Source organism: Morganella sp. GD04133 (assembly GCF_029835375.1).
GTDB lineage: Bacteria > Pseudomonadota > Gammaproteobacteria > Enterobacterales > Enterobacteriaceae > Morganella > Morganella morganii_B.
Genome location: NZ_JAODZS010000022.1, coordinates 1 through 57,671 on the forward strand (window position 1 = coordinate 1; position 57,671 = coordinate 57,671).

Consider the following 57,671-nt stretch of genomic DNA (forward strand, 5'->3'; position numbering starts at 1 on the left):
TTTCGAGTCAAGCGTTGTTTTTCAACTTTTCGCTTTTTCTCTTTCTGCCGGAACCGCGTGTTATCGCGTTGTTCCGTGTCAGTGGTGGCGCATTATAGACACTCGCTGAGATCACGCAAGTGTTTATTTGAAAAAAATGTTTATTCGCGTTTTTTTTAAACAAAACATGTATATTTGAGCTTTTATTCGCCGGTTTTGTCATTAATATGCCCATAATGCGTCTTATATATCATTATCCCGCTTTGTTAATGCATCACGCCAAGGAATCAGAATGCAGTTTTCAGAACAACTCAATGCGTCACAAAAGAACCTGTCTTATCTTCTGGCTGAAAAACTGGGGCAGCAGATTTTGTCCGGCCAATATCCGCCGGAATCTATTCTGCCGGGAGAGATTGAGTTGGCGGAGCAGTTCGGGGTAAGCAGAACAGCGGTCCGTGAGGCAGTAAAAATGCTGGCGGCGAAAGGGATGGTCTTACCGCGCCCGCGCATCGGCACCCGGGTGATGCCGGTGATAAGCTGGAATTTTCTCGATCATGACTTTATAAAATGGTGGCTGAGCAGCCGTGACCACCGGCAGGTACTGAAATATTTCCGCGAACTGCGCGCCGCGATTGAACCTCAGGCCTGCGCACTGGCTGCCATGAATGCCGGAAAAGACCAGAAACAGTCACTCTCGTTTCTGTTAAAAGAGATGACCTTATTATCCGCCCATTTTGAGCGGGATAAATGGATAGCGGTTGATCACCGTTTCCACCACCTTATTTACCAGGCGTGCGGAAATCCGTTTTTTTCCTCTTTCGCCAATTTATTTGATTTTGTGTATCACAACTTTTTTGAATCCATCACCACCAATCAGGTTATTGAGATTGATCTCCATAAAGAGATTGTGGATGCCATTATCGACGGCAACGGAGAACGCGCCCGTCAGGCATGTCAGGTGTTGTTGAGTAAAGTGTGAATATGTAATAGTTACACTACTGACCATTCTGAGATAATGCATTAAGGGAAAACATGTTTAAAACAGCCCGGAATATGGCGGGCCTGCCGTGGATTGCCGCAATGGCGTTCTTTATGCAGGCGCTGGATGCCACCATTCTGAACACCGCTCTGCCGGATATTGCCAAAAGCCTGAATCACTCTCCGCTGGCGATGCAGTCCGCTGTGATCAGTTACACCCTGACAGTGGCGCTGCTGATCCCGGTCAGCGGCTGGCTGGCAGACCGCTTCGGCACCCGCCGGATATTTATTATCGCGGTGATTCTGTTTTCCCTCGGTTCTTTATTATGTGCCTTTTCACCCAATCTGCCATTCCTGGTGGTGTCACGGATTATTCAGGGGATAGGCGGGGCAATGATGATGCCGGTGGCCCGTCTGGCATTGCTGCGGGCTTATCCGCGCAGCGAGCTGCTGCCTATTCTTAACTTTGTCACCATTCCGGGGTTAGTCGGCCCGGTGCTGGGGCCGCTGCTCGGCGGGATTCTGGTGACTTACGCCACCTGGCACTGGATTTTTATCATTAATATACCTATCGGGATTCTGGGGATTATTTACGCCATCCGCCATATGCCCGATTTCACCATGCCGAAACGCCGGTTTGATACATTAGGTTTTGCTCTGCTTGGTGCCGGGCTGGTCTCTGTTTCTGTCAGTCTGGATCTGTTCGGGGATAATGCCCTGGCAGCGGCAACGCCGTTCCTGGTGATGGGCAGCGGTTTTGCGCTGCTGACCTTCTATGCCCTGCATGCCCGCCGTATTTCTGCGCCGATTATTCCGCTGAGTCTGTTCCGCACGCGGACATTCAGTGTCGGGATCGCCGGTAACGTTGCCACACGGCTGGGCACCGGCTGTATTCCGTTTCTGATGCCGCTGATGTTACAGGTTGGTTTTGGTTATCCGGCTGTGGTGGCAGGGATGATGATGGCACCGACGGCTATCGGTTCTATTCTGGCAAAATCGGCGGTCACGCAGATTCTTCGCCGCTACGGTTATCGCCTGACATTATTTGCGGTCACACTGGTGATCGGCGCAATCATTTCATCCTTCTATTTCCAGTCACCGGGAATGTCTATTTACCTGCTGGTGCTGCCGCTGTTTATTCTCGGGATGGCGATGTCCACTCAGTTCACGGCAATGAATACCATTACCCTCGCCGATCTGACCGAGCACAATGCCAGTTCCGGTAACAGTGTACTGGCCGTGACCCAGCAGCTTTCTATCAGTTTCGGGATTGCGGTGAGTGCGTCTGTATTACGCTATTTTGAGTCTCAGGATTGGGGGTCAATCGTTGATAATTTCCATGCCACTTTTGTGACGGTCGGGGTGATGACGATTCTGTCGGCGTTTGTGTTCCTGTTCCTGAGCCGGACTGACGGGCGGAATATGATTAAGAAGAAAACCCGCCCCTCAGACAGTCCCGCCTCACCTTAACGGCAGATAACAGAGCCCCGGTTTATCAGTGCCGGGGTCAGCACCAGCAAATCAGAAGGCGCGTCTGCATCGTCCATACGGCTCAGAAGTTTATCCACTGCCAGTTTGCCCAGCTCATCTTTCGGCTGGTGAATGGTGGTCAGCGGCGGGGTAAGGAATGCCGCCAGATCGATATCATCGTAACCGATAACCGCAATATCCTGCGGGATACGCAACCCTTTCTGCCAGATAGCCTGATACGCACCGACCGCCATCGCATCGTTACCGGCAAATACCGCCTGCGGCGGCACCGGCAGGGAAAGCAGTTGATTCATGGCACTGAAACCGCCGCTGAATTCAAAATCACTCTCCAGCACGTACTCCGGCGGCACATCCAGACCGGCCTGCGCCATGGTGCGGTAAAAACCGTCCAGACGGGATTTAGCCGGTGATTTATCCAGCGGACCGGCAATGCAGGCAATCCGGGTAAAACCATTTTCGATCAGATGACGGGTGGCAATTTCGCCGCCGAGGAAAGAGTTGTCCTGAATCACATCTCCGCCGAACGCAAACGGCGACCAGTCCATCATCACCATCGGCAACCGGGGATAGCGGCTGAACACCTCCGCTGACGGGCCTTTTATCTCAGTACACATCAGCAGCAGGCCATCCACCCGTTTTTGCAGCAGCGTTTCCAGGCTGCTGTTCATCCGTTTGTAATCCCCTTCGGTATTACAGAGGATCAGGCTGTAGCCGCGTTCATAACAACTGCGCTCCACGCCGCGGACAACTTCCGCATAAAACGGGTTATTACTGGTGGTCACCAGCATTCCGATGGTATTGGTGCGGTTCATTTTCAGGCTGCGCGCAAGTGCAGACGGCGCGTAATTCAGTTCGGCAATGGCATCATTCACCTTCTTGCGTACGCCGTCACTGACAAAGCGGTTATTGTTGATGACATGGGAAACTGTCGAGGTGGATACCCCCGCCAGCCGCGCCACGTCTTTCATCGTCGCCACAGTCTTAACCACGCTCCGCAAGGAAAGCATCAATTTCACGGCGCCACGGCACCGATGGCTGCGCCCCCCGGCGGGTGACGGCGATCGCGGCGGCGGCATGGGCAAAACGCACAGCGTCATCTGCCGGTTTTCCTTCCAGCAGCGCCGTGACATAGGCGCCGTTAAAGGTATCACCGGCTGCAATGGTATCCACCGCATTAACGTTAAAGCCGGGGATCCGGCGGCCTTCACCGTTAACACTCAGCCAGACACCCCGGCTGCCCAGGGTGATCAGAACCTGTTCAATGCCTTTATCGTGCAGTACCTGCGCCGCGTTGGCTGCGCCGGCTTCATCACTGACAGAAATACCGGTCAGCTTTTCCGCTTCGGTTTCATTCGGGGTGATAACGTCCACCAGCTTCAGCAGGCTGTCCGGTAATTCCCGCGCCGGGGCCGGATTGAGGATCACTCTGGTCTGATGATTTTTTGCAGCCTGCGCGGCGGCGATCACGGTTTCCAGCGGGGATTCCAGCTGCATCAGCAGGGCATCGGATTGTTCAACAAGCCCTTTATAAGGTGCAAAATGTGCCGGTGTCAGCGCGGCATTGGCACCGGCACTGATGCCGATGACGTTTTCACCGTCTTCATTCACAAAAATCATCGCCACGCCGGTGGTCGCTTCCGGCACCACACTGACGGCGGCGGTGTGAATACGATCGCGCTGCAACTGTGCCAGGATTTCCGCGCCGATAGCATCATCCCCCACACAGGCAATAAAGGTAATATCAGCACCGCTGCGTCCGCAGGCCACAGCCTGGTTCGCGCCTTTGCCGCCGAAGGCTGTCTGATATTGCTTACCGATCACCGTTTCGCCGGGTGCCGGGAACTGTGCAATATTCATAATATGATCGACATTAATACTGCCGAGAACGGTCAGACGGGATGTTGTCATTACCTTTATTTCCTTTATTACTGACAATACTCCCCGGCACGGTGTACCGGGGAGGCTGATATCGTTAGTCTTTTACAATCAGTTCTAACTCAACCGGAATGGTTTTGTCGATTTTTTCGCCTTTCAGGACTTTATCGGCGGTCTGAATACCGATAATGCCGATCTGGTCAGGACGCTGTGCCACGGTTGCACCCAGTTTACCGCCTTTCACCGCTTTGATGCCGTCCGCTGTGCCGTCGAAGCCGACCACCAGCACATCATCACGGCCTGCAGTCTGCAATGCACGCTGCGCACCTAATGCCATTTCATCGTTCTGGGCAAATACCGCCTGAACAGCCGGATGTGCAGTCAGCAGGTTCTGCATAACGTTCAGACCTTTGGTACGGTCGAAATCTGCCGGCTGGCTGGCCAGCACATTCATTTTATGCTCAGCAACTGCCTGTTTGAAACCTTCACCGCGCTCACGGGAAGCTGAAGTCCCGGTGATACCTTCCAGCTGGATAACTTTGGCATCCGCGCCGGTTTTTCGGGCGATAAAGTCACCGGCCAGTTTACCGCCGAGGACGTTATCAGAAGCAACGTGGCTGACCACTTCACCTTTGGCAGCAACGCGATCCAGAGTGATAACCGGAATATTGGCTTTGTTGGCCAGGATCACGGCGTTACCCACCGCATCAGAGTCTGTCGGGTTAATCAGCATCAGTTTGGTGCCTTTCACGGTCAGATCCTGCACGTTAGCCAGTTCTTTTGCCGGGTTATCCATAGAATCCAGAACCACCAGGTCATAACCGAGTTTATCCGCTTCTTTCTGCGCACTGTCTTTCATGGTGACAAAGAACGGGTTATTCAGTGTGGAGATCACCAGGGCAATGGACTCTTTTGCCAGTGCATTGGCGCTGATAGTGGCGCTCAGTGCAACAACGGAGAAAAGGGTCGCAATCTTTTTCAGTTTCATGTTTCTGTTCCTTGCAGGATTCGGGTAAGTGGATTATTTACTGCTTTTGTTATCAACGAGTACAGCCAGCAAAATCACAACCGCTTTAACAATCATCTGGTAGTTGGAGGAGATCCCCAGCAGATTCAGCGCGTTGTTCAGAAAACCTAAAATCAGCGCCCCGATCAGGGTGCCCATAATACGGCCTTTACCCCCGGCAAGACTGGTGCCGCCGAGTACCACCGCCGCAATCGCATCCAGCTCATAACCGTTACCGGCCATCGGCTGTGCGGACGATAAACGCGCCACTTCAATCACACTGGCTAATGCCGCCAGCAGACCACAGAGGGCATAAACAATGATTTTGATTTTATCGACATTAATACCGGACAGGCGGGTGGCGGATTCATTACCGCCCAGCGCATAGATATAACGCCCCAGACGAGTGTGATGCAGCAGATACCAGGCCGCCGCGAAAACAACAATCATCAGCCAGACCGGTGCCGGGATGCCGAACAGACGACCGATACCAAACCAGCTGAACACATCGGCGTTATCACTGAATCCGGTACTGATCGGGCTGCCGTCGGTATACACACGGGTCACACCACGCAGTAACAGCATCATCACCAGCGTGGTGATAAAAGCCTGCACTTTCCCTTTCGCGACAATCACCCCGGTCACACCGCCGATAGCCGCGCCCAATGCCAGCGCACCGGCGACAGCCACAATGGCGTTAACATCCGCGCCCACCATGGAGGCCGCCACCGCACCGGTCAGAGCCAGCAGTGAGCCGACAGACAGGTCAATCCCGGAGGTCAGGATCACCAGCGTCATCCCCACCGCCATAATGGCGTTCACAGAGGTCTGCTGGAGAATATTGAACAGGTTATTCAGGGTAAAAAAGTTCGGGCTGATCATGGAGACAATCACAATCAGGATCAGCAGTGCTATCAGTGATTTCTGCTCAAGCAGCCATTCTTTGGAAAACCAGCGTTTTGACGCCGGGGTTGAATCTGTACGCATATCTTACTCCTGCCCTGCGCCATATTGTTTGCCGACTGCGGCGGCCATTAATGCTTCCTGAGTGACGTTTTCCGCGGCAAACTCCCCGCTTATCCGTCCTTCGTGCATGACCAGAATCCGGTCACTCATCCCCATCACTTCCGGCATTTCCGATGAAATAAGGATGATACTCAGGCCTTCCTGTTTAAATTTGTTGATCAGCTGATAAATCTCTTTCTTCGCCCCGACATCCACACCGCGTGTCGGTTCGTCGAGGATGAGGACTTTCGGCCGGGTCATCAGACCGCGGGCGATCGCCACTTTTTGCTGATTACCGCCGGATAAGAACCCGATGATCTGATCCATGCCCGGGGTTTTGATATTGAACAGCTGAATAAAATCGCTGACGGTCAGATGTTCTTCTTTATGATTAAGGCGTCCGGTTTTGCTGCTGAAATACGGCAGCGCCGTCAGAGACATGTTTTCTTTTACTGACATCCCCAGCACCAGACCATCACGTTTGCGGTCTTCGGAGATATACACGATGCCATTATTCAGCCCGGCTTTCGGCGAGTTTATCTGACAGACGTTGCCATCCATTTCTACCGTTCCGCCGGTTTTTACCATCGCGCCGTAAATGATTTTCATCAGTTCGGTACGCCCGGCCCCCATCAGCCCGGAAACGCCGAGAATTTCATTCTCATGCAGCGTGAAACTGACATCATGCACATCACGACCGCACAGGTTTTTCACCACCAGCTTTTCTTTGCCGCGCGGCAGAGTCAGACGCGGATACTGATCTTCCAGCTTGCGCCCGACCATCATTTCAATCAGGGTATCCTCAGTCAGGTCAGATACCGGTTTTTCACCGATAAACTGGCCGTCGCGGAACACTGTCACGTCATCACAAATCTCAAAAATCTCTTTCAGACGGTGAGAAATATAGACAATCCCGCAGCCCTGCTCACGCAGTTCGCGGATCACACTGAAGAGCGATTCGGTTTCAGTGTCCGTCAGGGCATCTGTCGGTTCATCCATAATGATGACTTTCGACTCAAAACTGAGCACCTTGGCGATTTCCACCATCTGCTGATCGCCGATGGACAGTTCCGCTACCAGCCGGTGACTGCTGTAAGATAGATTCAGACGGGCCAGTAACTTATCCGCTTCAGCGTACATCTTTTTCCAGTCAATGTTGCCGAAACGGCCGGTAAATTCTCGGCCGAGAAAAATGTTTTCTGCAATCGTCAGTTCCGGGATCAGGTTCAGCTCCTGATGGATAATCCCGATACCGGCTTCCTGCGATGACTTCGGCCCCGTAAACTGACGCTCCTGCCCCAGAAACAGAATCTGACCGGCATCTTTTTTGTAGATCCCGGTCAGCACTTTCATCATGGTGGATTTACCGGCGCCGTTCTCTCCGACCAGCGCCATCACTCTGCCGGGGTAGACCCGCAGGGCGGCACCGGATAACGCTTTCACACCCGGGAACGCTTTATCGATACCTTTGAGTTCAAGTAACGGTTCCATAGACACCTCAGAATGTCACGCCGGAGAACAGCATCACATTGGCAAACGGTGTGCACTCACCGGTCCGGATCACGGCACGGCTGTTTTGTGTCTGTAACTTGAAAGAGGCATGAGTTACATACTGAATCTGAATCACATTACCCTGCTGTAATTCCAGCGCTTTCAGATGTGCCACGATCGCATCGTGCAGCTCACTGTTATGTGTCTGGATATCTTCCGCCATCAGCGCGGCTTCCACCTGCGTCTCCTGCGTGATGACCTTAAACACCGACATAAAATCAGGCACACCCTGCGTTAATGCCAGATCAATACGTGGTGTGGCGGGCGGGATCGGCAGCCCGGCATCAGCAACAGTAATATGGTCGGTATGACCCAGACGCGCGATAACTGCGGAAACATCACCGTTCAGTAAAGCCCCTTTCTTCATAAAATCCTCCTGAGCGAAACGTTTCGCTTTTAAACTATGGTAGGAAAAATACCGGAAAACTCAATATTCATCCATAAAAAGTGTGATGGTGATCGAAACGTTTCGCTTAAGAATGTGTTAAATAAAAAAGCTAACTGATTGAATGAGTTACAGCTGAATGGATTCAATAAATAAAATAAAAAAACCGTTAACGCCGTCATCCGTCAGTCTGCAGCCTGAATAACACCCTAAATATATTACACCACCGTAACAATACGATATGTATGTATATTATTTAAATAAGAATGGATAACTTTTGATATTCAGGGATATATCAATATATTGTTATGTTGCTCTGGTACATATAACCGGAGTTGTTTATGAAAAAGCACATCATTATTACCGCAGTATTGGCCAGCCTGTTTTCAGCATCCGTTCTTGCTCATGGATTTGTCACCAAACCTGCCAGCCGGGCCGCAAATTGCCAGTTAAAGAAAAATCTGCCTCAATTGTGCGCATCTGCACAATGGGAACCTCAGAGTATTGAAGCGCTTTCAGGGTTTCCCGGCGGAGAATCCCCGCCTGATGGTCATCTTGCCAGCGGAAATATTGAACGCTTTATTCCGCTGGATTTGATCGGCGATATTTGGGTTAAAGAAAAAGTAAAACCAGGGAAAATGGATTTTGAATGGAAAATTACCGCAGCACACTCAACCAGAAACTGGCGATACTATATAACAAAACCAGACTGGAACCAGGAGGTACCACTAAACAGAGAAGCGTTTGAATCTGAACCATTCTGTTATTTTGAAGACCATGGCAGTGTTCCGCCATATACCGTAACTCATCAGTGTGAAGTACCGGAACGAAAGGGCTATCAAATCATTTATACCGTATGGGAAATAGCCGATACCCCTAACAGTTTTTACCAGGTTATTGACGCCGATTTTAACTAATCACATCAGCTGCCGGGATATATACCGGCAACTTTTTACCATAAAAAAATCGAAAAACAGAAGAAACGTGATTTTACGCAGTAAACGCGGTAGCTTTTTTAGTTTATAAACGCAGAAACTGCATCAGTAAATTCACGGGAGTCCCATGCAACGTTCTGAACGTATCGCCCGGCTGAGCCGACATCTGGAATCCGGGCTGTATGAACGACAGCACGCCATCCGGCTCTGCTTACTGGCCACCCTCAGCGGGGAAAGTGTTTTTCTGCTCGGCCCGCCGGGAATTGCCAAAAGTATGATTGCACGGCGGATGAAACTGGTTTTCAGTGACGCCCGTGCCTTTGAGTATCTGATGACCCGCTTCTCCACCCCGGAGGAGATCTTCGGCCCGCTCTCGATTGCGGCACTGAAAGATGAAGGGAAGTATCAGCGCATCACGCAGGGATACCTGCCGGATGCGGAAATCGTGTTTCTCGACGAAATCTGGAAAGCGGGTCCCGCTATCCTCAATACCCTGCTGACAGCGATTAACGAACGCAAATACCGCAACGGCGACAGCGAAAGCCCTATTCCGATGCGACTGCTGGTGGCCGCCTCCAACGAACTGCCGGATAACGACAGCAGCCTGGAAGCCCTCTATGACCGGATGCTGATCCGCTTATGGCTGGATAAATTACAGGAAAAACAGAGCTTCCGCGCCATGCTCATCAGCACACCGGGGGCATCGGATGAACAGATCCCCGCGCATCTGCAGGTAACCGATGAGGAATATCATCAGTGGCAGGAAGAGATTGACCGTGTTGTGCTGACCGATCAGATATTTGAACTGATTTATCAGTTGCGTCAGCAGATTGAGCGGCTGGATAACGCGCCGTATATCTCAGACCGGCGCTGGAAAAAGGCACTGCGGCTGTTACAGGCCAGTGCGTTTTTTAACGACCACAGCAGTATCACGCCTCTTGATCTGATTTTGCTGAAAGATTGCCTGTGGCATGATTCCGCCTCACTGAAATCCGTTCCGCAACTGCTGACACAACTGATGTGTGAGCAGGCCTATCAGCAGCGCAGCCTGTTACTGAAACTGGAAAAATACTATCAGGAATGGCTCCTGGAAACGCAGACTCAGCAACAGCGTGATGCCTTCAGTGTGATCCGCAGCAGTGCCCGTTTCGGGCGCAAAGTCAGTTACGCTCTGCCGGATACGCTGCCGCCCGGCCCGGTCACCCTCTTTTTACATAACCCGCTGACATTACATGATATGACAGTCACTCATGTGACTATTGAGCGCTCCGCCTTTGATACCTTCTTTGATAAAGGCGTCTTTGATCAAGGAGGGAACATTGCGGCAAAACTCAACGGCATCGGCTTTACCCAGTCGGTATCCGCTGCCGTGAATGATAACGGCCTTCTGGAACTGCGTGATGTCAGTCTGCGCAGCAGTACCCTGTTCCCGGCGGGTACCGAAAGCCGGATGACAGAAGCACAGAAGCAAATCTGGCTGGATAAGCTTTCGGTGATACGCCAGACACTGGTGCAGCAGCGTCAGCTGTTTGCACAGCATCAGCCGGCACTGTTTGTCAGTGACGACTGGATTGCGCAGATAGAGGAGAGCTTTCTGCCGGTGACAGAGCGCCTCGATAAACTGGTGCAGCAAATGAGCAGCACCCCGTGTTAAGTCTTTCGGCACTGGATCTGGCGCTGGCAGTTAATGAAGGGGAACTCATTGAGGAGATCCTGCTGACACTGCTGGCGGCTCCGCAGCTGGCCTGGTTTTTTGAAAAGCACCCGCGGTTACGCCGTGCGGTGCTGACCGATATGCCGTCATGGCGGAAATCACTGGAAGAACGGGTGAAAGAGGCGCTGGTTCCGGCGGCACTGGCAGATGAGTTCCGTCTTTACCAGCAGAGCACCGCTGCAGACCGGACAGAATTTTACCGCCTGCTGCCGGAAATCCTCAAAGTACTGGAGGACATAAACTCGCCGTTCTCGCCGGAAGCACACCGCCTGCACAGAGATGAGCAGGAAACCACCTCCCATCAGATATTATTCAATCAGCGCTGGCGTATCAGCCTGATTTTACAGGTCACCACCTACCACAAAGAGATCCTGGAGCAGGAAAAAGAACAGCTTCTTGCCGAACTTCAGCAGCATCTGGCACTGAGCGGCAATCTTGATCCGCTGATCAGTGAAAATGAGCAGGCTTCCGGTAAGTTATGGGATCTGGCGAAAGGATCACTGAAATCCCCCGGCCCGGCGGACGATCTCCTGCTGCGTTACAGCGAGTTTTTAAAATCCCAGCCGGAACTGGAAAAACTGGCCTCACTGCTGGGGCGAAGCCAGACAGCAAAATCCGTTCCTCAGGACAGTGCGGTGACAGAGCCGGTCATCATTACCGAGCTGGTGCCGGATCAGACCCCGGAAGAGGTCAGCGGGGTCGGGCTGAGTGATGATGTGCTGCGTCTTCTGCCCGCCGAGCTGGCATTACTCGGTATCAGCGGCCTGGAGCTGGAGTTTTACCGGAAGCTGGCCGAGAAGCAGTTATACACCTACCGGTTACAGGGCGATCACTGGCAGGAACGGCAGGTGATGCGGCCGATCGTTCATCATAAAGATGAAAAACAGCCGCGCGGACCCTTCATTATCTGTATCGATACTTCCGGCTCGATGGGCGGTTTTAATGAGCGCTGCGCCAAAGCGTTTTGTCTCGCGCTGGTCAAAATCGCTATGGCCGATAACCGGCAGTGCCATGTCATGCTCTTCTCCACCGAACAGGTGCATTATGATTTTCTCGGCCCGGACGGTATAGAACAGATGACCCGCTTTCTGCTTCAGAGTTTTAAAGGCGGAACAGACCTGGCATCCTGTCTGACAGAAGCGGCAAAACGGCTGGAAACGCCGCAGTGGCGTGATGCGGATGTGGTGGTGATGTCTGATTTTATTGCCCAGCGGCTGCCGGATGAGGTGGTGAAGCAGGTAAAACGTTCACAGCAGCAGGGAAAACACCGCTTCCATGCGGTAGCCCTGTCCCATTACGGAAAGCCCGGTATCATGCGGATTTTTGATCACATCTGGCGTTTTGATACCGGCTTAAAAAATCGTCTGCTGCGCCGTTTCAGGCAGTGAGCCACCGCGGGCTCACCGTACAGCAAAAGTATTACAGCATATCAGAGATGGTTTCACGCACTTCCGGTGCCCATACACTGCACTGCACCTGGCCGATATGGCTGCGCTGGAGCAGTAACATCACCAGACGTGACTGGCCAATCCCGCCGCCGATCGTCTGCGGCATTTCACCGGCTGCCAGCGATTTGTGCCAGTCCAGCTCCATCCGCACCTGCTGACCGGTCAGATCCAGCTGACGCGCCAGGGTGACCGGGTCAACACGGATCCCCATTGAGGATATCTCGAACGCATCCTGCAGTACCGGGTTCCACACGATGATATCCCCGTTCAGCCCTTTGTAGCCGTCACTGTTCTCAGTGGTCCAGTCATCATAATCCGGTGCACGGACATCATGAGACTCACCATGAGATAATTGACCGCCGATGCCGATTAAGAAGACGGCACCCAGTTCTTTCGCGATGGCGCGCTCACGGCCTTTGGCATCCAGGTCCGGGTAGCGTGCAAGCAGTTCTTCAGAGTGAATAAAATGAATTTGGTCCGGCAGGAACGGTGTCAGACCAAATTCCTTACTTACTGCAAGTTCTGTTTCTTTTATTGTCTGATATATTTTACTCACTGTCTGCTTCAGATAAGGCAGCGTACGCTCCTCATCTGCCATCACTTTTTCCCAGTCCCACTGATCAACATAGACAGAATGGATTGGGGTTAAGCGATCCTCATCAGGACGCAACGCTTTCATGTCGGTGTACAGACCCTGGCCCGGCTGAAAATCAAAACGCCCTAAGGTTTTGCGTTTCCATTTAGCCAGTGAATGAACGACTTCAAAGGTTGAGCCCGGCAATGATTTAACTTTCACCTGAACCGCTTTTTCGCTGCCGGATAAATTATCCTGAGTACCATCACCCACGCGGCTTAAGATTGGCCCCTGGACTTCAATAAGGCCCAGTTGTTTTTCCAGCAGACGTGAGAAGTAAGACTTCACGAAGCTGATTTGCTGCTGCTGTCGGATGAATGATTTTTCCATGATAATAATCCTTGATATGCGGAACATGTATTGCCTGTGAAATAGATTAAGCAACAGAATGGGGTATAAATTCAATATCCTTTAGCAAAAATACCCTTTGCTATTTATAAAATTCATTTTTATGATGCTAAAAATGAATTTTCGTTAATTTAAGGGGCGTAAAATGGCCGAAATTTATCAGATCGACAATCTGGACCGTGACATACTTCACGCTTTAATGGCGAATGCCCGCACACCTTACGCGGAATTAGCGAAAAAATTTGCCGTCAGTCCCGGTACGATCCATGTCAGGGTCGAGAAAATGAAGCAGGCGGGTATCATCACCGGCACCCGGGTGGATATCAGTGAAAAACAACTGGGGTTTGATGTGACCTGCTTTATCGGCATCATACTGAAAAGCGCCAAAGATTACCCGGCCGCCCTCAGGAAACTCGATAAACTGGATGAAGTGGTGGAAGTCTATTACACCACCGGGCAGTACAGCATCTTTATAAAGGTGATGTGCAAAACAATAGAATCTTTACAGGACGTACTTATCAACAAGATCCAGAGTATTGATGAGATACAGTCCACTGAAACCCTGATCTCCTTACAGAACCCGATCATACGAACGATCCGCCCGTAAGAAAAAATTCTTATAACCACATTATCCACAGGTAGATCCCAGCTGTTTCACAGCGTACAATAGCCGCTCTTTACAGCAGGGGATCACCATGACCACAGTTACTCTCATCACAGGCAGTACCATGGGCAGCGCAGAATATGTTGCTGAACATGTTGCTGAAATACTGGAAAACGCCGGTTTTACCACCGATGTGCAGCACGGGCCTGAAGCGGATGACGTGCCGCAACAGAACAGTACCTGGTTAATAGTCACCTCCACACACGGTGCCGGTGATCTCCCTGAAAATATACAGCCGTTTGCCGATGCGCTGCGTGAGCAGCAGCCGGATCTCAGTTCCGTCCGTTACGGGGCTATCGGGATCGGCAGCAGTGAATATGACACCTTCTGTGGTGCAGTCCGTACACTGGATACCCTGCTCACCTCTCTGGGTGCGAAAAAAATCGGTCAGTCACTCGAAATTGATATTCAGAAACACGACATTCCTGAAGATCCGGCTGAGATCTGGATCGAAGAATGGAAAAATTTACTCTGATTTGCTGATAAAAACAGCGATCAACTGTGGATAACTCAGGGATCAACTTGCGATCAACCCGTAGTTATTCACTGTATAAGATCACTCTCCGTCAGGCCCTGTGAATAAGTAGCCGTTTTGATCCCAGCTTATACTGAACAGGATCAACGGTACTTCACAGGAAATGATCCTTTACAGTTTTATGATCTTTATGGGGATTTAACACTTATCCACAGAGGATCGCGATCCTAATAAAAGATCTAATAAAGAGATCTTTAAATAAAAAGATCTTTATATAATTACCTGCGTCTTTACCGCTCATGGTCAGACGGCAAGAGTTGAGTTATATTCTCTCCCCCGATGCGCTACTGCATTTTGTAATGAAGGTTTAACATGTTTTATCCGGATCATTTTGACGTCATTGTTATCGGCGGTGGCCACGCCGGTACTGAAGCTGCAATGGCAGCGGCACGTATGGGCCGTCAAACACTTTTACTGACTCACAATATCGACACTCTGGGTCAGATGTCCTGCAACCCTGCTATCGGTGGGATCGGTAAAGGGCATCTGGTTAAAGAGATCGATGCACTCGGCGGATTAATGGCACATGCTACTGACCGTGCCGGTATTCAGTTCAGAACCCTGAACGCCAGCAAAGGACCGGCAGTTCATGCCACCCGTGCTCAGGCTGACCGTGTGCTTTACCGTCTGGCTGTGCGCACCGCACTGGAAAACCAGCCTAACCTGATGATTTTCCAGCAGCCGGTTGAAGATCTTATCGTTGAAAACGATACCGTTACCGGTGCAGTAACCCGCATGGGACTGAAATTCAGAGCCAAATCGGTGGTACTGACTGTCGGGACATTCCTGGATGGCAAAATTCACATCGGACTGGAAAATTACAGCGGCGGCCGTGCCGGTGATCCGCCGTCCGTCTCGCTGTCACACCGTCTGCGGGAACTGCCGACGCGTGTCGGTCGTCTGAAAACAGGGACACCGCCGCGTATTGACGCCCGGACCATCGACTTTGCTCAGCTGACGCCACAATTTGGTGACAACCCTATGCCGGTATTCTCCTTCATGGGCAGTGCGGATGAGCATCCTGAACAGATGCCGTGCCATATCACCTACACCAATGAAAAAACCCATGAAGTGATCCGCAATAACCTCGATCGCAGCCCGATGTACGCCGGTGTGATCGAAGGGATCGGCCCGCGTTACTGCCCGTCCATCGAAGACAAAGTGATGCGCTTTGCGGATCGTAACCAGCATCAGATCTTCCTGGAGCCGGAAGGCCTGACAAGCAATGAAATTTACCCGAACGGTATCTCCACCAGCTTACCGTTTGATGTACAGATGCAGATTGTTCACTCGATGAAAGGTATGGAAAACGCACGGATTATGCGTCCGGGTTATGCCATCGAGTATGATTTCTTTGACCCCCGCGACCTGAAACAGACGCTGGAAAGCAAATACCTGCACGGCCTGTTCTTTGCCGGACAAATCAACGGCACCACCGGTTACGAAGAAGCGGCTGCCCAGGGGCTGCTGGCCGGTCTGAACGCCGCCCGCTATTCTGCCGATCAGGAAGGCTGGTTCCCGCGCCGTGATCAGGCGTATATCGGTGTGCTGGTGGACGACCTCTGTACACTCGGTACCAAAGAGCCGTACCGGATGTTTACCTCACGGGCGGAATACCGTCTGATGCTGCGTGAAGACAACGCAGATGCCCGTCTGACCGAAACCGGTCGTGAACTGGGTCTGGTGGATGACGCACGCTGGGCACACTTCAGTGAAAAAATGGAGCTGATCGAGAAAGAGCGTCAGCGCCTGAGAGATATCCGCGTTCACCCGCAGTCCGGAAGCGTGAAAGAGATCAACGCGATCCTGAACACGCCTCTCTCCAAAGAAGCGACCGGGGAAGATCTTCTGCGCCGTCCGGAGATGGACTATAACCGGCTGATGACCCTGAGTGATTTCGCACCGGGGGTTGATTCACCGGCAGCAGCACAGCAGGTGGAAATCCAGGTGAAATACGAAGGGTATATCTCCCGTCAGCAGGATGAAATTCAGCGTCAGCTGCGTAATGAGAACGCCACACTGCCTGTTGATCTCGATTACAAACAGGTGAGCGGGCTGTCTAACGAAGTGGTGGCAAAACTCAACGACCACAAACCGACCTCGATCGGCCAGGCATCGCGGATCTCCGGTATTACACCGGCGGCTATCTCTATCCTGCTGGTCTGGCTGAAAAAGCAGGGCCTTCTGCGGCGGAGTGCGTAACGGATGCGTGATTTACAGCAACAACTTACCGCACTGCTGCGCAGTGCGGATATCCGGCTGACTGATCAGCAGAAACAGCAGCTGACCGGTTATGTGGAGATGCTCCACAAGTGGAACAAAGCTTATAACCTGACCTCTGTCCGCCAGCCGGAACAGATGCTGGTGCGTCATATCATGGACAGTATCGTGGTGGAACCACATCTGACCGGCAGCCGGTTTATTGATGTCGGCACCGGTCCCGGGCTTCCCGGTGTGCCGCTGGCGATTGTCCGTCCTGAGTCTCATTTTGTCCTGCTCGACAGCCTGGGCAAGCGTGTGCGCTTCCTGAAACAGGTTCAGCATGAACTGGGGCTGACCAACATCGAACCGGTTCAGAGCCGCGTGGAAGAGTATCAGGGTGAACCATTTGACGGAGTTATCAGTCGTGCATTTGCATCACTCGACGATATGCTCAGCTGGTGTCATCAACTGCCGGTACCGGAAACCGGGCGCTTTTTTGCACTGAAAGGCAGTGTCCCGGAAGAGGAACTGACCCGGTTACCGGAAGGCATTTCTCTCGTCAGTGTCGAAAAACTGGTTGTGCCAAAACTGGATGAACAGCGTCACTTGGTCATTCTTAAAGCAAACTGAGTTTGCGGTACGTCAAAAAACAGAAATATTTTTAAGGGGACGGAGTCAGCGCATTTTCTGCACCGTCCCTTTGTTTTTCCGGGAATGAAAATAAAATGCGTAACGGGGCCTTTACAAAATGACAACGGCGGATTGATTACTTCCCGGTAAGTTTATCTGCGAAAAATTTCATGCCGGATCATTTTTACTGACAACGTATTATTTCAAAAATATTTATTTTATTTAAAATTAATCTGTAAATATCAGTTAAATATTTATTTTTTCAATTAACTGGTTGATTGATATTGCTATTTTTACAGCGGTTGATCGCTATAAAATGTTAATTCAACTAATGTATTTTATGTTATGTGATTTTTGTCACGTTTCAGAAATGAGTTGTACGTCGTATTCTGAGGTAGGGTAAACTCTATTTTTTGTACGATTTGTGGTGGCGACAAAGAAATTAAATTTTTATTCACTTTTTCGCTACTTATTGATTGAAAACAATCTGGCTGCCCGTATAATTTGCTCGTTTTTGTCTCTTGACACTCTCGCTCAAAGGCAGTTTTATACATCACTCAGTAAGCCTGACCCCGGAAGGTGCACACGGAGAAACTAAATGTCATGTCTGTCTCCCTTTTCAACGGAAAATTGACCAAAAAACTGTTGTTTTTGCAGTTTATGACGTTTGTTGTTCTTAGTGCGCTTTTTTGCATAAAAAGTATCGAATGGGGTGCTTCCGCGCTGGCCGGGGGAGTTGCCGCATGGATACCGAATGCGATTTTTTTGCTGATCAGTAACCGGCAGAAAGCGCATGAGGAACCGCAGTCGTACCGGATTGCATGGTTTTTTGTGGTGGGGGAAGGGTTTAAAGTTATCTTCGCGATAGCGATACTGATGATTGCTTTAGGAGTGTTTAAAGCGGCAGTTGCACCACTGGTCTTGACCTATTTAGCGGTGCTTTTCGTGCAGATTATCGCACCGGCCGTGCTAAGCGGTTAGCGGTTTTAACAACAAAGGGTAAGAGGCATCATGTCTGCATCAGGAGAAAGTTTAACCACAAAAGAGTATATCAGTGGCCACCTGAATAACCTTCAGCTGGACCTGAATACTTTCGAGCTGGTCAATCCCCATGCGAACGCGACTCCATCTTTTTGGACGCTGAACATTGACTCCCTTTTCTTCTCAGTCGTATTAGGTATTTTCTTTTTATGGCTTTTCAGAAGGGTGGCAAAGAAAGCGACAAGTGGCGTTCCCGGGAAATTTCAGACTGCGGTAGAAATGCTTATCGGCTTCGTTGACAGCAACGTCCGTGATATGTATCACGGCAAGAGCAAGGTTATTGCACCTCTCGCATTAACTGTGTTCGTGTGGGTGCTGCTGATGAACGCACTGGACTTATTACCAATCGACTTCATTCCGTATATCGGTGAACACATCCTCGGTTTACCTGCGCTGCGTATCGTTCCGACCGCAGACGTAAGTATCACACTGTCGATGGCGATTGGTGTATTCGTTCTTATCCTCTTTTACAGCTTCAAGATGAAAGGCGTGAAAGGATTTGCAAAAGAGCTGACATTACAGCCTTTTAACCATCCGTTATTCATTCCTGTCAACCTGATTCTGGAAGGGGTAAGCCTGCTGTCAAAACCTGTTTCCCTCGGTCTGCGACTGTTTGGGAACATGTATGCAGGTGAGCTGATCTTCATTCTTATTGCAGGTCTGCTACCGTGGTGGTCACAATGGTTACTGAGCCTTCCGTGGGCGATTTTCCACATACTGATTATTACGTTACAAGCCTTTATTTTCATGGTTCTGACGATCGTCTATCTGTCGATGGCGTCTGAAGAGCATTAATTTTATTACCAATAACTGTGATTTAACTGAAACAAACTGGAGACTGTCATGGAAAACCTGAATATGGATCTGCTGTACATGGCTGCCGCTGTAATGATGGGCCTGGCGGCTATCGGTGCTGCGATCGGTATCGGCATCCTCGGTGGGAAATTTTTAGAAGGCGCTGCACGCCAGCCGGATTTAATCCCTCTGCTGCGTACTCAGTTCTTCATCGTAATGGGTCTGGTTGACGCCATCCCGATGATTGCTGTGGGTCTGGGCTTGTATGTAATGTTTGCGGTTGCGTAGTGATACGGCCACTCCCGGATATTTACATCAACTCAATTAGATAAAGAGGTATTGTGCTGTGAATCTTAACGCAACAATCCTCGGCCAGGCCATCGCGTTTGTCCTGTTTGTTTTGTTCTGTATGAAGTATGTATGGCCACCGATCATGGCGGCCATTGAAAAACGTCAGAAAGAAATTGCTGACGGTTTATCTTCCGCAGAACGTGCTAAAAAGGACCTGGACTTAGCGCAAGCCAATGCGACCGACCAAATGAAAAAAGCGAAAGCGGAAGCATCTGCCCTGATCGATCAAGCGAATAAACAACGCGCTCAGATCATCGATGAGGCAAAAGCAGAAGCGGAAGTTGAACGTAGCAAAATCGTAGCACAGGCGCAGGCGGAAATTGACGCCGAACGCAAACGTGCCCGTGAAGAGTTACGTAAACAGGTCGCCATTTTAGCTGTCGCGGGTGCCGAGAAAATTATTGAACGTTCCGTGGATGAAGCTGCTAACAGCGACATCGTTGATAAACTTGTCGCTGAACTGTAAGGAGGGTGGGGCATGTCAGAAATCGTTACTGTAGCTCGCCCCTACGCCAAAGCAGCTTTTGACTTTGCTGTGGAAAACCGGGCCGTTGAAAAATGGCAGGATATGCTGGCATTTGCCGCGGAAGTGACACGCAATGAGCAGATCGACGATCTGATTTCCGGTTCTTTTGCTCCGGAAACCCTGGCTCAGGCGTTTATCACTGTTTGCGGTGAGCAGATTGACGAGCATGTTCAGAACCTGGTTCGTATCATGGCTGAGAATGGTCGCTTAGTGACCCTGCCGGAAGTTAGCCGTCAGTTCGCAACACTGCGGGCTGCGCTGGAGTCAACTGTTGAGGTTGAAGTCACTTCAGCCGGCGAACTCAATGAACAGCAGCTGGCGAAAATTTCTGCAGCGATGGAAAAACGTCTGTCACGCAAAGTTAAGCTGAATTGCAAAATTGATAAGTCAGTTATCGCGGGGTTTGTATTGCGCGCCGGTGACCTTGTCATCGACAACAGCATTCGCAATCGACTCGAGCGTTTAACCGACGTCTTGCAGTCTTAAGGGGACTGGAGCATATGCAACTGAATTCCACCGAAATCAGCGAACTGATCAAGCAGCGCATTGCTCAGTTCAATGTCGTGAGTGAAGCTCACAACGAAGGTACGATTGTCTCCGTCAACGACGGTATCATTCGTATCCACGGTTTAGCCGAAGTTATGCAGGGTGAGATGATCTCTCTGCCGGGCAACCGTTATGCTATCGCACTTAACCTGGAGCGCGACTCTGTTGGTGCGGTTGTAATGGGTCCTTATGCCGACCTGGCAGAAGGCATGAAAGTCAAATGTACCGGTCGTATTCTGGAAGTGCCGGTTGGCCGTGGCCTGTTAGGCCGTGTGGTCAACACCCTGGGTGAGCCTATCGATGGTAAAGGCCAGGTTGAGCACGATGGTTTCTCACCTGTCGAAGTTATCGCACCGGGTGTTATCGACCGTCAGTCCGTTGATCAGCCTGTACAGACCGGTTATAAGTCTGTCGATGCGATGATTCCAATCGGCCGTGGTCAGCGTGAGCTGGTCATCGGTGACCGTCAGACCGGTAAAACCGCACTGGCAATCGATGCCATCATCAACCAGCGTGATTCCGGCATCAAATGTATTTACGTCGCAATTGGTCAGAAAGCGTCCACTATTGCTAACGTTGTCCGTAAATTAGAAGAGCACAATGCGCTGGCCAACACGATTGTTGTGGTCGCGAGTGCGTCTGAATCTGCGGCACTGCAATACCTGGCGCCGTATTCCGGTTGTGCAATGGGTGAATACTTCCGTGACCGCGGTGAAGACGCGTTAATCATTTATGATGACCTGTCAAAACAAGCGGTTGCTTACCGTCAGATCTCCCTGCTGCTCCGTCGTCCGCCCGGACGTGAAGCCTATCCTGGTGACGTTTTCTATCTGCACTCCCGTCTGCTGGAACGTGCTGCGCGTGTTAACGCGGAATATGTGGAAGCGTTTACCAAGGGTGAAGTGAAAGGCAAAACCGGTTCTCTGACCGCGCTGCCAATCATCGAAACGCAGGCAGGGGACGTATCAGCGTTCGTTCCGACTAACGTTATCTCCATCACTGATGGTCAGATCTTCCTGGAATCCGCACTGTTCAACGCCGGTATCCGTCCTGCGGTTAACCCGGGGATCTCCGTATCCCGTGTGGGTGGTGCAGCACAGACCAAGATCATGAAAAAACTGTCCGGTGGTATCCGTACCGCTCTGGCACAGTATCGTGAACTGGCGGCGTTCTCACAGTTCGCATCTGACCTTGATGATGCAACCCGTAAACAGCTTGACCACGGTCAGAAAGTTACCGAGTTGCTGAAGCAGAAACAGTATGCACCAATGTCAGTGGCACAACAGTCTCTGTCACTGTATGCAGCTGAGCGTGGTTACCTGGAAGATATCGAAATTTCGAAAGTCGTGCCGTTTGAAGCTGCTCTGATTGGCTACGCCACTCGTGAACATGCTGATCTTCTGAAAGAAATCGACCAGACGGGTAGCTATAACGATGATATCGAAGCGAAGTTGAAAAACGTGCTCGATACCTTCAAGGCGACTCAGTCCTGGTAATACTAAACGGCCTGTGTGAACAGTACAGGCCGTCTGGTTCATGAGGAGAGCAAATGGCCGGCGCAAAAGAGATACGTTCTAAGATCGCCAGCGTACAAAATACGCAGAAGATCACTAAAGCGATGGAAATGGTCGCGGCGTCCAAAATGCGTAAAACGCAGGACCGCATGGCGGCCAGCCGTCCTTATGCAGAGACCATCCGCAGTGTGATTGGTCACATTGCATTGGGTAATCTGGAATATAAACATCCATACCTCGAAGAACGCGAGGTTAAGCGTGTCGGGTACCTGGTTGTTTCTACCGACCGTGGTTTGTGTGGTGGTTTGAACATTAACCTGTTCAAGAAGCTGATTGTCGAAATGAAAGACTGGTCTGACAAAGGTGTTCAGACTGATCTGGCTCTGATCGGGTCCAAAGCAGCGTCATTCTTTGCCTCTGTGGGCGGGAATGTGGTTGCTCAGGTTAACGGCATGGGTGATGAACCTTCGCTGGCTGACCTTATCGGTTCGGTAAAAGTCATGCTTCAGGCCTACGACGAAGGTCGTCTTGACAAGCTGTACATTGTAACTAACCGGTTTGTGAATACCATGTCTCAGGTTCCGACCATTGTTCAGGTTCTGCCGTTACCGCCAAGCGATGACGAAAACCTGAAGAAGAAAACCTGGGATTATTTATACGAACCTGATCCTAAAGCGTTACTGGATTCCCTTTTACGGCGCTACATCGAAGCGCTGGTATACCAGGGCGTTGTGGAAAACCTGGCCAGTGAGCAGGCCGCCCGTATGGTTGCAATGAAAGCTGCAACGGATAACGGCGGTAACATGATCAAAGAGCTGAATTTAGTTTACAACAAAGCGCGTCAGGCAAGCATTACACAAGAACTCACCGAGATTGTGTCCGGTGCTGCCGCGGTTTAACACCCGGGTTTTACGAATTACGTAGAGGATTCAAGATGGCTACTGGAAAAATCATCCAGGTTATCGGCGCCGTTGTGGACGTCGAATTTCCTCAGGATGCAGTACCGAAAGTGTACGATGCGCTTGAGGTAAAAAATGGTAATGAAAAACTGGTGCTGGAAGTTCAGCAGCAGTTAGGCGGCGGGGTTGTCCGTTGTATCGCTATGGGTACATCTGATGGTCTGAGCCGTAATCTGGAAGTAACCGATTTAGGCCACCCGATCGAAGTCCCTGTCGGCGTGAAAACCTTAGGACGTATCATGAACGTTCTGGGTGATCCGATCGATATGAAAGGTGACATCGGCGCAGAAGAAAAATGGTCTATTCACCGTGCTGCACCAACATACGAAGAACTGTCTAACTCCCAGGAACTGCTGGAAACAGGTATCAAAGTAATGGACCTGATCTGCCCGTTCGCGAAGGGGGGTAAAGTCGGTCTGTTCGGTGGTGCGGGTGTGGGTAAAACCGTAAACATGATGGAACTGATCCGTAACATCGCGATCGAGCACTCCGGTTACTCTGTATTCGCAGGGGTGGGTGAGCGTACCCGTGAAGGTAACGACTTCTATCATGAAATGACAGACTCCAACGTTCTGGACAAAGTATCACTCGTGTACGGCCAGATGAACGAGCCACCGGGAAACCGTCTGCGCGTTGCGCTGACCGGTCTGACCATGGCGGAAAAATTCCGTGATGAAGGCCGCGACGTACTGCTGTTCGTTGATAACATCTACCGTTATACCCTGGCCGGTACGGAAGTATCCGCGCTGTTAGGCCGTATGCCTTCAGCGGTAGGTTACCAGCCGACACTGGCGGAAGAAATGGGTGTGCTTCAGGAACGTATCACATCGACCAAAACAGGCTCTATCACGTCTGTACAGGCCGTTTACGTCCCTGCCGATGACTTAACTGACCCATCTCCTGCAACGACGTTCGCCCACCTTGATGCGACCGTCGTTCTGAGCCGTCAGATTGCGTCTCTGGGTATTTACCCTGCGGTTGACCCGCTGGATTCCACCAGCCGTCAGCTTGACCCGCTCGTTGTTGGTCAGGAGCACTACGATGTTGCCCGTGGCGTACAGTCAATCCTCCAGCGTTATCAGGAACTGAAAGATATCATCGCAATCCTCGGGATGGATGAGCTGTCAGAAGAAGATAAACTGGTTGTTGCCCGTGCCCGTAAAATCCAGCGCTTCCTGTCTCAGCCGTTCTTCGTGGCAGAAGTCTTCACCGGTTCACCGGGTAAGTTCGTTTCCCTGAAAGACACAATCCGTGGCTTTAAAGGCATCCTGGAAGGTGATTACGATCATCTGCCGGAGCAGGCGTTCTACATGGTGGGTACCATCGAAGAAGCTGTGGAAAAAGCGAAGAAGATTTAATCCGGTTGACAGGAGGCTGATATGTCTGCAATGACGTTTCACCTGACGGTAGTAAGTGCCGAAAAACAACTGTTTAAGGGCTTAGTCCAGAAGATTCAGGTGACAGGCAGTGAAGGTGAGCTGGGTATTTACCCGATGCATACCCCGCTGCTGACTGCCATAAAACCGGGCATGGTACGGATTGTTAAGCAATTTGGTGAAGAAGAGCTGATCTACCTTTCAGGCGGAATGCTCGAAGTACAGCCAAACGGCGTTATCGTACTTGCGGACACGGCTATCCGTGCAAACGATCTGGATGCTGCACTGGCGATGGAATCAAAACGCCGCGCAGAAGAAAACATCCGGAAAGCACATGGTGACGTGGATTATGCTCAGGCATCAGCCGAACTGGCAAAAGCAATTGCAAAATTACGTGTAATTGACGAATTAGCCAAGAAGATGATGTAACCGAGGCAGTTAAAATATAAAAGCCAGTCAGTATCCGCTGACTGGCTTTTTTGCGTTGCGAAATATGTGGTATTTTCGTGTGTAAACAGGTTTACTTGGCACTCTAAAAGAGGAGCGATCAGATTTCTTATGTCTACGAATGCTAAAAGTGTGGTAATTCTCGCTGCGGGTAAAGGTACCCGGATGTACTCCGCGCTGCCGAAGGTATTGCATCACCTGGCGGGCAAACCGATGGTTCAGCATGTGATTGATACTGCCCTTTCACTGGGCGCACAGAACGTGCATCTGGTTTACGGACACGGCGGTGATTTATTACAGAATACGCTGTCGGATCAGAATCTGAACTGGGTTTTACAGGCAGAACAACTGGGAACAGGGCATGCGATGCAGCAGGCTGCACCTCACTTTGCCGATGACGAAGATATTCTGATGCTGTACGGCGATGTTCCGCTGATCGCGGCTGAAACCCTGGAACGCCTGATGGCGGTCAAACCGGAAGGTGGTATTGGTCTGCTGACGGTGATTCTGGATAACCCGGCGGGCTACGGCCGTATTATCCGTGAAAATGGTCAGGTGACCGGGATAATCGAACAGAAAGATGCCTCTGAAGAGCAGCAGAAAATCAACGAAATCAATACCGGTATTCTGGTTGCCAACGGCGGCGATCTCAAACGCTGGTTAGCAAAACTGAACAACAATAATGCGCAGGGTGAATTTTATATCACCGATATTATTGCCATTGCGCATCAGGAAGGGCGTCGTATTGAGACGGCTCATCCGGAAAAACTGAGTGAAATGGAAGGGGTGAATAACCGCCTTCAGCTCGCGGCGCTGGAGCGTATTTATCAGCGTGAACAGGCTGACCGCTTGTTACTCGAAGGTGTGATGATTTTGGATCCGGCCCGTTTTGATCTGCGCGGTACCCTGACACACGGTAAAGATGTCATTATCGACGTGAATGTCATTATCGAAGGCAATGTGACTCTCGGTAATAATGTGGTGATTGGTGCCGGTTGTGTGCTGAAAGACTGCGTTATCGGTGACGGCTCTGTGCTCAGCCCGTATACCGTGGTTGAATCATCCGAAATGGCACGCGGCTGTACTGTCGGGCCGTTTGCCCGCCTGCGTCCGGGGTCTGTGCTGGCGGATAAAGCCCATGTCGGCAACTTTGTCGAAATGAAGAAAGCGACACTCGGTATCGGCTCCAAAGCTGGGCACCTGAGCTACTTGGGGGATGCGGAAATCGGTAACGATGTGAATATCGGTGCCGGAACCATCACCTGTAACTATGATGGTGCAAACAAATTTAAAACCGTGATCGGCGATGATGTTTTTGTCGGCTCTGATACCCAGCTGGTGGCGCCGGTCACTATCGGGAAAGGTGCGACTGTCGGTGCCGGTACAACCGTAACAAAAGATGTGGGTGATAATGAACTGGTGATAAGCCGGGTCAGACAAACCCAGATTACCGGCTGGAAACGCCCGGTAAAAATGAAAAAGTAAATACAATAATAACCCCATATCTACACAGCCCGGGGACACGGCAACGCCGTAAAAACAATCAGGCAGGACATCGTTAAATCAGGAATGTACAACTATGTGTGGAATTGTTGGTGCAGTAGCACAACGTGATATCGCTGAAATTCTGTTAGAAGGGCTTCGTCGTCTGGAATACCGCGGATATGACTCTGCCGGTATGGCGGTTGTGGACAGCGAAGGGCATCTGACCCGTCTGCGTGAAGTCGGCAAAGTGAAAATGCTGGCGGAAGAAGCAGAAAAAACGCCGGTTTCCGGCGGCACCGGTATCGCGCACACACGCTGGGCAACGCATGGCGAACCGCTGGAACGTAACGCACACCCGCATGTTTCCGGGACTATCGCCGTTGTTCATAACGGTATTATTGAAAACTACAGTGAGTTACGGGAATTACTGAAAGGCCGCGGCTATCAGTTCACTTCCGATACGGACACCGAAGTTATCGCTCATCTGGTAAATCATGAGCTTTCTCAGGGTGGTACACTGCGTGAAGCGGTACAGCGTGCTATTCCGCAGCTGCGCGGTGCTTACGGTACGGTAATTATGGATTCCCGTACCCCGGAACTGCTGGTTGCTGCCCGCTCAGGCAGCCCGCTGGTGGTCGGTCTGGGTGTCGGTGAAAACTTCCTCGCCTCTGATCAGCTGGCGCTGCTGCCGGTTACCCGCCGCTTTATCTACCTGGAAGAAGGGGATATCGTCGAAATCACCCGCCGTCATGTGCATATTTTTGACTGCAATGGTGATGAAACTGAGCGTGATGTGATTGAATCCAACGTTCAGTATGATGCCGGTGATAAAGGTATTTACCGTCATTACATGCAGAAAGAGATCTATGAGCAGCCGCTGGCCATCAAAAACACGATGGAAGGGCGTCTGCGTAATGAAACGGTTGAGTTCAGCGAGCTGGGTGAAAAAGCCCGTGATGTGCTGTCCGGTATCGAACATATCCAGATTGTTGCCTGTGGTACGTCATTCAACGCCGGGATGGTATCCCGTTACTGGTTTGAAGCACTGGCAGGTATTCCGTGTGATGTGGAAATTGCCTCTGAATTCCGTTACCGCAAACCGGCCTGCCGTAAGAACAGCCTGCTGATTACGATTTCACAGTCCGGTGAAACCGCAGATACCCTGGCGGCACTGCGTCTGGGTAAAGAACTGGGTTATCTGACCTCTCTGGCTATCTGCAACGTTGCCGGTTCATCACTGATACGTGAATCTGATTTTGCCGTGATGACCAAAGCCGGAACCGAAATCGGTGTCGCTTCCACCAAGGCATTTACCACTCAGCTGACGGTTCTGCTGATGCTGGTAGCCTACCTCGGTCGCCTGAAAGGCAAGGGTGAAGCGCTGGAGCACCGTATTGTGACGGCACTGCATGCACTGCCGAGCCGTATCGAAAGTATGCTGTCTCAGGATAAAGTCATCGAGCAGCTGGCGGAAGATTTCTCTGACAAGAGCCACGCTCTGTTCCTGGGACGCGGGGATCAGTTCCCGATCGCCGTGGAAGGCGCGCTGAAACTCAAAGAGATTTCGTATATCCATGCGGAAGCGTATGCCGCCGGTGAATTAAAACACGGCCCGCTGGCACTGATTGATGCGGATATGCCGGTCATTATTGTGGCACCGAATAACGAACTGCTGGAAAAACTGAAATCCAATATTGAAGAGGTTCGCGCCCGTGGTGGTCTGCTGTATGTCTTCGCCGATAAAGACGCCGGTTTCAGCGACAGCGAAAATATGAAAATTATTCCGCTGCCGTATGTGGAAGAGCTTATTGCCCCAATCTTCTACACCATTCCGTTACAACTGCTCTCTTATCACGTCGCCTTAATTAAAGGCACTGATGTGGATCAGCCGCGTAACCTGGCGAAATCAGTGACGGTTGAATAAGCTGAACCTGATTTAGTTTCAGATAATTAATGAGTAAAGCCCGGCGAGTATCATTGTGATGCACGCCGGGCTTTTTCTATCCCGCCATTTTCATCCTTAAGAAAAACAACATCATTATTTGACTAATAATCATATTTATAAATTAAATGTGATTAGGTTCACTTACTTGTCAGTAATAGAATTTGAATTTATTTCTTTAATAACCAATTATATAGAAAGCCAAAATAAAAAATAAATTAAGATTCAGGCACTAAAAATATCGCAAAATACTAATACTGGAGTAAGTTATGCTTAAAAATATCAGTATAAGAACCGTCATCATCGTCTTTCTCATCTGTAATTTCACTACAATTAATATTATCTTTCTCTTGTCTCTGCCCGCACTGATTAAATTAGTCATGCTTAATATTGTGTGTGTTTTTACGTTCATCTGCTCATGGTTTTACATTACGACGTATCTGGTGAAGCCAATCAATGCCGTGAAAAACAGTATTGATGAGGTCAATGCCGGTAACTTATCGGTGCGGATCCCGGTTTTTGGTAATAACTGTGCCGGACGCCTGATCCCCGGAGTGAATCAGCTGGCGGAAAGCCTTTCTCTGCTGGTCAGTGAGATCCGCAGTTCATCAGATTCCGCATCGGTGTTATCTGAACAGCTGGCAATGCGCAGTTTTGAGTTATCTGCCAAGACGGAGCAGCAATCAGCCATGCTGGTGGAAACGGCATCCAATATGGAGGAGATTGCCGTCGGGACTAAAAATAATGCGGAGAATACGGTGCTGGTCAGTGAGCATGCGCAGGAAGCAACGGAGTTTGCCGTATATGGCGGTAAACTGATGGCGGAAGTGGCTGCGAATATGCATTCTATTAATGAGTGTACTAATAAGATGACTGAAATCATCACCCTGATTGATTCTATTGCCTTCCAGACCAACATTCTGGCACTGAATGCCGCTGTAGAGGCCGCCCGTGCCGGTGAGCACGGCAGAGGGTTTACCGTGGTTGCCGGTGAGGTCAGAAATCTGGCTCACCGCAGTTCAGAATCTGCCAAAAATATTAAATCTCTGATTTCCGTGACAACCGATAATGTTAAACAGGGTGAGGATATTGTTCACCGCGCCGAAGTGAATATGAATAAGATTGTTGAGGGTGCGGAGCGGGTAAATGGCCTGATGGCGCAGATCTCTGTTTCCACGCAGCAGCAGCAACAGGGTATTGAGCAGATAGCAACAGCCCTTTCCGAGCTGGAACAGGCAACGCAGGGCAGTGTGATGATCGCTGATGAGCTTGCCGGTTCTTCTGATGCGCTTAAGGCTCAGGTTGCGGATTTACAGTCACGGACACGGGATTTCCGCCTGACGGATCACGCCGCTGTTCAGCCACACAGCAAACCGGCATTAAATACCGGTAAACGGGCCGCGCGGTTTGCCGCATCAGCTCAGGCATGATTACCGAAAACCTGAATCGCCTGCTGTAATCGTGAGGAGCGCCGTGTCAGTTCAGAGGTGGCACCGGTGACATTATTGACCATGTCAGTATTGTTGCCGGTCATGGTACCGATACGGGCGACAGATTCATTGATAAGCTCCAGCGCCTGAGTCTGCTCTTTGGTGGCAAGGCCGATTTCATTGATCATGGATGACATTTTCAGCACATCGGTGACCATCTCCCCGAGCTGGGTTTCAGTCTGCTCTGCCATTGTCACGCCGGTGCGGACATTGGCTGCATTTTTTTCAATCAGGATTTTTATCTCTTTGGCGGCAGCGGCGGAATGCAGCGCCAGGTTGCGCACTTCTGCAGCCACAACAGAAAAGCCCCGTCCGGCCTCCCCTGCCCGGGCGGCTTCCACCGACGCATTCAGCGCCAGAATATTAGTCTGAAAGGCAATACGGTCAATCACACCGATGATATCAACGATCTGATTATTATCCGCAGAAATGGTATGCATCATATCGATGGTTTTCTGCATGGTTTCGTTGCTTTGTGTTGCACTGTTACTCGCATTACCGGCGATATTCATCGTCAGATAAACACTTTCGGCGGTCTGCTGTACCGCGCTGCTGATCTCCTCTATGGCGACCGCAGTTTGCTGCAGATGGGCGGATGCTTCTTCAGAGCGGGTATGTAACGCAGTGGTTTCCTGTAAAACCCGCTGGTTGATAGCGCGGATCCCGGCAACCTGTGTGCTGACATCATCCACCAGCGAGTTCAGGTTAAGTCCTGACTGATTCACCAGGCGCATCAGCAGCCCGATTTCATCCACTCTGTCCATGTGTACCGGATCCGGTTTCCGCCCGGAGACGACTTTTTTCATCTGTGACAGCAGTAATTTAACCGGCTGAGAAACCTGTGACTTGAGATACACCGACAGCAGAAGAAATAAAGCCGCCACACCACCCGCCTGAATAAACGGGTTTAACGGTGAAAATACCAGCGCCAGGGTTAATAACATGACAGTTAATAAGGAATAATTAATCCGCTGCCCGACCGGCAGCCATTTCAGTAATGATAAAAATGCCAGTTTCCCTTTGCGGATAATAATGCCCTTAAAAAGACGGTATCCGTTTAATTTATTATTCTTTAACCTGCTGTAAAGTGAGGCGCTTTTTTTTATTTCATCACGGGTTGGTACGGTCCGGACAGAAATATAGCCGGTTAATTTTTTATCGTGCCATACCGGGGTGACATTTGCCCGCACCCAGTAATGATCGCCGTTACGGCAGCGGTTCCTGATAATACCTGTCCAGCTGTCGCCCTGTTGCAGGGTATACCACATATCAGCAAAAGCAGCAGGGGGCATATCCGGATGGCGGATAATATTATGAGGCTGCCCGGTTAATTGCCCTTCCTCAAACCCGCTTGCGGTAATAAATGCAGAGTTTGCATAGGTTATATGGCTCTGGGTGTCAGTGGTTGACATTAATATTGCATTATCGTTAAGTAAGTATTCATGCTGTGTGACAGGCATGTTGTTTTTCATGATAACCCCGGGTGATATAAAATAATGACAAAATAGTCTTCCGCACTGTTAAAAGACAGTACGGAATGGTTGTTTTATTTTTTGGCTAATATATTCGCAATTGACCGGGAAATATAGATTTTTTTATTTTTAAAAATTATTTTTTGTCATGGAAATGAAACAATTTAAGCGATCTTTAATTATTAAATTAATATTATTCGTATTCTGGTTTGTTGATGTGACAACCTTTTTTATGTTATTCGTTTTTTATCCCGGATAGGGATTTTAAATTTAAATAAATCTGAGTTTCGGAATTTTAAAATCATTACTTAACCGTAATTTTCAGTGCAGACAATAACAGTGTTTTTAAGGTAAATATGTACCGGTTATCTGGCCGGATGATCAGGAATGTGGCGCAGCGTCATTTCGGCGATATTCAGCGATTCCGGAAGGGCGATACGGTAAGTGCAGAACACTTTTCTCAGATTCATGTCCACAACGATGGTGTCGAGCTGTAAATTTTTCGGGATGGAAAACCCGAGACCGGAGCTGATAAACACAAACAGGTTCTCCACCGGAACATAAAACAGCACATGCTGGCGTTCAAGTTCAGTGGCGGAGACCAGACCGAACAGTTTCAGCGGCAGTTTATTACCGGCTTTAAGATGCGGGATTTGCAGTGTCGGGTGGGCACCGCACCAGTAATTGAGGTTATCCGGTGTCTGCGGCGGGCGTGATGATACCGGGTCATAATGACCGGCATACTCTGCCCGTTCCTGCCAGGTCCGGCCGAAAAAGCCGAAACCGTCCGGACGGAGTATCTGACTGATATGCTCTGCCGGGATATCAGGGGATTCTATCTGATGTGCCGGTAGTTGTGTTTTATCACACTGCGCCAGAAATTCCGCCGGATACCAGCCCATACCAATCGGGTTTGCCGGAGAGGTAAAAACGCGGTTACCGGTGCTGTATGTCCCGCCGGAGGCATATTCATAACGGATATCAAGATAACGGACAGGTTCAGATTTTGTCAGAAACCACTCGCTATCCTCTTTTGTCCAGTAACGGGGGCCGAATATGCGCAGGACTTTCTGATATTTTCCGATCTGAATACCGACATCAAAAACCGGTACCGGATTATTCTCCGGTACAAATGCGGTGGCGTTAATAACAATATCGGTTTTCGGTTTATAAGGGGCTAAATCACTTTCATATTCAATACTGGTATCAACCATTTCACTGTAACTGATATCCGTATAATTCAGCATGGATTGTTCCGGGGATATAACCAGCTGACTCTGACCATCACGGTTATTTATCCGGATATCATACGTAATACGTGACGCAACAATATGAAATGTATCATGTTGCTGATTGTCGCTGTCAAAGTTTAGTGCCGGAAAAATAGTGTGATTGACAAAATTCATAACATTAGCCTTTATAACAGATAAAAAATCACAACAATAAGTAATTTCCCTCGGGCTGATGTAATACAGGGCAGATAGAATAATCTCCTATGTATAAACACGATATTTTTACGAATTCAGCCGGTTTTTAGTACCGCTTAATGTAACCTTTTCCCGGGAAAATAATATAAGAGTTAGCCGATATTCTTTTTATTATTTACCGGGTTTGGAGAGTAAGGAACCGTAAGCAAAGTTCAGTAGTCTTTTTATATAGTTATTGTTTTATTTATCAATAAATTATGTATCCTCACTGAACGTTTTTAGTTCCCCCTTGCTGATGGATTCCGTAAAATAGCTATTATTCCGGAAATATTCGATGGTTTCCGTCCATGCTTTGGATAACGAATCAGCTACTGCCTTCCTGCATTCCGTCGCGGCACATAGGCTTTGGAAGCTTTCGTAATTCGAGATGAATTTTGATTCGTCCTTTTTTCGCTTTCGCGGAGATGCACGCAATTGCAGATTCAGCCTGGGCTCACACTGGTTGGCGACCCAGAGAACCTCATGAATTGAGTGACCTCCATCGTAATTCAGAAACATGGTGATACCAAGCAATGCTGATTGCGGATCAATGTGTTTGCCCTCGTCCCGCAAGTGCGCAATGATGCCCAGCATAATATTTGTTGAACCGGAAACACCGTTCGCATAAGGGATACCATGTAATAGCGCTTGTTGTACCGGCATGGGAATATTGACGGTTCGCGGACGAGTCTGCAAGGAGGGCCGGTTAGTCGTCGTCATCCACACTTTACTGACGGCTGCTGGTTGATGACGGAGTGTAATACCTGCCGTAGGTACAGGTATGACACTGTTATGATTATTCACTGTGATACGACCGTTATTTTTTTTTATATGTGTCGAATAATTTTTATTCGTTTTGCATATCCAGTCCCTCTTGATACCTGACTTCCTTAACGCAGCGAATACGTTAACTGAAAGATAAGGTATAGCGATACACTGCTGTCCGTTTGCTACGTTGCTCCGCAAAAGTTTTTGGAGAAGCATATCGGAACGCGGCCATGTTGACCGGGCAAGCATATCGATACTATCTACTTTTCCAAACCAGAAGCGGGCATTATTCGCTACCTGCTTTTGCAGATAACGGATGACCTTCTGCCGGATACGCAGGGGTAAATCCGCCACCAGGTCTGCTACACCGCTTCCTATTTTTTGCATGTCCGACAAAATATCTTCCGGTGGATTATCTACCAGGTTCGCGATCCAGCGAGACTCAAACACTCGTCCATAAATGTTATCGTGCAAGCGGGTCAGCGGGGTATCCTGCACGGAAGCCGGTAGTTGACCAAGCAGGCTTTTCGATTTAGAAGCTGAATCGCTCCCGGGTCTGCAGGCAGCAACATCGGCCAGTTCTGAAAGCCCGTTACTGCGTAGTACATCGCTGTCACGTTGCAATGCATTTGTTGTAGCTTTAATCGTCAGGTTATGTTCCATCCACCGGGTTTGCTGCCCTTTGAGCAAACCCGTTATTAAGCTTCTGGCGGATTCGTCTGTTGTTGTGGTCATTGCTTCCTGCAACATGCTGATCCAATGTATGGTCACTTCTGTCGGTGTCCGGCAAATTTCGTCCCGTGACGCCATTGATGGCCCTAGTGCACGATATTTACTTTTTAACTCGTTTTCGAATGCAGATGTTGACATTCTCCGCAGATCAGCTGCCGTCACACGGGAATTCCCGCAGAGCTCTTTGAGATAAGGTTTGAAAGCCGGGCACGTATTGATATAGTCAGTTGCGTCGGTTGCGCGCTTGAGTAACGCCGGCGTTGCTGTGACTTTGTCCTTTTTTTCCAGATAGAGAGCGCTTCCCGTCATGGTCGTTCGCATGAGCAGGACATCTGTATCTGACACGTTTCTGGTGAGCAAACAGCAAAGCCCGGCGACGGAGGGGGGATCATCAGATAACCCATTGTGAGCTTCAACCTCGTGATGACTGATTACTTCAAGAGTGGTCCGTTGCACCACCGGATCTGGCATGATGGGCTCAATTGCCTGCTTTCTGAGGGCTAATTGTTGCTGGTTTGCGCCAATGCAGGTAAGTATTGTACGGGCTGTTAAGCCATCGATGACCCGCCCCGGTTGACAGTGAAGTCCAAGCAGGAGACGCGCAGACTTAGCCTCGTATTCGCCAAGTCCGTCACGGATTGCATTGATGAACGCGGCGTTGGCTGCCTTGTTGTGATGTAATTCGTGCCTGGAAAACGCGTAATGCCGGAAGATCGGGATCCCCGCCAGATACGAGAGGATCTTTCCGCCGATGGAATAGGGCGTTGCAATAACACCTGATTCATTCAGCTGCTTTGATGATGTTGTGCTCAGCCGGACTGAAGGGCTGGCAGGAATAGACGAGAGGAAAGCAGTCATATCAATTCACAGCCTTTTCGTGTCAATTTTTTCACTGAACCGGCATACGGAGTCACGTACCCGCCCGATCTGCCCGGAGAACTGTTCCATTGCGGCGATGAGTTCCTCTGCAGTCCCGGCATGAGACCACCGTTGTAATATCAGCGATCTTGTCGTTTCCTCAACGGAGATTACGGGGAAATCTGACTTAACTGCGTTGAGGTTGGATATCAGGCAAGCCGCAAGCAGCCGTTCTGAAGTTTCATCCGGAAGCGAATCCACAAATCCGGTCAGTACGAAACCCTCACGTACCTCTTCAACCAGGACAACGGTCTCCCCAAACGTAAAAGTAAGACAACCTTCGTCAAAAGCCAGCCCTTCGAAGCCGGGCCGTGACCCCAACTCCGGGGCTATTTGGTGTAAGCGGGAGTCTGTTATTTTCTGATGCATGGTGATCCGGAATAGCTAACGATGTAAAAGTATATTTTCCTGACGAAACCTTAGATTTCGGTAAGCAGCCGGGAATTAACTCAGCCTCCTCTTATTAATAGACCGAATACCAAACATAAACTATAAGATAAAAACCTGAGAGCTTAGATGACTGGTTGTGAAGCGACTCAGGGTAACGATACTGCAGGCGGTAAATAAATGTTTATCAGGCAGAAAAATTGAGACAGGCCGCTCCCCGGGCACCGCCGGAATCGCCGTAACGGGCTTTATGAATGGCAGGCAGTGAGGCAACACCGTAGAGATACTGCGGCAGGTATTCCGGCAGCAGGCGGTAAATTTCCTCAAATTGTGATAATCCGCCGCCGATCACCAGTAAATCAGGATCAAAGACACTCAGTACATTCCCCAGATAGTGAGCGAGCAGCGACATATACCGCTCAACGTGCAATTTTGCATTATGGTCACCATCGTAGTAACGGGTGATAATATCAACCACACTGAGTTTTTCACCGTAAAATGCCGTGAAAATCCGCTCAAATCCCGGGCCGGAAAGATAGGTTTCAAAACAGCCGGTTTTTCCGCAGCCACAGAGGGTCTCCGGAACCTGATGGCCGAGAAGTTTATCCCCTTCCAGCGTCATATTGATGTGACCGATTTCACCGGCAATCCCGTTTTTCCCCGGTAACACGGTGCCGTTAATCACAAAGCCGCCGCCGACACCGGTGCCGAGGATCAGTCCCAGTACTGTCGGGTAGTGGCGGAATGCCGGATCCCAGGCTTCGGAAAGTGCAAAGCAGTTGGCGTCATTTTCAATTTTTACCGGGCGCTGCAGTATCGTTTCCAGATCACGGCGCAGCGGCTGATACTGCGCGGCGGGCACATTGGTGGTAAATACCGTTCCTTTTTCATGATTCACAATACCGGGAACGCCGATGCCGATTTTTCCTTTGCATCCGAGTTCGCTATCCGCCTGTTCTGTCAGCTGCCGGAATGCCTCAAGCAGCGCGGCGTAGCTTTCTTTCGGTGTTGCGATACGCTTTTGCCAGACCGGTTCCAGTGCTTCATTAAAAACGGCAAGCTCAATTTTTGTCCCGCCCATATCAAAACCGTAATACATGATGATTCCGCCCTGTTCTGATCACTGTTGTGTTATCCCCAGCATAAAGCACCGGCGGCCGGATGAGAACCCGCTGCCTGATATAAGTCCGGCTTCTGAACAGCGGGGGATCATCAATAAATTCACTTGCACCGTTATTCATATTTTGTCAGGTTAAGTATATTGCAAACGCAGTTCAGATGAGAATAAAAGGAAACATCACGATGAAAAATGTGGGATTTGTCGGCTGGCGCGGGATGGTGGGGTCGGTGCTGATGCAGCGCATGACAGAAGAGCGGGATTTTGACGGGATCCGTCCGGTATTTTTCTCAACCTCGCAGAGCGGCGGGGAAGCGCCGTCATTCGGCGGGCACCGCAGTACGTTACAGGATGCATTTGATATTGATGCACTGCGCTCACTCGACATTATTATCAGCTGTCAGGGCGGCGATTACACCAATGATGTCTATCCGAAGCTGCGTCAGAGCGGCTGGGACGGTTACTGGATTGATGCGGCATCAGCACTGCGGATGAATGATGACGCCATCATTATTCTCGACCCGGTGAACGGTAAGCATATAGAAGAAGGGCTGAATCGCGGCATTAAAACATTTGTCGGCGGTAACTGTACGGTCAGCCTGATGCTGATGTCACTGGGCGGCCTGTTTGAGGCGGATCTGGTGGAATGGGCTTCTGTGGCAACTTACCAGGCGGCATCCGGTGCCGGCGCGCGCCATATGCGTGAGCTGCTGATGCAGATGGGGGCATTGAACGCCCATGTGGTGAAAGAATTGCAGGATCCGGCTTCCGCGATTCTGGATATTGAACGCAAAGTCACTGAATTTACCCGCAGCGGTGCATTACCGGCGGAACAGTTCGGCGTACCGCTGGCCGGGAGCCTGATCCCGTGGATTGATAAGCAGCTGGATAACGGCCAGAGCCGTGAAGAGTGGAAAGGGCAGGCTGAAACCAACAAAATCCTGTCACGCGGTCAGAATATTATTCCGGTGGATGGCCTGTGTGTCCGTATCGGCGCTCTGCGCTGCCACAGCCAGGCATTTACCCTGAAACTGAAGAAAGATCTGCCGGTTGCGGAGATTGAGTCATTGCTGGCTGCCCATAATGAGTGGGTGCGTGTGGTGCCGAATGATCGCGATATTACTGTGCGTGAGCTGACTCCGGCGGCGGTCACCGGCACACTGAAAACACCGGTCGGGCGCATCCGTAAACTGAATATGGGGCCGGATTATATCTCTGCATTTACGGTGGGTGACCAGCTTCTGTGGGGTGCCGCAGAGCCGTTACGCAGAATGCTGAATATTTTATTAAAATAGTAACAATAATCTGGTATTTATCACAAAAGTAGACTCATGTGTTGATTTTTTCACATGGGTCATTTTTTTCATTTGTGTTTTGCTTTTTTTGCAGTATCAGCATCTTCTCACTGACTGAACCGGTTAAACGACAGCCTGAATGTGTTTTTTACGGCTGAAAAACAGATATCAGACCTATATTGCCGGGATTATGGTTACATTCCGTTTATTGTTTGTTATTTGCACAAAATGTGCCGGTAACACTTTATTCCTCTCCCTTTTTTATTTTCCTGTTAAAACAGTACATATAATGTGTTGTCTATTTCCGATACTGTTTTATAGCGGTTATTTATTCTTCATAAGAATTAAAATCCGGGTTACCAGCCAAACAACCTGACATCGTGTTTATATTCAGCGGTATGTTTTAAATGTCCGGCTATATCTGTCTCTTTCCTGCTTTTTTATCTGTGATTTCTGCTTCTGTAAAAATGGCTTGATTCGGGTAAGAAAAAAAGACATCAATCTATGTTCATCCTTATTACACGATTTTTCCGGTTATTCATTCTTTTTTCGTTAATTTTATCCTGTGGCGTATTTATATAAAGAGGTATTAATTTCACAAAAATGTAACGTAATAAATAAATGTTTCTTTTGTGTTAATCCTGGATTTTAATCAGTTCAATTTATTTATTACTGTCGTAAAAAGATAAATAACATAAGAAATTGTAAATATTAACTCATCTTACAGATTTGAAAGTTGTGTATTTCATAAGCTAATATACATAGGTTACTTCACTGAACGCACGGTTTTAAGCGGGTATTTCTCTGTGTTCCCGTCATTACCCGTGAGCAGGATAACAATAGAGTTAATTAATTTTAACTATCAATAAGTGATCTGAGAAGGAGGCTTTATGTCTCTTCATGCAGTGAAAGGTAAAAATAGTTCAGAATTTATTGATATTTACGCATCAACGGACTCGGATGCAAAACTCCCTAAATACAAAATGCCGGAAGATAGCAGTGACCCGCGGATTATTTACAGTGTAGTCCGCGATGAATTACTGCTGGATGGTAACTCCCGTCAGAATCTGGCGACATTTTGTACAACCTGGGTTGAGGATGAAGTCAAACAGCTGATGACAGACAGTGTCGATAAAAACATGATCGACAAAGATGAATATCCGCAAACGGCTGAAATTGAAAGCCGCTGCGTGCATATTATTGCTGACCTGTGGAATTCCCCGCAGGCACAGGAAACCATCGGCTGCTCTACCACCGGCTCCAGCGAGGCAGCAATGCTCGGCGGGCTGGCAATGAAATGGCGCTGGCGTAAAAACCGCGAAAAACAGGGGAAAGATACCAGTAAGCCGAACCTGGTAACCGGCCCGGTACAGGTATGCTGGGAAAAATTTGCCCGCTATTTTGATGTTGAACTCCGTCAGATCCCGCTGGAAGGCGATGCTCTCGGTATGCAGCCGTCTGATCTGCGCAAATATTGCGATGAAAACACCATCGGCGTGGTGGCAACACTGGGGGTGACGTTTACCGGGATTTATGAGCCGGTGGCGGAACTGGCAAAAGAACTGGATGCAATACAGCGGGATACCGGTCTTGATATTCCGCTGCATGTTGACGGTGCCAGCGGCGGATTTATTGCGCCGTTTATCCAGCCGGAACTGGTGTGGGATTTCCGGATTGAGCGGGTGAAATCCATTAACAGCTCCGGACACAAATACGGCTTGTCACCGCTGGGTGTCGGCTGGGTGGTCTGGCGCAGCAAAGAAGACCTGCCGGAAGAGCTGGTTTTCAATGTCGATTATCTCGGCGGCAATATGCCGACATTTGCACTGAATTTTTCCCGTCCCGGCGGGCAAATCATTGCACAGTATTATAACTTCCTGCGTCTGGGACGCGCTGGTTATACCAAAATTCAGCAGGCGTGTGCAGATACTGCGCAATGGCTTGCGGATGAACTGAATAAGCTGGGGATTTTCGACCTGGTGTATGACGGTCGCGGCGCACTGCCGGCGGTGGCTTACAAGCTGAAACCGGGCGTGACACAGTTCAATCTGTATGACCTTTCCGATCGCATCCGCACACGCGGCTGGCTGATAGCGTCGTATCCGCTTCCTGCGGACAGAGAAAAAACCGTTGTTCAGCGTATTATGGTCCGCCACGGTGTCAGCCGTGACCTGGCCGCACTGCTGCTGGATGATATCAAACGGGCTATCGATCACTTCAGGCAAAATCCGGTGGTGAACTCCACGGCTAAAGCAACCTTCCATCACGGTTAATTAACAACGACCTCCGGCTGGTATCCGCAGCCGGAGGCTCTCACTCATTATCCTCCGGGGTGCTTTTATGACTGATACTTCAACCAAAAAACCGTCTTCCGGTGCAGCGAAACTGACTGTCGGCACACTTATCGTCATGAATATTGTGGCGGTGGTGAGCCTGCGTGGTTTGCCTGCCGAAGCGGAATACGGTCTCAGTGCGATTTTCTATTATCTGTTTGCGGCGGTGTTCTTTCTGATCCCCGTATCACTGGTTGCCGCTGAACTGGCTACCGGCTGGTCGGAAAAAGGCGGGGTATTCCGCTGGGTCGGCGAGGCGTTCGGGCCGCGTCTGGCATTTCTGGCGATGGCAATGCTGTGGATTGAGGTGACGGTCTGGTTCCCGACCGGGCTGACATTCGGGGCGGTATCACTCGCCTTTATCAATCCGCATCAGGCATTTGATGAAGCGCTGGCAGCCAATAAATTCTTTGTGCTCGGTGTTGTGCTGTTTATCTACTGGCTGGCGACGTTTATTGCCTTTAAAGGGGTCGGCGCATTTGCCCGGGTATCAAAATGGGGCGGGATTATCGGGACGATTGTTCCGGCGATCATTCTGATTGTGCTCGGTTTCTCCTATCTGTTCAGCGGCCAGACGCCGCAGATTGACCTGGCGTGGGATCAGGTTCTGCCGGATTTCTCAAACTTCGATAACATTGTGCTGGCGGCCAGTATTTTCCTGTTTTACGCCGGGATGGAAATGAACGCCATTCACGTAAAAGACATTGATAACCCGACCAAAAACTACCCGAAAGCCATTATTCTGGCGGCGGCGGGTACGGTAGCTATCTTTGTGCTGGGCACGCTGGCGATCGCCTTTATCATTCCTCAGTCCGATATCAGCCTGACTCAGAGCCTGCTGGTGGCTTACGATGATATGTTCAAATGGGCACATATTCCGTGGATGGGGCCGATTGTCGCCGTCATGCTGGCTATCGGCGTGCTGGCGAGTGTCGTAACCTGGGTTGCCGGGCCGTCTTCCGGTCTTCTGGAAGTGGCGAAAGCGGGCTATCTGCCGCACTGGTTCCAGCATACCAACAAGAACGGAATGGCGACACATATCCTGCTGGTACAGGCCGTGCTGGTTTCTCTGCTGGCGGTGCTGTTTGTGGTGCTGCCGTCCGTGCAGGCGGCCTATCAGATCCTCAGTCAGCTGACGGTTATTCTCTATCTGATTATGTATATGCTGATGTTCAGCGCCGCGATTTACCTGCGCTTCAGTCAGCCGCAGCGTGCCCGTCCGTACCGGATCCCCGGTGGTAATGCGGGGATGATTATCCTCGGCGGTATGGGGCTGCTCGGTTCATTAACCGCGTTTCTGTTCAGCTTTATCCCGCCGGCACAGATTGCCGTCGGCAGCCCGGAAGTGTATGTGGGGGCGCTGATCGGACTGACCGTTCTGTTCGTTCTTCTTCCGTTTGTTGTTTATCAGATCCGTAAACCCGGCTGGCGTGATCCGGACAGTGATTTCGCACCGTTTACATGGGAAAACAAAGGAAAAGCATCATGACAGATTTAACAGCAATCAAGCAGGCGGTGACCAATGCCTGGCAGCAGTTTCATCAGGCTCCCGGCGGTGCGAATGCGGACTATATTCCGTTCCTGGCTAATATCCCGTCCGGCCTGGCAGCGGTTGCGGTAGTCACTGTGCAGGGCGATGTGATCAGCAGTGGTGACGCTGATTACCGGTTTGCCATTGAGTCAATTTCCAAAGTCTGCACGCTGGCACTGGCGCTGGAGGATATCGGCCCGCAGGCGGTGCAGGATCAGATTGGTGCCGATCCGACCGGGTTGCCGTTTAATTCAGTGATGGCGCTGGAACTGCATAACGACAAACCGTTGTCGCCGCTGGTGAATGCCGGTGCGATAGCGACCGTCAGTGCGGTAACCGCAAAAACTGCTGATGAACGCTGGCAGCGCATCCTGACCATGCAACGCCGTCTCGGGTCGGAGAATATTGCACTGTCGGATGAACTGAATCAGTCGGAGCAAACCACCAATTTCCATAACCGGGGCATATCCTGGTTGCTTTATGCGGCTCAAAACCTCTATTGTGACCCGATGGAGGCCTGTGATGTGTATACCCGTCAGTGCTCCACACTGCTGACCACCAAAGAGCTGGCTACAATGGGTGCGACACTGGCCGGACACGGTAAAAACCCGGTAACCGGTGAGCAGGTACTGAACCCGGCGCATACCCCGTTTGTCCTGGCGGAAATGACCATGGAAGGGCTGTACGGTCGCTCCGGTGACTGGGCATACACGGTCGGGTTACCGGGTAAAAGCGGGGTCGGCGGGGGGATCCTCGCAGTGGTACCGGGTGTGATGGGTATCGCGGCATTTTCACCGCCGCTGGATGATGACGGAAACAGCGTCAGAGGCCAGAAAATGGTGGCGTCGGTTGCTGCCGCACTGGGATATAACCTTTACCGGTGATCCCGCTGACAACGATAACGCCCGGATTTCCGGGCGTTATCAGCTATAAACTAACGCCGGTGGCAGCATCTATTTTGTTTCAGGAGTCGGGTATGAAGTCAGTGTCATCAGAAAAGCCGTTAACGCTGTTACAGGTTATTGCGCTGGGGATCGGCGCGATGGTCGGTGCCGGGATTTTTGCCCTGCTGGGGCAGACCGCGCTGATTATGCAGTCTGCAACATGGATTGCCTTTGCCTGCGGCGGTCTGGTTGCGTTATTTGCCGGTTATGCCTATGCCCGGCTGTCCGCCTGCTACCCCTCGCCGGGTGGCATTATTGATTTCTTCCGGCTGTCATTTCCCGCTGTTCTGACGATTGCTTTATCCTTTTTGTATCTTGTTACGCTGATCCTGACGGTGGCGATGGTGGCAAGAGCGTTCGGAGCTTACGCCGTTCAGCTTTTTCATCAGGGCAATGAATCGGCCTTATTACCGGAAGTGTATACCGCGTTTATTATTATCGCGGTCGGTCTGATGAATATCACCGGCAGCCATGCGGTTGGTAAAGTTGAAGTTCTTCTGGTGGGCACCAAACTGGTGATTATTATCGCCCTGGTGGCGACGGGTGTATTTACCGTGGATACAACACTGCTGAATATCAGCACGTTTTCCGGTGATACCCTTTTTTCCGCCGTCGGGCTGACGTTTTTCGCCTATGCTGGGTTCGGCATGATGGCAAATGCCTCAGATAAAGTGGCAAATCCCGGCCGGGTGATGCCGAAGGCATTTATGATCGCCATTTTATTCACGATTGCGCTGTATATCAGCCTGGCGCTGGTATTACTCGGCAATCTCTCGCCGTCTGATCTGGTACGTTATGCCGATACCGCTGTGGCTCAGGTGGCTTATCCCGTATGGGGAAAAACCGGTTTTGTGATTGTGGCCGCCGCCGCGCTGCTGGCGACAACATCCGCCATTAATGCCACCCTGTTTTCCGCCTTCAATATCACCGACAGAATGTGCAGCACCGGTATTCTGCCGGATTCCTGGGGCAAAACGGTATTCCGGCAGGGTACGCTGGTGAATATTCTGCTTATTCTTCTGACATTGTTGCTGGCGCTGTTCCTGAATCTCAGTGACTTGGCAAATGTCGCCAGTTTTACGTTCCTCCTGTGTTATCTGATGGTGCTGGTGGTGGCGTGGCGTCAGAGCGCGGTAATCCGGGCATCAAAACTCATTACCGGTACCGGGATTGTCCTTGTCACTGCGGTATTGGCCGGGTTTGTGGTGACGTTGCTGAGCGGAGGGTTTATTTCTGTCAGTGTGATTGCTGCGGCGCTTATTCTCTGTCTGGCTGCCGGTTATCTGCGGAAACGGAGCCGGAAAGATGAATGAATGGCTCGATAATATTCTGCTCAATTATGTGACGTTTGTGTCGCTGTTCAGCCCTCCGGCGACCATCACTGCCGCCACGATTATCCTCGGCCGGATTGACCGGAACATATTGTGGCAAATCGCCTGGAAAATTGCGGCGGGATACACACTGGTCATGCTGGTGGTTATCTGGCTGGGGAACTGGCTGCTGACGGCTCTCGGGCTGAGTGCGGATGCCCTGACTGTCACCGGTGGCATTGCGCTGCTGGCACAGGGATGGCCGATGCTTATCCGCGGGGTCAAAGAGGAGCACAGTGATATTCCGGTCAGTGTTATCCCACCGAAAGATATTATGCGGCTGGCAATGGTACCGCTGCTTTTCCCGCTGTCGATGGGCGGCGGCACGATAGCGGTCGGAATTTCACTGGCCGGACACAGTGATTCCCTGTCCGGGCTGATACAGCTTTCTGTGGTGATCCTGCTGATGCTGCCGACCATTGCCCTGACTTTTCTGGCAACCGGGCCGCTGCACGGGCGTTTATCCCCCGGGGTGATGGATACCCTGGCGCGGATCTCCGGCATCATTCTGGTCACGCTGGCGATTCAGTTACTGGTCTCGGGAATGGTCGGTATTATTACCACAAATCTGAAGCATCTTACGGGGTGAATTAAAAAAATAAAGCCCGGAAAACCGGGCTTTATGGGGTCTCAGAGAGAGGAAAAAATTATACGTCGATATTTGCCGCTTTCAGGGCGTTCTCTTCGATAAAGGCACGGCGCGGTTCAACATCATCACCCATCAGAGTGGTGAATAACTGATCCGTTGCAATCGCATCTTTCACCGTAACCTGCAACATACGGCGGGTTTCCGGGTTCATGGTGGTTTCCCACAGCTGTTCCGGGTTCATTTCACCCAGCCCTTTATAGCGTTGTACAGCCAGACCACGGCGTGATTCTTTCATCAGCCAGTCAAGAGCCTGTTCGAAGTTGCTGACGTTCTGACGGCGCTCACCGCGGACAACATAAGCACCTTCTTCAATCAGACCACGGATAAGCTCACCCAGTTTAGAGATGCGGGCATATTCGCTGCCGTGAACAAAATCGAAATCCAGATTGTAGTCAGTATCTACACCGTGGGTACGGATAGTCAGTACCGGCTCAAACAGCTGACGCTCTTTGTTTTCCGCAATGCGGTAGCTGTAGGTGCTGCCGTGCTCTTCATGACGGGTCAGGCGCTCAGCCAGGCTCTGTGCCCAGGCTTCCACCTCGGTTTTGTTCAGCAGCGCGGATTCTTCCAGTTTCGGCTGGTAAACCAGGCTGTTTAACAGTGCCAGCGGATAGAGACGCTCTAAGCGGCGGATAATTTTGTGTGCGCCGTTGTATTCATGCAGCAGTTTTTCCAGATGTTCGCCCTGAATCGGTGCGGCAGTTTCGTTTACATACAGTGCCGCGCCATCCAGCGCGATAGAGACCTGATACTGCTCCATCGCTTCGTCATCTTTAATATACTGTTCCTGCTTGCCTTTTTTCACTTTATACAGCGGTGGCTGTGCGATATACACATAACCGCGCTCAATGATTTCCGGCATCTGACGGTAGAAGAAGGTCAGTAACAGGGTACGGATGTGTGAACCATCGACGTCGGCATCGGTCATGATGATGATGCTGTGATAGCGCAGTTTGTCCGGGTTGTATTCGTCGCGGCCGATACCGCAGCCGAGTGCGGTGATCAGGGTGGCAACTTCCTGAGAAGCCAGCATTTTATCAAAACGCGCCTTCTCAACGTTCAGGATTTTACCTTTCAGCGGTAAGATTGCCTGGTTCTTACGGTTACGCCCCTGTTTTGCAGAGCCGCCCGCAGAGTCCCCTTCCACTAAGTACAGTTCGGAGAATGCCGGGTCGCGTTCCTGGCAGTCCGCCAGTTTACCCGGCAGACCGGCTAAATCCAGCGCGCCTTTACGGCGGGTCATTTCACGGGCACGGCGTGCGGCTTCACGGGCACGTGCGGCATCAATAATTTTACCGACAATGATTTTGGTGTCGCTAGGGTTCTCATCCAGATATTCAGACAGCTTTTCGTTCATCAGGGTTTCAACCGCGGTTTTCACTTCGGAAGAGACCAGCTTGTCTTTGGTCTGAGAGGAGAATTTCGGATCCGGCACTTTGACGGAAATAACCGCCACCAGCCCTTCACGGGCATCATCCCCGGTGGTGCTGACTTTGGATTTTTTATTCAGCCCTTCTTTCTCAATATAGCTGTTGAGTGTACGGGTCATGGCGGCGCGGAAACCGGCGAGGTGAGTACCGCCGTCGCGCTGCGGAATATTGTTGGTGAAGCAGTACACGTTTTCCTGGAAAGAGTCATTCCACTGCATGGAGACTTCCACGCCGATATCGTCTTTCTCGGTGGAGAAATAGAAAACGTTGTTATGAATCGAGGTTTTGGCGCGGCTTAAATATTCCACGAATGCTTTGATACCGCCTTCGTAGTGGAAGTGATCTTCTTTGCCGTCACGTTTATCGATCAGACGGATCGATACGCCGGAGTTCAGGAAGGAGAGTTCGCGCAGGCGTTTTGCCAGAATGTCGTACTGGAATTCAGTCTCGCCTTTGAAGGTGTCCATGCTCGGCCAGAAACGCACGCGTGTCCCGGTTTTATCGGTTTCGCCGACAACAGTCAGACGATCCTGCGGTTCACCGTGGCGGTAGATCTGCTCGTGAACTTTGCCGTCACGGCGGATAACCAGTTCCAGTTTTTCAGACAGGGCGTTAACAACAGAGACCCCGACGCCGTGCAGGCCGCCTGAGACTTTATAGGAGTTATCATCGAACTTCCCGCCGGCGTGCAGAACAGTCATGATAACTTCTGCGGCGGAGACGCCTTCTTCTTCATGGATCCCGGTCGGGATCCCGCGGCCGTCATCCTGTACGGAGACTGAATTATCATTGTGAATGGTCACAACGATGTCTTTACAGTAACCGGCGAGGGCTTCGTCGATAGCGTTGTCAACAACCTCGAAGACCATGTGGTGTAAACCGGTTCCGTCATCGGTATCACCAATGTACATTCCCGGGCGTTTACGCACCGCGTCCAGCCCTTTTAATACTTTGATACTTGAGGAGTCATAGGTATTCGACATCAACGTTTCCCGCTCATCTAATCCTGATTATTGAACCTGTATTTTACCTTTTTCCACGACAAAGAGGCGACTGTTTTCATCCGCCATATCACTGACCTGTTCAGGGGTGATGGCACTGACAAAAACCTGTGCCTGTGTGGCTTTCAGCCGGTGAGCCAGTAAAAGACGGCGCCCGGCATCCAGTTCGGAGGCAAAATCATCAAGCAGATACAGGCATTGCTGCCCGCTCTGACGGGTGAAATATTCACCCTGTGCTAACCGCAGCGCGCACATCAGCAGTTTTAACTGACCACGGGAAAGTAAATCTTCCACCGGCACCCCGTCCGCCCTGATCCGTAAATCCGCTTTATGCGGGCCGGAGGCGGTGTAGGTCAGTGCGCGATCCCGTTCAAACTGGCGCTGCAGAAGCTCTGAATAATCGGTCTCTTTATCCCATCCGCGCTGGAAAGAGACACTCAGCGAAAATTCAGGTAAAAACTGCTGACAGGTCTGCTCAATATCCTGAGCAATCGCTGTCACATAATGCTCCCGCCACTGACTGACCTGTTCAGCAACCGGAATCAGCTGCTGGTCCCAGTGGCGGATCTGACCGTAATTCGATACCTGGCGGAGGGCGGCATTGCGCTGTCTCACCAGACGTTTTAAATCACTCCACAGCGCAAAAAATTGCGGCTCATTGTGGAAACAGCCCCAGTCAATATAAGCGCGGCGGAATTTCGGCCCGCCGTTGAGCAGGGTAAAACCTTCCGGGGTGATAAGCTGCATCGGCAGTAATTTTGCCAGCTCGGCAATTTTATGGCCGTCGGTACCGTCAATGCGGACCTTGCTGTCACCCTGGCGGTTTTTACTCAGGCCGACGCTGGTGGCCCGATCTGTCTGTTCCTGCCCGAGTTTGCCGTGCAGGATAAATTCGTCGTTATCATGGCGGATAACACGCCCCGCCTGTACTGAGCGGAATGCCCGGCCGTGACCGAGTGTGTAAATGGCTTCCAGAACACTGGTTTTACCGCTGCCGTTCGGGCCGACCAGAAAGTTAAACCCGGTGGCCAGCGGTAAATCCGCATTTTCGATATTGCGAAAATCACGGATAAGTAAACGCGAGAGGATCATCGTGTTACAGGCGCATCGGCATCACAACGTAAGCGGCTGCATCACTGGCGTCATCTTCAATCTGTACGCTGGAGGTGGCATCGGTCAGTTTCACCGAGACATCTTCGCATTTCAGTGTGTTAAGAACATCAAGGACATAGCTGACGTTGAACCCGATTTCCATGTCGGTTCCGTCATAGGTGACGTCCACGATTTCTTCGGCTTCTTCCTGCTCCGGGTTATTGGCGGTAATTCTGAGTTGATTGTTGCTCAGATAAATCCGCACGCCGCGGAATTTCTCGTTCGATAAAATCGCCGCACGGGAAAAAGCCTGCTTCAGCATATCACAATTTGCCGTCAGCGTTTTGTCCGGGTTTTTCGGCAGGACACGGCGGTAGTCCGGGAAGCGGCCATCCACCAGTTTGGAGGTGAAAATAAACCCGCCGACGTGGGCGCGGATATTGTTACTGCCGATTTCCAGTTTCAGCAGGGCATCGCCGCCGTCAAGCAGGCGCATCAGTTCGATAACCCCTTTACGCGGCACAATCACCGAATGGTCCGGCAGTTCCTGTCCGATATCCAGTGAGCAAACCGCCAGGCGGTGCCCGTCGGTGGCGACAGTGCGCAGCACGGAGCCGCTGGTTTCAAACAGCATGCCGTTTAAGTAATAGCGGACATCCTGATGCGCCATGGAAAACTGGGTGGATTCAATCAGGCGTTTTAATGTTGCCTGCGGCAGGGAGAAAGTGACATCACTCTGCCAGTCATCCAGATTCGGGAAATCCGAGGCCGGTAACGTGGACAGCGAGAAGCGGCTGCGCCCGGAACGGACCAGAAGGCGGTCCCCGTCAAGCTCGACACTGATTTGCGCGCCGTCCGGCAGACCCCGCCAGATATCCAGGAACTTGCGTGCCGGTACCGTGGTTTCGCCGTTTTCATGCGGCTGATCCAGCGGAACGGCGGCCATCATTTCCATCTCAAGGTCTGTCCCTGTGAGATGCAGTACGCCATCAGAGACTTTCAGCAGTAAGTTACCCAGAATCGGTAGGGTCGGGCGACCGCCCAACGGACTGCTGACCTGTTGTAAGGGTTTTAACAATTGCTCACGTTCAATGATAAATTTCATAGCGCTATGATGATAATGTCCGGATTAAGTTAGAAAAATCTTCTTTGATGTCGTGGCTTTCCTCACGCAGCTGCTCGATCTTACGGCAGGCGTGCAGAACGGTCGTGTGGTCACGGCCGCCAAAAGCATCCCCGATTTCTGGCAAACTGTGGTTTGTCAGCTCTTTTGCCAGTGCCATCGCCATCTGGCGCGGCCGGGCGACAGAGCGTGAACGGCGTTTGGAGAGCAGATCAGCCACTTTAATTTTATAATACTCAGCAACCGTTTTCTGAATATTATCGATGGTGACCAGTTTCTCCTGCAGCGCCAACAGATCGCGCAGCGCTTCACGCACAAAATCGATGGTAATCGCCCGCCCGGTAAAGTTGGCGTTGGCAATCACCCGGTTCAGTGCGCCTTCCAGTTCACGGACATTGGAGCGCAGACGTTTCGCAATAAAGAAAGCCACTTCATCCGGCAGGCGGATGTTGTTTTCATCGGCTTTTTTCATCAGGATGGCGACCCGCGTTTCCAGTTCCGGCGGTTCAATGGCAACGGTTAATCCCCAGCCGAACCGCGACTTCAGGCGATCTTCCACCCCGTTAATTTCTTTCGGGTAGCGGTCGGAGGTCAGGATTATCTGCTGATTACCTTCGAGTAACGCATTGAAGGTATGAAAAAATTCTTCCTGAGAACGCTCTTTGTTGGCAAAGAACTGAATATCATCTATCAGTAAGGCATCGACAGAACGGTAGTAACGTTTGAACTCTTCAATTGCGTTGTTCTGTAAGGCTTTGACCATATCCTGCACAAAACGTTCTGAGTGCATATAGACCACTTTGGCGTTGGCTTTGCTTTCCATAATGCTGTTGCCGACGGCATGTAATAAGTGGGTTTTACCCAGACCGGTTCCGCCGTATAAGAACAGCGGGTTGTATGCGCCACCCGGGTTATCTGCCACCTGACGGGCGGCTGCGCGCGCCAGCTGGTTCGATTTACCTTCCACAAAGCTGTCAAAGGTGTGCTTCGGGTTGACGTTGGAACGGTAAGCCACATCCGGCTCCGCACTGTTATCATGCCAGCTCGGGCGCAGTGCGGGGGCTTTTTCCCGCGAAGGCGGCTGTTTCATCGTCCGTGACGGGGGAATACTTCTTTCCGGTGTGCTGACCGTACCGGCCGGTTTATTACCGACCTCAAAGCGCAGCTGCGGAATGTCATTGCCGCAAAAATCGGACAGGAGCGCATTAATGTTATTAATGTACTTCTCCCGTACCCAGTCGAGCACAAACCGGTTTGGGGCATAGAGCGCCAGAGTGTCATCACTCAGCTCAGCCTGAAGGGGGCGTATCCACATACTGAATTCTGTGGCAGGTAATTCATCCTGCAAACGGGCAAGACATTGCTGCCAAAGCGAAAGAGACACGGTGAACTCCCCTAAACAAGACCAGTCAAAGAAACAGAATAAGATTTTTCACGCAGACACAGCACATACAGACGTATTGTCCTCTGCATGTTTCAACGGACACTTCCGTGTACAAAAGTGAGGCTGTGTTATGGACGATCATTCCCTGCACCGGCGATCACCGCACGGGTGAAAATGATCGTGACGACGGATCATATCGCAAAAGCGGGACAAGATCTTCATCCTTTTACACAGTTTTCCGGGTTTTTATCCACAGGGGCTGTCAGCCCGTCCGGAGCGGGATTCAGGCCGGAGTATAACGAATCCCGGCGGGAGAATACAGCTGGAAGATCCCGTTTGGGGATAAGTTTTGGTGAATTATCCTCAGGCAGAAAAACGGCACTCAGGATCCGGTGCGCGATCGAATATTCACGGATCGCGGATCGATCCTTGCGCTTTGCCGGGGAGTCCGTATAATCTTGCACCCTGTGCGCGTTATCTGTGTCTTGATACGGTGATGTGTGCAGGCAGGTTATGGGTAAATGCAATTATGTGCAGAAATCTGTGTTATCGCGCCATCTTTGATTGACGGACAGGCCCGGATTTTATTACAATCTCGCATCTTTCCATATTGATGTTGCGATAAGGCACAGAGGTCAGCCACTTTCCGTGATGGCCCTTTCAGCAGAAAGATGAGAGTCCGCCGCTGAATTTACTGTTTGCCGATGCGTTTACTGAATCAGTAATAATTTAAAGTTTAGGTAGAAACCGCTATGAAACGCACTTTTCAACCGTCCGTACTGAAGCGTAACCGTTCCCATGGTTTCCGCGCTCGTATGGCCACTAAAAATGGTCGTCAGGTTCTGGCTCGCCGTCGTGCTAAAGGCCGCGCTCGTCTGACCGTTTCTAAGTAATAAAGCTAACCATACGTGGTTAAGCTCGCTTTTCCGAGGGAGTTACGTTTGTTAACTCCCGAGCATTTCAACTTTGTCTTCCGGCAACCACAACGGGCAAGTACTCCTGAAATAACACTTCTGGGACGCCGTAATGAGCTGGAACATCCCCGCATTGGTCTTACCGTCGCTAAAAAAAACGTTAAACGGGCTCATGAGCGCAACCGCATCAAACGGTTAGCGCGTGAATACTTTCGTCTGCACCAACATGAGTTGCCCGATATGGATTTCGTGCTTCTGGTAAGAAAAGGGGTATCGGAGTTGAGTAATCGCGAGATTACGGAAGCATTGGGTAAGTTATGGCGTCGTCACAGTCGCTTGGCGCACGCTTCCTGATCCTGTTAATCAGAGGTTACCAGCTGGTGATAAGTCCGCTGCTGGGACCACGTTGCCGCTTCACACCAACATGCTCGCAATACGGAATTGAGGCATTGCGCAGGTTTGGTATGATAAAAGGCGGTTGGTTAACGGTGAAACGCGTATTAAAATGCCACCCTTTACACGAAGGTGGTGATGATCCTGTCCCACCTAAAAATGATGATAACAGAGAACATTAACGATGGATTCGCAACGTAATCTTCTATTCATCGCTTTGCTACTCGTATCCTTCTTTGCATGGCAGACGTGGGAAAGTGATAAGACACAAGCACTTAACGCGGCTGTTCAGGCAACGCAGCAGACGACAACGCCAAGTGGTGAAAGCAGCGGGCAGAACAAATATATTACGGTCAAAACAGATGTGCTGTCACTGAACATCAATCTGCGCGGCGGTGATATTGATGAAGCTGACCTTTTGGCTTACCCGGCAACCTTAAAATCCGCAGATCCGTTCCGTTTACTGGAAACAACACCTGAATTTGCCTACCAGGCAATCAGTGGTTTAACCGGTGTGAATGGCCCGGATAACCCGAATAATTACAAAGATCGCCCGCTGTATACCACTGAACGCGATACTTTTGTGCTGCCGGAAGGCCAGGATGAACTGCGTGTTCCTCTGACTTTCGTTCAGGATGGTGTCACTTATGTGAAAACCTATATCCTGAAGCGCAAAGACTATGCCATCAGTGTTGATTACACCATCAAAAACGACACTTCATCTCCGCTGGAAATGGCGTTTTTCGGTCAGTTAAAACAATCTGTGAATTTACCGGAACGTCTTAACAACGGCAGCAGCAACTTTGCGCTGCATACCTACCGTGGTGCGGCGTACTCGTCTGAAGACACTAACTACAAAAAATACAGCTTCAGTGATATCGAAGATAAACCACTGAACATCAACACCAATGTTGGCTGGGTGGCGATGTTACAGCAGTATTTTGCGACAGCGTGGGTTCCTGAGAAAGGCACCACCAATAATTTCTATACGCTGTACAGTGCCAAAACCGGCGATGCATTTATCGGCTATAAGAGTGATGCAATCCGTATCGGGGCAAACAGCGAAGCGAAATATAACGCAACACTGTGGGTCGGCCCGGAACTGCAGAACGAAATGGAAGCCGTGGCACCGCATCTGGACTTAACCGTTGATTACGGCTGGTTATGGTTCATTTCTCAGCCGCTGTTCAAGTTACTGAAGTTTATCCACAGCTTCATCGGTAACTGGGGCTTCTCCATCATCGTTATCACCTTTATCGTCCGCGGTATCATGTATCCGCTGACCCGTGCGCAATACACCTCTATGGCGAAAATGCGTATGCTTCAGCCGAAGCTGAAAGCAATGCGTGAGCGCATCGGTGATGACAAACAGCGCATGAGTCAGGAAATGATGGCGCTGTACAAAGAAGAGAAAGTGAACCCGCTGGGTGGCTGCTTACCGCTGATTATCCAGATGCCTATCTTCCTGGCACTGTATTACATGCTGATGGGTTCAGTGGAACTGCGTCACGCACCGTTTATCGGCTGGATCCATGACTTATCCGCACAGGATCCGTACTACATCCTGCCGATTCTGATGGGTGCAACGATGTTCGTGATCCAGAAACTGTCTCCGACAGCGGTCACCGACCCGTTACAGCAGAAGATTTTCACCTTTATGCCGGTGATCTTCACCGTCTTCTTCCTGTGGTTCCCGTCAGGTCTGGTGCTGTACTATATCGTCAGTAACCTGGTGACTATCCTCCAGCAGCAGATTATCTATCGCGGCCTGGAAAAACGCGGTCTTCACAGCCGCGACAAAAAATAAGCCCGTGACCGGCAGGGAATCTCTGCCGGTCTTATAGTATTATTTAAAGGCGGTCATATTGACCGCCTTTATTGTTTATCACACGGTGAGAAAGAGAGACATGGTCATGAATAACGCTGAAATTCAGAGCACCGATACCATTGTGGCACAGGCAACACCGCCGGGACGCGGCGGAGTCGGTATTTTACGTGTGTCCGGCCCGCAGGCGGCACAGGTGGCTCAGATTGTACTGGGGAAACTCCCGAAAGCGCGTTATGCCGATTATCTGCCTTTCCGTGATGAAACCGGCAACGTGCTGGATCAGGGGATTGCGATTTTCTTCCCCGGCCCGAACTCCTTTACCGGTGAGGATGTGCTGGAACTCCAGGGACACGGCGGGCCGGTTATCCTCGATTTATTGTTAAAACGTATTCTGCTTATCGATAATATTCGTATCGCCAATCCCGGTGAGTTTTCCGAGCGCGCATTCCTCAATGACAAACTGGATCTGGCGCAGGCGGAAGCCATTGCTGACCTGATTGATGCCAGTTCGGAACAGGCCGCCCGTTCTGCGATGAACTCATTACAGGGTGCTTTCTCCGGCGAAGTGCATCAGATGGTGGAAGCACTCACTAACCTGCGGATTTATGTGGAAGCGGCAATCGACTTCCCGGATGAAGAAATTGATTTTCTCTCGGATGGGGTGATTGAAGCCAAACTCGATACCGTGATTGCTGATCTGGAACGGGTTCGTTCTCAGGCGCGTCAGGGCAGCCTGCTGCGTGAAGGGATGAAAGTGGTGATTGCCGGTCGTCCGAATGCCGGAAAATCCAGCCTGCTGAATGCGCTGGCCGGACGCGAAGCCGCGATTGTCACCGATATTGCCGGGACTACCCGTGATGTGCTGCGTGAACATATTCATATCGACGGTATGCCGCTGCATATCATTGATACCGCCGGGCTGCGCGAAGCCGGGGATGAAGTCGAACGGATCGGTATTGAACGCGCCTGGCAGGAAATTGCGCAGGCAGACCGCGTCCTGTTTATGGTGGACGGCACCACGGTGGATGAACAGACCCCGGAACAAATCTGGCCGGAATTTATGTCCCGCTTACCCGCCGGTATTCCGGTCACCATTATCCGCAATAAAACCGATATCACCGGGGAAACCACCGGTATCACAGAGCGGAACGGCGATACGCTGATTAAACTCTCCGCCCGCGAAGGCCACGGCATTGATTTGCTGCGCGATCACCTGAAAACCACCATGGGATTTGAAGGCAACACCGAAGGCGGATTCCTCGCCCGCCGCCGTCATTTACAGGCACTGAACACCGCTGCAGAGCATCTGATCACCGGCCACGAACAGTTAGTGGTTGCCCGCTCCGGCGAGTTATTGGCAGAAGAACTGCGCCTCGCCCAGCAGGCACTGAGCGAAATTACCGGGGAATTCACCTCTGACGACCTGCTGGGACGTATTTTCTCGAGTTTTTGTATCGGGAAGTAATGGCTTCTGGTTTTTATCCGGACTAATGGATTATTTTAGATGGATCTTTTCTCTCGTTTATATAAATACCAATCCACAGATAAACGCAGCCAACTGGAAAATTTTTGTACGGAAGGTTTCTGTGACATTCTTAACCGGATGACAAAAGAACAGCAGCACAATTTTTTAATAAAAATGGGTGTTTGCGCTGATTCAGATACAAAAATTAAATGGCAAACACAATATACGATTACGGATTCAGAAGGGAAATCCCGTTATCCGGATTTAGTGGGATTGGTTGATAATTTTGTCAGATATTTGATTGAAGTAAAAATTAATGCGTGTTTTACACAAGGCGTAGATATTAACGGAAATTCATTATCCCAGCTTCAAATTTATGATCGCTGGTTATCTGCACATTCGCCGGATGCCTCTGCCGGTACGTTAATTTTACTGACTGATAAAACGATGCCGGAGCAAAGTTTTAAAGATATTTCATCTTCTGACTTCGGTATAAAAAACAGAAAATTATGGTATTGGCAGTCTGTTTTTGAGCAACTTACAATGGTTTCAGATATTCCTCATGTTGAAGACTATAAACAATTTTTATCAAATCAGGGATTAGCAATGGATTTACCTACAAGGCAGGATTTTGCTGTTATGGAGCTCCTGTACAGCGGAGCCGGAAGACGGCTGGACGGTTTAACAAAGAGTGTATTTGACAGAATAAAACAAAAGTATTCAGCGGAAACTCTGTTTAACTGGGGCGCTGAAGATAAATACAGACATGGTGGCAGCAGTGCAAACTGGCAGGGTGCTATATGCTGGAGTTGGGTTATGTTACGGCGGGAACCCTATCGCTATTTCTATTGGGGGATTCAGTTCCCTGAATATAATGAATGGGATAACGGAGAATGCCATCCCGGGAGTAAACAGAGTTCATCTCCTTGCCTGGTTTTTGGCTATATGTCGAAAGATATAGAATACTGCAAACAGGCTATCGATCTGTTTTCCCGTGAACCGGGGGGTGATTATTGTCCCGGAAAGCTTCCTCCTGATAATAATACAGAAGTTATTGTTTTTAATCAGACGTTATCCCTGAGCCACTTACTGGACAATAATTATAATCTGGACATGATAGTTGATTGGCTTTGCGATAGAATTGATAACGCACTGAATATCATTAAGAAATTAAAATAATATTCAGCGCAATGTGTCATTCCGGTTGTGGGCTGTGACCATTATTTACTGCACTTAATATCGCCGCCTTACGCCGCGACGGCAGTGTAATACAGACCAGACAGGTGAAAATCAGTGCGACTCCGGCCCAGCCGGCGGCAGTAAGTTGTTCGCCGACAATAATGGCGGCGAGTGCGGCGGCGACAACCGGTTCCAGCAGCGTGATAGTGGTGGCGGTGCTGGCGGGAATACGCGCCAGTGCGTAACCGAAACAGACATAGCCGAGAAACATCGGCACACAAGCCATGTAAATGCCGACCGCTGCGTTTTGCCACGAATCCAGAAATGGCGCGCCGTAAAGTGCCAGCACCGGCATCAGCAGTAATCCCCCGATCCCGAAAATACCGCCCATGGCTGCCCGTGACGGAATGTTGCGCTGCATCAGGCGGCGTGCGGCCCAGGAATAAAGCGCATAAGTAAAGGCGGCGAGTAATCCCAGTATGACACCGGTCAGAGTGGCGGATGTGTCCGCTGCGGCAATCTGTTCCGTGCCACCGGAAAGGGAAAGCAGCGCAATACCTGTCAGGCCGAGTATGGCACCGCTCAGCCAGCGCAGTGTCATGCGGGCACCGTCCATGATAATTTCAATAATTGCCGATAAAACCGGTGCCGTACCGATAGATACCACGGTGCCGATAGTTACCCCGGCCAGCCGCATTGAGCCGTAAAAGGCGAGCGGATATACGGCAACAGCAATGGCACCCAATAACAGCAAATGCCATTGCTGCCGGAAAGCGCCGAGGCTGCGGCGGATCGGTGTGATGGCAATCGCAGCCTGGAGCAACCCGCCGAAACCCATGGCGGCAGCACCGATCGCAACCGGACTGACATCCGGTGCGAAGGTGGCAGAAACCCCGGTGGTTCCCCATAAGAAGGAGGCCAGGATAATGACGGCAATGCCGGTAAAGTGGCCTTTGGGGGTCTGGATCACAGCGCCTCCAGCATGGTTTTTGCCATGGCGGCAGCCTGTAATACCCGTGCCCCGTGTT

General features: G+C 50.5%; 51 protein-coding genes (1 of these 51 running past the window's edge). 33 read left to right on the forward strand and 18 right to left on the reverse strand.

What is annotated here, in order from left to right; translation table 11 throughout:
- Window positions 1–271: 271 nt before the first annotated feature.
- Both N7387_RS12030 and mdtD read left to right on the forward strand, forming a co-directional pair.
- Entirely contained in the window at window positions 272–958 is a 687-nt protein-coding gene (locus tag N7387_RS12030) for a FadR/GntR family transcriptional regulator (protein WP_279799195.1), read from the forward strand.
- A gap of 53 nt (window positions 959–1,011) precedes the next feature.
- On the forward strand, window positions 1,012–2,427 hold the full coding sequence (gene mdtD, locus N7387_RS12035) for a multidrug transporter subunit MdtD (RefSeq protein WP_025153718.1): 1,416 nt from the start codon (window positions 1,012–1,014) through the stop codon (window positions 2,425–2,427).
- On the opposite strand, the gene rbsR is transcribed toward mdtD, so the two are convergent.
- From rbsR to rbsD, 6 genes are all read right to left on the reverse strand, one after another.
- A complete protein-coding gene (gene rbsR / locus N7387_RS12040; protein WP_279799290.1) occupies window positions 2,424–3,416 on the reverse strand; it encodes a ribose operon transcriptional repressor RbsR in 993 nt (330 codons plus the stop codon). The two genes, mdtD and rbsR, sit on opposite strands and share 4 nt — an antisense overlap.
- Before the next feature lie 13 nt (window positions 3,417–3,429).
- Window positions 3,430–4,356 carry a ribokinase gene (gene rbsK / locus N7387_RS12045; RefSeq protein WP_025153716.1) on the reverse strand — a complete coding sequence of 309 codons (927 nt, stop codon included), beginning with the start codon at window positions 4,354–4,356 and terminating at the stop codon, window positions 3,430–3,432.
- Window positions 4,357–4,420: 64 nt separating this feature from the next.
- Complete coding sequence (gene rbsB, locus N7387_RS12050; RefSeq protein WP_279799198.1) at window positions 4,421–5,311, reverse strand: ribose ABC transporter substrate-binding protein RbsB; 891 nt, start codon at window positions 5,309–5,311, stop codon at window positions 4,421–4,423.
- A 33-nt stretch (window positions 5,312–5,344) separates the two neighbouring features.
- A complete protein-coding gene (gene rbsC / locus N7387_RS12055) occupies window positions 5,345–6,316 on the reverse strand; it encodes a ribose ABC transporter permease (RefSeq protein WP_279799200.1) in 972 nt (323 codons plus the stop codon).
- 3 nt (window positions 6,317–6,319) lie between these two features.
- Complete coding sequence (gene rbsA, locus N7387_RS12060; protein ID WP_279799202.1) at window positions 6,320–7,825, reverse strand: ribose ABC transporter ATP-binding protein RbsA; 1,506 nt, start codon at window positions 7,823–7,825, stop codon at window positions 6,320–6,322.
- A 7-nt stretch (window positions 7,826–7,832) separates the two neighbouring features.
- Complete coding sequence (gene rbsD / locus N7387_RS12065) at window positions 7,833–8,252, reverse strand: D-ribose pyranase (RefSeq protein WP_279799204.1); 420 nt, start codon at window positions 8,250–8,252, stop codon at window positions 7,833–7,835.
- 359 nt (window positions 8,253–8,611) lie between these two features.
- Between rbsD and N7387_RS12070 the strand changes: the two genes are divergently transcribed.
- The 3 genes from N7387_RS12070 to viaA all read left to right on the forward strand — a co-directional run bounded on the left by N7387_RS12070 (window position 8,612) and on the right by viaA (window position 12,307).
- Window positions 8,612–9,187, forward strand: a complete 576-nt coding sequence (locus tag N7387_RS12070) for a lytic polysaccharide monooxygenase (protein WP_279799206.1) — start codon at window positions 8,612–8,614, stop codon at window positions 9,185–9,187.
- 145 nt (window positions 9,188–9,332) lie between these two features.
- Window positions 9,333–10,859, forward strand: coding sequence for an ATPase RavA (ravA, locus tag N7387_RS12075; RefSeq protein WP_279799208.1), 1,527 nt, complete (start codon window positions 9,333–9,335; stop codon window positions 10,857–10,859).
- Window positions 10,853–12,307: an ATPase RavA stimulator ViaA gene (gene viaA, locus N7387_RS12080; RefSeq protein ID WP_279799210.1), complete on the forward strand. Its 1,455-nt coding sequence runs from the start codon at window positions 10,853–10,855 to the stop codon at window positions 12,305–12,307. Before ravA ends, viaA begins: the two co-directional genes overlap by 7 nt.
- 31 nt (window positions 12,308–12,338) lie before the next feature.
- Here viaA and asnA read toward each other — a convergent pair whose 3' ends face one another.
- A complete protein-coding gene (gene asnA, locus N7387_RS12085; protein WP_279799212.1) occupies window positions 12,339–13,331 on the reverse strand; it encodes an aspartate--ammonia ligase in 993 nt (330 codons plus the stop codon).
- Window positions 13,332–13,494: 163 nt separating this feature from the next.
- Here asnA and asnC point away from each other — a divergent pair, with 163 nt between their 5' ends.
- The 16 genes from asnC to N7387_RS12165 all read left to right on the forward strand — a co-directional run bounded on the left by asnC (window position 13,495) and on the right by N7387_RS12165 (window position 29,792).
- Window positions 13,495–13,956, forward strand: coding sequence for a transcriptional regulator AsnC (gene asnC, locus N7387_RS12090; protein WP_262861256.1), 462 nt, complete (start codon window positions 13,495–13,497; stop codon window positions 13,954–13,956).
- 88 nt (window positions 13,957–14,044) lie between these two features.
- Complete coding sequence (mioC, locus tag N7387_RS12095) at window positions 14,045–14,488, forward strand: FMN-binding protein MioC (RefSeq protein ID WP_262882259.1); 444 nt, start codon at window positions 14,045–14,047, stop codon at window positions 14,486–14,488.
- A 372-nt stretch (window positions 14,489–14,860) separates the two neighbouring features.
- Complete coding sequence (gene mnmG, locus N7387_RS12100; protein ID WP_279799216.1) at window positions 14,861–16,750, forward strand: tRNA uridine-5-carboxymethylaminomethyl(34) synthesis enzyme MnmG; 1,890 nt, start codon at window positions 14,861–14,863, stop codon at window positions 16,748–16,750.
- A gap of 3 nt (window positions 16,751–16,753) precedes the next feature.
- Window positions 16,754–17,380: a 16S rRNA (guanine(527)-N(7))-methyltransferase RsmG gene (gene rsmG, locus N7387_RS12105; protein WP_262861253.1), complete on the forward strand. Its 627-nt coding sequence runs from the start codon at window positions 16,754–16,756 to the stop codon at window positions 17,378–17,380.
- A gap of 603 nt (window positions 17,381–17,983) precedes the next feature.
- The gene (atpI, locus tag N7387_RS12110; RefSeq protein WP_004236739.1) at window positions 17,984–18,361 is read left to right on the forward strand and encodes a F0F1 ATP synthase subunit I; all 378 of its coding nucleotides are present in this window, start codon (window positions 17,984–17,986) and stop codon (window positions 18,359–18,361) included.
- 30 nt (window positions 18,362–18,391) lie between these two features.
- Window positions 18,392–19,216, forward strand: a complete 825-nt coding sequence (atpB, locus tag N7387_RS12115) for a F0F1 ATP synthase subunit A (RefSeq protein ID WP_025153704.1) — start codon at window positions 18,392–18,394, stop codon at window positions 19,214–19,216.
- Window positions 19,217–19,264: 48 nt separating this feature from the next.
- The gene (gene atpE, locus N7387_RS12120; RefSeq protein ID WP_000429386.1) at window positions 19,265–19,504 is read left to right on the forward strand and encodes a F0F1 ATP synthase subunit C; all 240 of its coding nucleotides are present in this window, start codon (window positions 19,265–19,267) and stop codon (window positions 19,502–19,504) included.
- A 58-nt stretch (window positions 19,505–19,562) separates the two neighbouring features.
- Window positions 19,563–20,033, forward strand: coding sequence for a F0F1 ATP synthase subunit B (gene atpF / locus N7387_RS12125; protein WP_024473723.1), 471 nt, complete (start codon window positions 19,563–19,565; stop codon window positions 20,031–20,033).
- 12 nt (window positions 20,034–20,045) lie between these two features.
- Window positions 20,046–20,579 (forward strand): F0F1 ATP synthase subunit delta, encoded by a 534-nt coding sequence (atpH, locus tag N7387_RS12130; RefSeq protein ID WP_004236736.1) that lies wholly within the window; start codon window positions 20,046–20,048, stop codon window positions 20,577–20,579.
- 14 nt (window positions 20,580–20,593) lie between these two features.
- Window positions 20,594–22,135: a F0F1 ATP synthase subunit alpha gene (atpA, locus tag N7387_RS12135; RefSeq protein WP_025153702.1), complete on the forward strand. Its 1,542-nt coding sequence runs from the start codon at window positions 20,594–20,596 to the stop codon at window positions 22,133–22,135.
- A gap of 53 nt (window positions 22,136–22,188) precedes the next feature.
- Entirely contained in the window at window positions 22,189–23,052 is an 864-nt protein-coding gene (gene atpG, locus N7387_RS12140) for a F0F1 ATP synthase subunit gamma (RefSeq protein WP_025153701.1), read from the forward strand.
- Between the two features lie 35 nt (window positions 23,053–23,087).
- Entirely contained in the window at window positions 23,088–24,470 is a 1,383-nt protein-coding gene (gene atpD / locus N7387_RS12145) for a F0F1 ATP synthase subunit beta (protein ID WP_024473722.1), read from the forward strand.
- A gap of 21 nt (window positions 24,471–24,491) precedes the next feature.
- On the forward strand, window positions 24,492–24,917 hold the full coding sequence (locus N7387_RS12150) for a F0F1 ATP synthase subunit epsilon (RefSeq protein ID WP_004236731.1): 426 nt from the start codon (window positions 24,492–24,494) through the stop codon (window positions 24,915–24,917).
- A 129-nt stretch (window positions 24,918–25,046) separates the two neighbouring features.
- Entirely contained in the window at window positions 25,047–26,420 is a 1,374-nt protein-coding gene (glmU, locus tag N7387_RS12155; protein WP_279799226.1) for a bifunctional UDP-N-acetylglucosamine diphosphorylase/glucosamine-1-phosphate N-acetyltransferase GlmU, read from the forward strand.
- 94 nt (window positions 26,421–26,514) lie between these two features.
- Window positions 26,515–28,344: a glutamine--fructose-6-phosphate transaminase (isomerizing) gene (gene glmS, locus N7387_RS12160; RefSeq protein WP_279799228.1), complete on the forward strand. Its 1,830-nt coding sequence runs from the start codon at window positions 26,515–26,517 to the stop codon at window positions 28,342–28,344.
- A gap of 287 nt (window positions 28,345–28,631) precedes the next feature.
- Window positions 28,632–29,792, forward strand: a complete 1,161-nt coding sequence (locus N7387_RS12165) for a methyl-accepting chemotaxis protein (protein WP_279799230.1) — start codon at window positions 28,632–28,634, stop codon at window positions 29,790–29,792.
- On the opposite strand, the gene N7387_RS12170 is transcribed toward N7387_RS12165, so the two are convergent.
- From N7387_RS12170 to nagK, 5 genes are all read right to left on the reverse strand, one after another.
- Complete coding sequence (locus tag N7387_RS12170) at window positions 29,783–31,324, reverse strand: PAS domain-containing methyl-accepting chemotaxis protein (protein WP_279799232.1); 1,542 nt, start codon at window positions 31,322–31,324, stop codon at window positions 29,783–29,785. The genes N7387_RS12165 and N7387_RS12170 overlap by 10 nt on opposite strands.
- Window positions 31,325–31,689: 365 nt before the next feature.
- The gene (locus N7387_RS12175) at window positions 31,690–32,730 is read right to left on the reverse strand and encodes a DUF2169 domain-containing protein (protein ID WP_262862581.1); all 1,041 of its coding nucleotides are present in this window, start codon (window positions 32,728–32,730) and stop codon (window positions 31,690–31,692) included.
- A 276-nt stretch (window positions 32,731–33,006) separates the two neighbouring features.
- A complete protein-coding gene (locus tag N7387_RS12180; RefSeq protein ID WP_279799235.1) occupies window positions 33,007–35,148 on the reverse strand; it encodes a hypothetical protein in 2,142 nt (713 codons plus the stop codon).
- Between the two features lie 6 nt (window positions 35,149–35,154).
- Window positions 35,155–35,577 (reverse strand): type III secretion system chaperone, encoded by a 423-nt coding sequence (locus tag N7387_RS12185; protein ID WP_279799237.1) that lies wholly within the window; start codon window positions 35,575–35,577, stop codon window positions 35,155–35,157.
- A gap of 205 nt (window positions 35,578–35,782) precedes the next feature.
- A complete protein-coding gene (gene nagK, locus N7387_RS12190) occupies window positions 35,783–36,694 on the reverse strand; it encodes an N-acetylglucosamine kinase (RefSeq protein ID WP_279799239.1) in 912 nt (303 codons plus the stop codon).
- Between the two features lie 203 nt (window positions 36,695–36,897).
- Between nagK and asd the strand changes: the two genes are divergently transcribed.
- The 6 genes from asd to N7387_RS12220 all read left to right on the forward strand — a co-directional run bounded on the left by asd (window position 36,898) and on the right by N7387_RS12220 (window position 44,774).
- Window positions 36,898–38,007 carry an aspartate-semialdehyde dehydrogenase gene (asd, locus tag N7387_RS12195; RefSeq protein WP_279799241.1) on the forward strand — a complete coding sequence of 370 codons (1,110 nt, stop codon included), beginning with the start codon at window positions 36,898–36,900 and terminating at the stop codon, window positions 38,005–38,007.
- Window positions 38,008–38,897: 890 nt separating this feature from the next.
- Entirely contained in the window at window positions 38,898–40,280 is a 1,383-nt protein-coding gene (locus N7387_RS12200; protein WP_262864183.1) for a glutamate decarboxylase, read from the forward strand.
- Between the two features lie 67 nt (window positions 40,281–40,347).
- A complete protein-coding gene (gene gadC / locus N7387_RS12205; protein ID WP_025153690.1) occupies window positions 40,348–41,829 on the forward strand; it encodes a putative glutamine/gamma-aminobutyrate antiporter GadC in 1,482 nt (493 codons plus the stop codon).
- Window positions 41,826–42,755 (forward strand): glutaminase A, encoded by a 930-nt coding sequence (gene glsA / locus N7387_RS12210; RefSeq protein WP_279799245.1) that lies wholly within the window; start codon window positions 41,826–41,828, stop codon window positions 42,753–42,755. The genes gadC and glsA overlap by 4 nt, the downstream gene beginning before the upstream one ends.
- A gap of 92 nt (window positions 42,756–42,847) precedes the next feature.
- Window positions 42,848–44,128: an APC family permease gene (locus N7387_RS12215; RefSeq protein WP_274370014.1), complete on the forward strand. Its 1,281-nt coding sequence runs from the start codon at window positions 42,848–42,850 to the stop codon at window positions 44,126–44,128.
- Window positions 44,121–44,774 (forward strand): MarC family protein, encoded by a 654-nt coding sequence (locus tag N7387_RS12220; protein ID WP_279799248.1) that lies wholly within the window; start codon window positions 44,121–44,123, stop codon window positions 44,772–44,774. The genes N7387_RS12215 and N7387_RS12220 overlap by 8 nt, the downstream gene beginning before the upstream one ends.
- A gap of 58 nt (window positions 44,775–44,832) precedes the next feature.
- On the opposite strand, the gene gyrB is transcribed toward N7387_RS12220, so the two are convergent.
- From gyrB to dnaA, 4 genes are read right to left on the reverse strand one after another with little or no spacing between them, the layout of a single operon-like run.
- Complete coding sequence (gene gyrB, locus N7387_RS12225; protein WP_279799249.1) at window positions 44,833–47,247, reverse strand: DNA topoisomerase (ATP-hydrolyzing) subunit B; 2,415 nt, start codon at window positions 47,245–47,247, stop codon at window positions 44,833–44,835.
- A gap of 27 nt (window positions 47,248–47,274) precedes the next feature.
- Entirely contained in the window at window positions 47,275–48,357 is a 1,083-nt protein-coding gene (gene recF / locus N7387_RS12230) for a DNA replication/repair protein RecF (protein ID WP_262882271.1), read from the reverse strand.
- A 4-nt stretch (window positions 48,358–48,361) separates the two neighbouring features.
- On the reverse strand, window positions 48,362–49,462 hold the full coding sequence (dnaN, locus tag N7387_RS12235; RefSeq protein ID WP_004236713.1) for a DNA polymerase III subunit beta: 1,101 nt from the start codon (window positions 49,460–49,462) through the stop codon (window positions 48,362–48,364).
- Between the two features lie 4 nt (window positions 49,463–49,466).
- Window positions 49,467–50,864: a chromosomal replication initiator protein DnaA gene (gene dnaA / locus N7387_RS12240; protein WP_279799253.1), complete on the reverse strand. Its 1,398-nt coding sequence runs from the start codon at window positions 50,862–50,864 to the stop codon at window positions 49,467–49,469.
- Window positions 50,865–51,616: 752 nt separating this feature from the next.
- Between dnaA and rpmH the strand changes: the two genes are divergently transcribed.
- From rpmH to N7387_RS12270, 6 genes are all read left to right on the forward strand, one after another.
- Entirely contained in the window at window positions 51,617–51,757 is a 141-nt protein-coding gene (gene rpmH, locus N7387_RS12245; protein WP_000831330.1) for a 50S ribosomal protein L34, read from the forward strand.
- A gap of 15 nt (window positions 51,758–51,772) precedes the next feature.
- Window positions 51,773–52,132, forward strand: coding sequence for a ribonuclease P protein component (gene rnpA, locus N7387_RS12250; protein ID WP_071592722.1), 360 nt, complete (start codon window positions 51,773–51,775; stop codon window positions 52,130–52,132).
- A complete protein-coding gene (gene yidD / locus N7387_RS12255; protein ID WP_015422368.1) occupies window positions 52,096–52,353 on the forward strand; it encodes a membrane protein insertion efficiency factor YidD in 258 nt (85 codons plus the stop codon). The genes rnpA and yidD overlap by 37 nt, the downstream gene beginning before the upstream one ends.
- Window positions 52,354–52,355: 2 nt before the next feature.
- Window positions 52,356–53,978, forward strand: a complete 1,623-nt coding sequence (gene yidC / locus N7387_RS12260; protein ID WP_262882272.1) for a membrane protein insertase YidC — start codon at window positions 52,356–52,358, stop codon at window positions 53,976–53,978.
- A 121-nt stretch (window positions 53,979–54,099) separates the two neighbouring features.
- Complete coding sequence (mnmE, locus tag N7387_RS12265; RefSeq protein WP_279799293.1) at window positions 54,100–55,464, forward strand: tRNA uridine-5-carboxymethylaminomethyl(34) synthesis GTPase MnmE; 1,365 nt, start codon at window positions 54,100–54,102, stop codon at window positions 55,462–55,464.
- A gap of 39 nt (window positions 55,465–55,503) precedes the next feature.
- Entirely contained in the window at window positions 55,504–56,643 is a 1,140-nt protein-coding gene (locus N7387_RS12270; protein ID WP_262859854.1) for a hypothetical protein, read from the forward strand.
- Between the two features lie 16 nt (window positions 56,644–56,659).
- Here N7387_RS12270 and N7387_RS12275 read toward each other — a convergent pair whose 3' ends face one another.
- Together N7387_RS12275 and N7387_RS12280 are read right to left on the reverse strand one after the other, a co-directional pair.
- Entirely contained in the window at window positions 56,660–57,613 is a 954-nt protein-coding gene (locus N7387_RS12275; protein ID WP_262868123.1) for an EamA family transporter, read from the reverse strand.
- Window positions 57,610–57,671: the final stretch of a TetR/AcrR family transcriptional regulator gene (locus N7387_RS12280; protein ID WP_279799257.1), read on the reverse strand. Its footprint extends 532 nt past the window's final position; only the last 62 of its 594 coding nucleotides appear in the window; the start codon falls outside the window, past its right edge; the stop codon is at window positions 57,610–57,612. The genes N7387_RS12275 and N7387_RS12280 overlap by 4 nt, the downstream gene beginning before the upstream one ends.

What these genes read in the sequence shown, in the direction of transcription:
- rpmH (WP_000831330.1), top strand. Translation starts at nt 51,617, where the DNA reads ATGAAACGCACTTTTCAACCGTCCGTACTGAAGCGTAACCGTTCCCAT.
- N7387_RS12170 (WP_279799232.1), bottom strand. Translation starts at nt 31,324, where the DNA reads ATGAAAAACAACATGCCTGTCACACAGCATGAATACTTACTTAACGAT.
- glsA (WP_279799245.1), top strand. Translation starts at nt 41,826, where the DNA reads ATGACAGATTTAACAGCAATCAAGCAGGCGGTGACCAATGCCTGGCAG.
- atpD (WP_024473722.1), top strand. Translation starts at nt 23,088, where the DNA reads ATGGCTACTGGAAAAATCATCCAGGTTATCGGCGCCGTTGTGGACGTC.
- asd (WP_279799241.1), top strand. Translation starts at nt 36,898, where the DNA reads ATGAAAAATGTGGGATTTGTCGGCTGGCGCGGGATGGTGGGGTCGGTG.
- atpH (WP_004236736.1), top strand. Translation starts at nt 20,046, where the DNA reads ATGTCAGAAATCGTTACTGTAGCTCGCCCCTACGCCAAAGCAGCTTTT.
- asnA (WP_279799212.1), bottom strand. Translation starts at nt 13,331, where the DNA reads ATGGAAAAATCATTCATCCGACAGCAGCAGCAAATCAGCTTCGTGAAG.
- N7387_RS12215 (WP_274370014.1), top strand. Translation starts at nt 42,848, where the DNA reads ATGAAGTCAGTGTCATCAGAAAAGCCGTTAACGCTGTTACAGGTTATT.
- asnC (WP_262861256.1), top strand. Translation starts at nt 13,495, where the DNA reads ATGGCCGAAATTTATCAGATCGACAATCTGGACCGTGACATACTTCAC.
- N7387_RS12180 (WP_279799235.1), bottom strand. Translation starts at nt 35,148, where the DNA reads ATGACTGCTTTCCTCTCGTCTATTCCTGCCAGCCCTTCAGTCCGGCTG.
- mioC (WP_262882259.1), top strand. Translation starts at nt 14,045, where the DNA reads ATGACCACAGTTACTCTCATCACAGGCAGTACCATGGGCAGCGCAGAA.
- gyrB (WP_279799249.1), bottom strand. Translation starts at nt 47,247, where the DNA reads ATGTCGAATACCTATGACTCCTCAAGTATCAAAGTATTAAAAGGGCTG.
- rsmG (WP_262861253.1), top strand. Translation starts at nt 16,754, where the DNA reads ATGCGTGATTTACAGCAACAACTTACCGCACTGCTGCGCAGTGCGGAT.
- N7387_RS12175 (WP_262862581.1), bottom strand. Translation starts at nt 32,730, where the DNA reads ATGAATTTTGTCAATCACACTATTTTTCCGGCACTAAACTTTGACAGC.
- rbsR (WP_279799290.1), bottom strand. Translation starts at nt 3,416, where the DNA reads ATGAAAGACGTGGCGCGGCTGGCGGGGGTATCCACCTCGACAGTTTCC.
- rbsD (WP_279799204.1), bottom strand. Translation starts at nt 8,252, where the DNA reads ATGAAGAAAGGGGCTTTACTGAACGGTGATGTTTCCGCAGTTATCGCG.
- atpA (WP_025153702.1), top strand. Translation starts at nt 20,594, where the DNA reads ATGCAACTGAATTCCACCGAAATCAGCGAACTGATCAAGCAGCGCATT.
- N7387_RS12270 (WP_262859854.1), top strand. Translation starts at nt 55,504, where the DNA reads ATGGATCTTTTCTCTCGTTTATATAAATACCAATCCACAGATAAACGC.
- mdtD (WP_025153718.1), top strand. Translation starts at nt 1,012, where the DNA reads ATGTTTAAAACAGCCCGGAATATGGCGGGCCTGCCGTGGATTGCCGCA.
- mnmG (WP_279799216.1), top strand. Translation starts at nt 14,861, where the DNA reads ATGTTTTATCCGGATCATTTTGACGTCATTGTTATCGGCGGTGGCCAC.
- ravA (WP_279799208.1), top strand. Translation starts at nt 9,333, where the DNA reads ATGCAACGTTCTGAACGTATCGCCCGGCTGAGCCGACATCTGGAATCC.
- rbsK (WP_025153716.1), bottom strand. Translation starts at nt 4,356, where the DNA reads ATGACAACATCCCGTCTGACCGTTCTCGGCAGTATTAATGTCGATCAT.
- N7387_RS12070 (WP_279799206.1), top strand. Translation starts at nt 8,612, where the DNA reads ATGAAAAAGCACATCATTATTACCGCAGTATTGGCCAGCCTGTTTTCA.
- N7387_RS12150 (WP_004236731.1), top strand. Translation starts at nt 24,492, where the DNA reads ATGTCTGCAATGACGTTTCACCTGACGGTAGTAAGTGCCGAAAAACAA.
- gadC (WP_025153690.1), top strand. Translation starts at nt 40,348, where the DNA reads ATGACTGATACTTCAACCAAAAAACCGTCTTCCGGTGCAGCGAAACTG.
- atpE (WP_000429386.1), top strand. Translation starts at nt 19,265, where the DNA reads ATGGAAAACCTGAATATGGATCTGCTGTACATGGCTGCCGCTGTAATG.
- atpI (WP_004236739.1), top strand. Translation starts at nt 17,984, where the DNA reads ATGTCTGTCTCCCTTTTCAACGGAAAATTGACCAAAAAACTGTTGTTT.
- recF (WP_262882271.1), bottom strand. Translation starts at nt 48,357, where the DNA reads ATGATCCTCTCGCGTTTACTTATCCGTGATTTTCGCAATATCGAAAAT.
- N7387_RS12185 (WP_279799237.1), bottom strand. Translation starts at nt 35,577, where the DNA reads ATGCATCAGAAAATAACAGACTCCCGCTTACACCAAATAGCCCCGGAG.
- N7387_RS12165 (WP_279799230.1), top strand. Translation starts at nt 28,632, where the DNA reads ATGCTTAAAAATATCAGTATAAGAACCGTCATCATCGTCTTTCTCATC.
- glmU (WP_279799226.1), top strand. Translation starts at nt 25,047, where the DNA reads ATGTCTACGAATGCTAAAAGTGTGGTAATTCTCGCTGCGGGTAAAGGT.
- N7387_RS12220 (WP_279799248.1), top strand. Translation starts at nt 44,121, where the DNA reads ATGAATGAATGGCTCGATAATATTCTGCTCAATTATGTGACGTTTGTG.
- yidC (WP_262882272.1), top strand. Translation starts at nt 52,356, where the DNA reads ATGGATTCGCAACGTAATCTTCTATTCATCGCTTTGCTACTCGTATCC.
- nagK (WP_279799239.1), bottom strand. Translation starts at nt 36,694, where the DNA reads ATGTATTACGGTTTTGATATGGGCGGGACAAAAATTGAGCTTGCCGTT.
- atpG (WP_025153701.1), top strand. Translation starts at nt 22,189, where the DNA reads ATGGCCGGCGCAAAAGAGATACGTTCTAAGATCGCCAGCGTACAAAAT.
- N7387_RS12200 (WP_262864183.1), top strand. Translation starts at nt 38,898, where the DNA reads ATGTCTCTTCATGCAGTGAAAGGTAAAAATAGTTCAGAATTTATTGAT.
- rbsC (WP_279799200.1), bottom strand. Translation starts at nt 6,316, where the DNA reads ATGCGTACAGATTCAACCCCGGCGTCAAAACGCTGGTTTTCCAAAGAA.
- dnaN (WP_004236713.1), bottom strand. Translation starts at nt 49,462, where the DNA reads ATGAAATTTATCATTGAACGTGAGCAATTGTTAAAACCCTTACAACAG.
- N7387_RS12030 (WP_279799195.1), top strand. Translation starts at nt 272, where the DNA reads ATGCAGTTTTCAGAACAACTCAATGCGTCACAAAAGAACCTGTCTTAT.
- atpB (WP_025153704.1), top strand. Translation starts at nt 18,392, where the DNA reads ATGTCTGCATCAGGAGAAAGTTTAACCACAAAAGAGTATATCAGTGGC.
- yidD (WP_015422368.1), top strand. Translation starts at nt 52,096, where the DNA reads ATGGCGTCGTCACAGTCGCTTGGCGCACGCTTCCTGATCCTGTTAATC.
- rbsB (WP_279799198.1), bottom strand. Translation starts at nt 5,311, where the DNA reads ATGAAACTGAAAAAGATTGCGACCCTTTTCTCCGTTGTTGCACTGAGC.
- glmS (WP_279799228.1), top strand. Translation starts at nt 26,515, where the DNA reads ATGTGTGGAATTGTTGGTGCAGTAGCACAACGTGATATCGCTGAAATT.
- rbsA (WP_279799202.1), bottom strand. Translation starts at nt 7,825, where the DNA reads ATGGAACCGTTACTTGAACTCAAAGGTATCGATAAAGCGTTCCCGGGT.